The following is a 57671-nucleotide window of genomic DNA, read 5'->3' as shown; positions in this document are numbered from 1 at the left end:
GAATCGGTGGGCGAAAATGCCATTAAATTATTGCTCCAGTTGATTAATAAGGAAATCGATATTCAGAATTACCAAAAAGTGATGGTAGATTGTAAGCTGATTGTGCACGGGTAAATGCAGGTAGCGTGTAGCGTTTTAACTTACTATTTTAAAATCTGCGGTAAACCATTTGCACCAAACTTAATATCACTTAACTCCTAAATGGTGCCAAAACCTTATTAATTATCCGGCATTTAAAAAGTTAGGTAGTTAAGAAAATGAAAATAAACTTACATGATAATCTAACTACCAAGTAATGAAAACTTATTTTTCAACTGATTGCGGCGGTTTTCATTATATACAAACGCAGCCACTATTAATAAACCTGCAACCCCTTCAAAAGCCACTACAACCTGTGTACCGAAAATATGCGCTAAATAACCCATTAATAAACTCCCGATCGGCAATACACCCTGGTAAGCCATAATGTAATAACTTAATGTTCTTCCCCTCATTAAATCGTCTGCATGTGTTTGTAAATAAGTATTTATGGATGAGGTTTGCGCCATTAAACCCAAAGCTGCCAAACCGGTACAAATTAAAGCCAGTATTAAAGATGGTGAAATAGCCAAGGCCACAACAGCAATTGCCAACAAAATACCCGACATCATTACAATTTTTTGCAGATTCTGATTTGCTTTCAAAGTAGCCATATAAATTGCACCAAAAAAAGCACCAAAGCCAGCTGCACTTTCAAACCAGCCAAAGGTTGTGGCATTTCCATTAAAAATATCTTTAGCAAAAACAGGCAGTAACGTTGTAAAAGGGATTACCAATAAACTCGAAGCAGCCATCATTAGTACCATCGAAGCCAAATCTGGTGATGATTTTAAGTAATCGTACCCTTTTTTAAGGTCGATCCAGATATTTTCTTTTGATTTTTGAGGTATGGTAAGTTTTAGTTTCATCATTACCATACAGCCCAATACGGCAATAAAACTCACAAAATTAATCAGGAAACAAATATCCTCACCCAATGTACTTAGAATTACACCCGCCAATGCAGGCCCGATTAATCTTGCAGCATTAAACATCGAAGAGTTAAGTGCAATCGCATTTGGTAAATCTTCTTTATCATCAATTAAATTTACCATTAACGATTGTCGCGCAGTTACATCAAAAGCATTCACCAAGCCCTGCACCAGTGAAAGTGCTGCTATCCAGAACATATCGTATACTTTAAACCAAATCATTAAGGCCAGTGCACCAGCTTGCAACATTAAAATTACCTGCGTAATTACCAGTATTTTATACTTGTTATGCCTATCTACATAGCTGCCGGCATAAGGTGCAAGCACCAGTGAAGGGATTAAACTTAAAAATGTAATTAAACCCAACAAAAAAGCCGACCCTGTTAAGCGGTAAACCAACCAGCTGATGGCTACACGCTGCATCCATGTGCCAATTAATGAAATAGCCTGACCTGTAAAAAATAACCTGTAATTGTAATGCCTTAGCGAACGAAATATGCTCATGTTTAAATTAGTAAAGTAACTTTACAAAGTTAGATATTTATAACGTAACGGAAAAGACTAAAATGAATAGTTTTATCAATTTAAAATCATAATTAGCGTACTAATTTAAACTCGTGATCATTTACTATAAAATTAAAACATTATATTTGTAAAGTTTATTTACCATTAATATGCCTACTCAAACACAAGAAATTGCCGCAAAATTAAGGAGCACCGTTACCCGCTTAACCAGGCAACTGCGTAAACAAAACGTAAGTTCCGAATTTAGCAATGCAGAATTGTTAACAATGTCGTTATTGGAGCAGCATGGCAAAATGTTATCAACCGAACTGGCCGATCTTGAAAGGGTATCTAAACAAGCCATCTCACAAATTATTAACCGGTTGTTTGATGCAAAATGCGTAGAACGGTTTCCCAGCGAAGAGGATAAACGTAAAGTTTTTATCGGCCTTACCAAACTCGGCGAAAAACACATTATTGCCAGTAGAAAAATAAAAGAAGAATGGTTGGTACAAACCATGGAAAAAATATTTTCTTCAGAAGAAATTAACCTGATTCAGGCTTTCCTTCCTTTACTATCACGCCTGGTAGAGTACAACGGCGTAAGGGTATAGTTTTCTTTTCTCTTTTGCCAAATAAGCCTTATCTTGCAGCTTCAAAATGGCACTATATTTTACATCTATAAATTCGGGAAGTAACGGCAATTGTTACTATGTGGGCAACGATAATAAAGCGGTGTTGATTGATGTTGGCCTAACCTGTAAAGAAGTAGAAAAACGAATGGACCGCTTAGGTTTATCAATCCATAAAATAAAAGCCATTTTTATTTCTCATGAGCACAGCGACCACATTAAAGGTTTAGCTGTTTTTGCCAAAAAATACCACCTTCCGGTTTACATTAGCACTGCAACATTAAAAAGCAGTCGCCTAATTTTAAATGAAAACAACACCCACCCGCTAAATCATTTACAGCATATCCAGATTGGCGGTTTAAAGATATCTGCGTTTTCTAAATTTCATGATGCTGCAGATCCATATAGTTTTACAGTAGAATGCAATGATGTAAGGGTTGGCATTTTTACCGACATCGGCTCAGTATGCGATCGTTTGATTACCCATTTTAAAAACTGCCATGCAGCTTTTTTAGAAGCCAATTATGATACACAAATGCTTCAGAATGGAAGCTATCCTTATTTTTTGAAAAGACGGATTATGAGCGGCCACGGTCACCTCAGTAACGAGCAGGCCCTTGAACTTTTTACCAACCATAAAGCACCTTACCTTAGTCACCTTTTATTGAGCCACTTATCGAAAGATAATAACGACCCCGAACTGGTTGAAAAGCTTTTTAAAAACGTTGCTGGAGATACTTTTGTAAAAGTAGCTTCAAGGCATCAGGAAACTGAAGTTTATTATGTCAGCAACAGTCAAAACCCGGTACTAACATACAGTTTCGATCCAGGTTTATATCAACCCGAGCAGTTGAACTTATTTTAACATCTTAAAGTCAAAAACCAACATCAAATTTGTTAAAAATTATCTCGCTTTGCCTAAAAAAAATGCATCTAAGCGTACATTTTGATTTTTGGTCATAATCAACACAAAAAATTTTCAATTTTATAAAAACATTTTAATCAAGCAGGGCGTTATATATATACTTCATAAATAGTTTGTTTGGTTTAATTGGGGCTTATGGATTTAAGCCCCTTTCTCTTGCCCAAAATTTTTCAGCACACAATTTATTGGGCATAAAAAAAGGTAAAATGACCAATGCATCTTACCTTTTATATTTGTTACAAACAGCATAAAGCCGTTTATGTATTTACTTAATGCCTACAGGTTTTTCACAATTGCCTCGTCAGTAGGTTTTGTTTTAGAACGGAAACGGTGTACCAGTTCTCCTTTTTCGTTAATTAAAAATTTCTCAAAATTCCATTTAATTTCGCCCTGCTCCTCTGTATTGGTTTGAGAAGTTAAATATTTAAACAGCGGACTGATGTCATCACCTTTTACACTGCTTTTCTCTGCAAGTAAAAAAGAAACATTGTACTTTCCGGTGCAAAATTCTTTAATTTCTGCATTGGTAGAAAACTCCTGGCCACCAAAGTTACCAGCCGGAAAACCGATTAGAACTACCTTTTTACCATATTGTTTCTGCAGTTTTTCCAAATCTTCATATTGAGGAGTAAAACCACATTTAGAAGCAGTATTGACAATTAAGATTTTTTTGCCTTTAAATTTCGATAGTTTAATTTCTTTACCATCAATGGTTTTAAAGCTGAAATCGTAAACATTTTTTGGCGGTGATACCAATAAGTTTAATAGGATTAAAATTGTGCTGATCATCGTTCTTTTATTTTTATATACGAATATAGGTTTAAATTGGTTGTGTTGATGTAATGTCCCTGTAAATTATATCATATAGGTAATTAAAGAGCTCAGCGTTTTGAGAATCGGAACAAAAGCGAGTAGTCTTCATCAAATGAGCAGTATTTTTTTTTAGGAAACGAAAGCATTGTGGTTCTTGGCGGCATGCAATCCCGCTTTACGCTTTATACCGATGAAAAATCGGTATGTTCGCTGCAATCGGGTTTAATTAACTAAGCATCTGCCCGTTAACCTCTTCTGCTAAGCACCACGCTATTAAAACGTTCATAGCAGCATTTCATAAGCCACCTAAACCCGACCGAAGCGAAAACCCGCAGACAGAGGAACAAGGTTGAGGATTTGTAGCAAAGGCCGGGATGATGCTTCCATATTTATTACTGCTTTTGCTTTCCAAAAAACAAAAAAGATTAAAATCAACAGGAAATCGCCATATATCGGCAACCTTTCAGAAAAAAAATGTATTAAATTTTCCCTAGGTTTGGATTTATGCTTTAATTATAGCTTTATTTGCACAAAAACGTATTTCATGGCCAAAAATTTATTAATCGTCGAGTCACCCGCAAAAGCTAAAACTATAGAAGGCTACCTAGGTAAAGATTTCCTTGTGAAATCTAGCTATGGCCACATTCGGGATTTAGTTAAAGGTGATATGGCGATTGATATTAAGAATGATTTTGCCCAGACCTACGAAGTACCGGCCGACAAAAAAAATGTTGTTGCCGAATTAAAAAAACTAGCCAAGGAAGCCGAAATGGTATGGCTAGCATCCGATGAAGACCGCGAAGGAGAAGCAATTTCATGGCATTTATTCGAAACTTTAGGCCTGAAAGTGGAGAAAACTAAACGCATCGTTTTTCATGAAATTACTAAACCTGCAATATTAAAAGCAATTGATAGTCCACGCGGTATCGATTATAACCTCGTAAATGCACAACAGGCACGCCGCGTACTGGATCGTTTGGTGGGTTTCGAACTTTCTCCAGTTTTATGGAAAAAAGTAAAGCCATCATTATCTGCCGGCCGTGTACAATCGGTAGCCGTACGTTTAATTGTAGACAGAGAAAGAGAGGTTTTAAACTTTAACGCAGCCGCTGCCTATAAAATAACTGCCCAGTTTTCTACCGGAAAAGGAAAAGAAACGGTTAAGGCAGAGTTGCCGCAGCGTTTTGAAAGTGAGGCTGATGCTGAAAAATACCTTCAAGATTGTGCAAATGCGAAATTCGACATTACCAGTTTAGAAACCCGCCCGGCAAAGCGTAACCCTGCTGCACCATTTACCACTTCTACCCTGCAACAGGAAGCTTCAAGAAAATTAGGTTTTTCTGTGGCCAGAACCATGCAGGTTGCGCAACGGTTGTATGAGGCGGGTAAGATTACTTATATGAGAACCGATTCTGTTAACTTATCAGAAACGGCATTAAATGCTGCTGCAGCTGAGATTAAATCAGCTTATGGTGATAAATACCACCAGCACCGCGTTTATAAAACAAAATCTGCTGGTGCGCAAGAAGCCCACGAAGCCATTCGCCCAACTTATTTTGACAGACATAGCGTAGATGGCGATATTTCGGAAAAAAGGTTATATGACCTGATCTGGAAACGATCAATCGCATCGCAGATGAGCGAGGCTTTATTTGAAAAAACAACTGCTCAAATTACTGCTTCAACACGTAAAGAACATTTAGTTGCCGAGGGTGAAGTATTAAAGTTCGATGGCTTTTTAAAAGTTTATTTAGAATCGACAGATGATGAAGAAAACGAAGAAAAAGAAGGCGGTGCAATTTTACCTCCTTTAGCGAAAGGACAAGAATTATTTTTAAAAGAAATGCAGGCAACGGAACGTTATTCACGTCCGCCGGCAAGATATACAGAAGCCAGTTTGGTTAAGAAATTAGAAGAACTCGGCATTGGCCGTCCATCTACTTATGCGCCAACCATTTCTACGGTTCAAAACCGTGGTTATGTAGTTAAAGAAGATAGAGATGGTAAACAAAGAAAATTTACGGCGATTGTTTTAGCCGACGGTAAGGTAAGTAAAGAGATCAAATCTGAAATTACCGGAGCGGAGAAATCGAAACTTTTCCCTACGGATATTGGTGAGGTGGTGAACGATTTCTTAGTTGAGCATTTTAAAGGGATTGTAGATTTTAACTTCACTGCAAAAGTGGAGAAGGAATTTGATGAAATTGCACAAGGTTTACAGGAATGGACCAAAATGCTTCATTCTTTCTACAGCCCTTTTCATACCGAAGTAGAAACCACCTTAGAAACTGCCGAACGTGCTACAGGCGAACGTTTATTGGGTTTAGACCCTGCAACGGGTAAAAATGTATACACTAAGGTTGGTAAATTCGGCCCGCTGGTTCAGATTGGTGAGCTTGATGAGGAAGAAAAACCGCGTTACGCCAGTTTAATGCGCAGCCAATCTGTAGCCACAATTACGCTTGATGATGCTTTGGAACTTTTCAAACTTCCTTTCCAACTACCTGATTATGAAGGTAAAGAAGTAATAATCGGCGTTGGTCGTTTTGGTCCTTACGTAAAATGGGGAGAAAGTTTTATTTCGCTTCCAAAAAATGAGGAGCCTTTATCGGTAACCTATGACAGGGCTGTTGAAATTATCAAACAGAAAATGGATGATGATGCGCCTATTGCTTACTACGAAGGTTTAGGTGTAACAAAAGGTAAAGGCCGCTTTGGTCCGTTTATTAAATGGAATGACCTGTTTATCAATATTCCTGCTAAAGGATACGATTTTGATAACCTATCACAGGAAGATATTAATACTTTAATTGGAAAAAAAGTAGAAAAAGAAGCCAACCGTTTTATTAAAACATGGGATGCTGAAAAAATTTCTATCGAAAACGGACGTTGGGGACCATTTATCCGTTTTGGCAAATTGATGCTAAAATTGAGGTACAATGAAGCCACTAAACAAAAATATACGCCGGAAGAATTGGCAGATATCGATTTGGAAGTTGTTAAGAAAATGATTGTTGAGCAGGTACCTAACGCTTTCGAAACAAAGAAAAAAGCACCTGCAAAGAAAAAAGCTGCGCCAGCAAAAAAAACCGTAGCGAAGAAGAAATAAACTGAGTATCGTCACTCTGAATTTATTACAGCGGATTAACTAAAGAGGCTGAAACGAGTTGAGCAAGATGTTGAATAATGGTTATGAAATCAGATTTACCAGAAAATATAGTTGAAGATATTGCAATGGCTGTGGTATTGATGGGCGAAACACCTGAAGTAACAAGCTGGACGGTTTACCTCATCAACTTAAAAAGCGAACCGATAACCAATGTTTTAATCAGCTCTAAAGGTTACGGAGAAAAAGATGGAAAGCAGGTAAAAACTTCTGTTTTAAGGCATTTCGTTGGCGATATGAAGGCAAATTCGTTTGCAGGAGTCGAAGCTATAGATCCGGAAGTATTTGGTTTAACTAACGAATACTGGCTGAGTTATTACATAGGCAGTACAATTTACGAAAAAAAATTTATTTTCCTTCCTGAAAGCATCATCGATTCTAATCTAATTAAAATTCCATTGGTGAACAGACCAGGAGTGATGATTAAGTAAGTTGGAAGTTTTGAGTGGTGAGTTTGGAGTCACTTCCTCACAGATTTTAAGCCTATAACTTTAGTACTATCGCCAGTTCTGCATCCAAAACTGAGAACTCCAAACTGTAAACTCCAAACTAACCTAAGGCACCTTAACCGCTTGTCTGCCAATTAATTTCCAACCAGCTTTTTCTTTACTCCAGATCAAAAGAATATATAATTTCACATTTCCAGGAACATTTTTATCATTTGTTTTGGCGTTTAATGTATGACGAACCAGCGCTGTTTTATTTTGAACAACAACGGTCTGATCAGTTAAATTAATATCCACAAAATCTGACTCTCCAGAAAGTAACGAATGCATAAATTCCTGCTTGGTTTGAATCTTTCCACTGGAATGACCATAGCTTAGGTTATTCAAGATCATTTTATCAAGTGCCAAACTATCCGGTGTAACCATCAGTTTGGTTAATTTGCTTACGGCATCCTCAACATCAGTTTTTTGCGCAAAACAAAAACTGGTCGAAATTAACAGGCTCGAAAAAATCAAGAGTTTCTTTATCATATCTGGTTGTATAGGGGTTAATGTTGTAAACTTATCCAAATCCATGCAAAGGAACAAACCATAAGCGTTAATTTTCAACATAATTTATTTTAACGTTAATTTTAGTCTATTTTCGGAGGGAATATAGGGTTTTGACTACAAAAGATAATTGCGACACATTTATTGCTTTCACTTCACCACTATATTACATTTATCTTAACGAATTTCACCCATGGAACAACCATCTACCTACCAATCTTCCTCTAAAAAGAAATTTATTTTCATCGGATTACTTGCTGTTTCTATAGCGGCAATTGTATTTATCTATTTCAATAGAAAGAAAAAAAGTCATGAAGAAAATCAGGCTTATGCAAAATATATTGAAGCTTACACCTCCGGAACGATTTCAAAAAAGAGCTTTATCAGGGTTCACCTGGCCAATGCAGCCACAGGTATGCAGGATTTGGGCAAGGCAGACACGCGCGAACTTTTCGACTTCTCCCCTTCTATCTCCGGTAAAACCTATTGGATAGATCCGCAAACTGTTGAGTTCAGACCCGACGAAAACCTTAAACCTGGTAAAAATTACGAGGCTACATTTAAATTATCAGAAGTTTCTGATACCGAAAAGGGTCTTGAAGATTTCGACTTTGAATTTAAGGTAATTACGCCCGGGATCATGCTTTCTCAAAACGGACTGGTTTCGCAAAATAATACTGCTTTAGATTACATGAAATTAACGGGCGAAGTGGCTACCGCTGATGCTGAAGAAACTGCAAAAATTGAAAAAACAATCTCCTTGGATTTCGACCAGAAGTTAAAAATTAAATGGCAGCATGATCCTGCAAAAAACTCTTCAAAATTCACCATCGATAGCATTAAAAAAACAGGTAATGATCAGAACTTAAAAATTGATTGGGATGGTGATGCCATTGATGCTGATCAAAAAGGTGAGATAGAGATCCGCGTTCCGGCCATTAATAAATTCGAAATACTGGACATAAAAGCCATACAGGGTGAAGAAGATTATGCATTGGTGCAATTCTCTGAGCCAATTGGTGTAGGCCAGGATTTAACGGGGATGATTACCCTCGGTAACCTGAGCGATTTAAGGTATACGATTGATGCCAGTCAGGTTAAGGTTTATGCAAATGAAGAATTAAAAGGCAATTATAATTTAAGTGTAAATGCAGGTGTAGAAAATATTAATGCAAAAACACTTCCAAACGGCAAGGTCATCAATCTTGTTTTCGAAGATAAATTACCGGCTGTAACCATTGCAGGAGCAGGAACCATTTTACCCAATTCGGGCAAACTTGTTTTACCTTTTGAGGCCATTAACTTAAAAGCCGTTGATGTAACGGTAATTAAGATATATGAAAACAACATCCCTCAGTTTTTTCAAACGAATAGCTATAAAGATGCAAATGAATTGCGAAGGGTGGCAAAGCCGATTTTACAAAAAACAATACGTTTAGACGAGGATAAAGCACTTAATCTCCATAAAAAGAACCGTTTTACGCTTGATTTGGATAAAATGATCCAAACTGAGCCAGGCGCAATGTACCGTGTTACCATCGCTTTCAGGCAAGAATATAATGCTTACAATTGTAAAGCTGGATCAGCAGAAGAAAAAACTGATGAAAGTAGTGATGAGTATGGTGAATATGATGGCTACGGTGAAAAAATTGATGAAGACGATGATTTTTGGCAACGCTACAACAATTATTACCCTGAAAATTACAGATGGAATGATAAAGACAACCCATGTACACCATCATTTTATACCAACCAGCGTTGGGCGAGTAGAAACTTAATTGCTTCGAACATTGGTTTGGTGGCCAAACGTGGCAACGATAACAGCATGCTTATTATTGCTACAGATTTACTTACAGCCAAACCGTTAAGCGGGGTTAACCTGGAGTTGATGGACTACCAGAAACAAATTATTTTCACTACCAAAACAGATGGAGATGGCTTTGCAAGTTTCGATCTCAAGCGTCAACCCTTTTTATTAATTGCCAAAAATGGTTCAGAACGTGGTTACCTAAAACTCGATGATGGCAGTTCACTTCCATTGAGCAGATTTGATGTAGGCGGAGATGTTGTTCAAAGCGGTTTAAAAGGTTTTATTTATGGCGAACGTGGTGTTTGGCGACCAGGCGATAGTTTATTTGTTTCTTTCGTTTTGGAAGATAAACTGAAAAAACTTCCTGCCAATTATCCGGTAACAATGGAATTTTATAATCCAAAAGGTCAATTGTATAAAAGACTGATCAACGGAAAACCATTGAATGGATTTTACACCTTCAAAACAGCTACCGAATCAACCGCGCCTACCGGAAACTGGATGGCGAAAGTTAAAGCTGGCGGAGCCACATTTACCAAAACTTTAAAAATTGAAACCGTAATGCCAAACCGTTTGAAAATTGATTTCAATGTTGGCAACAAGTCTTATCTGAGTGCAGGCACATCAGCCGCTACCCTCTCGGCTAAATGGCTGTTTGGTGCGGTTGCGCAAAATTTAAAAGCAAAGGTTGACGTAAATTTAAATACTACAGAAACGAAGTTTAGAGGTTTTGAAGGTTTTAGTTTCGATAACCCAACTGTTAACTTCGAATCGCAGGTTAAAACCATTTTCGAAGGCACACTAAACCAAAATGGTACTGCCCAGATTAACACCAATTTAAACGAAAATAATACTGCTCCGGGCGTATTAAGAGCAAATTTTACTACTAAAGTTTTTGAACCGGGAGGCAATTTCAGCATTGATAATTTTAGCATTCCCTATCACGTATACAATAGTTATTTGGGTATTAAACCTGAAAAAGGCGATCGTTTAAGCGGTATGCTGGTTACAGGAAAAGATCATAAAATTGAAATAGTAAATGTTAATACCGATGGAAAGCTGTTGAGTGGCACAAAAACCGTTCAGGTAGAGCTTTACAAAACGCAATGGCGCTGGTGGTGGGAACAGGATGATCAAAATACTTATGCCAATTTTACGCAAAACCAGTACAATAAACTTGTAGAAACTCATCAGGTAAACTTATTTAATGGAAAAGGAAGCTGGAATTTACGTGTAGATGAACCAGAATGGGGCCGGTATTTGATTTTAGTACGTGATATAAATGGCGGGCATGTTACCGGAAAATCTGTATATGTGGATTGGCCGGGATGGGCGCAGCGCGAACAAGGCAGCAATCCCACTGAAGCATCCATGCTCTCTTTTACTGCCAATAAAGAAAAATTCACTGTTGGCGAAGACATCACGCTAACCATCCCAACAGGAAAAAATGGAAGGGCATTAATCTCAATTGAAAATGGAAGTAGAGTATTAAAAACCTTTTGGGTTGATACCAAAGCCGGTCAAACGCAATTTAAGTTTAAGGCTGAAAAAGAAATGGCACCCAATGTTTTTGCCAACATTACCTTGTTGCAACCGCATGCACAAACGGTTAATGATTTACCAATCAGGATGTACGGGGCTATTCCACTTTCGGTAGAAGATCCGCAAACGATTTTAAAGCCAATCATTAAAATGGCTGATAAAATTAAACCGGAAACCGAAAATACAATTACCGTGGGCGAGCAAAACGGTAAAGCAATGACTTATACCATCGCATTAGTAGATGAAGGTTTGTTGGATCTAACCCGTTTTAAAACACCAGATCCACATGGCGCATTTTACGCACGCGAAGGCTTAGGTGTAAAAACATGGGATTTATTTGATTATGTTTTAGGTGCATGGGGCGGAAATTTAGAACGTATTTTAAGCATAGGTGGTGATGGTAGCATTAACAAAAACCTCAATCCAGCCAAAGCCAACCGTTTTAAAGCTGTAGTTAAATTTATGGGACCATTCACTCTTGGAAAAGGCGAAAGTAAAACACACAAATTTAAATTACCTCAATATATTGGTGCCGTGAGGGCAATGGTTGTTGCCGGGCAAGATGCTGCTTATGGTTTTGCAGAAAAATCTGTTCAGGTTAAAAAGCCCCTTATGGTTTTGGCTACTTTGCCAAGGGTAATCGGCCCTGGAGAAAGTTTCACACTTCCTGTAACAATTTTTGCTACAGAGAAAAACCTTAAAAACGTTTCTGTTCAACTCCAGGCAAACAATTTAATTGTACAAGGCACCAATAAACAGCAGCTTTACTATAAACAAACAGGTGAACAAATGGCCTATTTTGAAGTTAAAGCACCAAATACAGTTGGTATTGCCAAAGTAAAAGTGATTGCACAAAGTGGTGGTGAAAGAACAGATTATGATGTGGAAATGGACATCCGAAATCCTAATCCTTACATAACCAATGTGGTTTCCGCAACCGTGCAACCTCATACCAAATGGGCGGTTAACTATTTACCTATCGGCATGGCCGGAACAAACTATGGCTCACTTGAGGTTTCTTCAATCCCCGCAATCAACCTTGGCAAAAGATTGAGTTATTTGATTCAATATCCACACGGTTGCATTGAGCAAACAACTTCCGGCATTTTCCCTCAACTCTTTCTGGATAGATTAAGCCCCTTAAACGGACAACAAAAAGCCACAACTGAGAAAAATATCAAAGCCGGGATCAATAGAATTAAGGGATTTCAAACTACTGACGGTGGCTTATCGTACTGGCCAGGAGAAGGTACTTCTGACGAGTGGGGAACCAATTACGCTGGCCATTTCTTAGTTGAAGCACAAAATGCCGGATATACCTTGCCTGTTGGCCTCTTAGATGAACTTTTGCGCTTTCAAAAATCAAAAGCAGCAAACTGGGCACCTAATAGTAATAATTTTTATGGCGGTGATTTATCACAAGCATATCGTTTATACATGCTGGCATTGGCTAAAAAACCAGAAATGGCAGCAATGAACCGATTAAAATCTTTTGAGTACTTATCTGTTGCCGCGAAATGGCGATTGGCTGCTGCATATAAACTTGCTGGACAAAATGATGTTGCTCAAAATATGGTCAGAGGTTTAGATACTTCAATCCAGGCTTATAAACAACTTGGCGGAACTTATGGTTCTGACGTTCGTGATGAAGCTATGATTTTAGAAACCCTAACTTTGCTAGGTCAAAAAGCCAAGGCAGCAAGTTTATTACAACCTTTAGCCGCCAAACTGGGCGAAAATACGTGGTACAGTACGCAAACAACTGCGTATAGCTTACTGGCTATTGCTAAATTTTGTGGATCAAACCAATCCGCAAATAAACTGCAGTATCAATATGTGTTGGATGGTAAATCTGCGCCTGTAAATTCCAATCAATACCTAAACAGTACACCAGTAACTTTTAAAGGAAACACAGCCTCTATAACCAATAACGGAAATAATGTATTGTTTGTTCGTTTGGTTTTGGAAGGACAACCAGTGGCTGGCCAGAATAACTTTTTGCCTAACCGACCTGAGGTTTTAGACATGAACGTAACTTACAAACGTTTAAATGGTAAAGTATTAGATCCGACAACTTTAAAGCAAGGCACCGATTTTTATGCAGAAGTAACAGTAAAAAATCCAGGCAGAATGGGCTATTATGAACAAATGGCATTGACACAGATTTTCCCTTCTGGATGGGAAATCATCAATACCCGTGTTAATGATAACCAAAGTATATTGGCTTCATCGCCATTTACTTATCAGGATATCAGGGATGATCGTGTATTCACTTATTTCAATGTAAGAGAAGGCGAAAGTCTGGTTTATAAAGTATTGCTTAATGCCTCTTATCTTGGTAAGTACTATTTATCGGCAGTACAATGTGAAGCCATGTACAACAATGACATTTCAGCCACGGAAGCAGGAAAATGGGTGCAGGTGGTGAAGTAGGATAAACCGGGTAAAGAAACATAAACCTCGGTCCGTGTCTCCACGGACCGAAATTTAACAAGTTTAAACCTATTTGATGATTCGTCAACATACAAACCACAGCTTAATAAGATAAAATCGGTTTTGGCGAAATAAATAGAACTAAGTAAAATGAAAACTACATTTACAATTTTAATTTTTCTCATTCCGTTGTGTTCCATTGCACAAAAAACCGGAATCGTATCAGACATTAATTACCAAATGGGTTATGTTTACCTAAAAGGGGCATTAAATCCAAAGGTACTTGCAGAAAATGATCTAGATTTTAATGTATTGACGTATTTAACTGCTTATTTAAATAAGCAAAACGTTCAAAATGAACAATTTGAAAATTTTGATTTTAAAGAACTTGAATATTTTGATAGGCGATATAAATACAAAAAAATGGTTGCTTATGCAGAAGAGTTCTGCATTAAAAATAACCTAAATCAAATTATAATAATTAGAAAAAAAAATTCTTATAAAATGGCAGACCCAAGGCAAATGTTTTATGGCTTTCATCATGATTTTGGTATTGCAACATTGAGTATGTATGATAAGCGACCGATATTGTTCTATAACTTTTCAATAATTAGGTATTTGAAAGGAAGCAGTGATTTTAAAGTAGTTCTAACAAATAGTTACAAAAATCAAAAATTTGATGATGTGGTTTTTGATAAAGAAAATTATAAACTAATAAATGATAAAGTTTTAACATATTTTCAGCCAGTTTTTGAAGCATTGTTAAATAAAGCACTTGATAAATAATTTGATTGAATATTATTTAAGGCCCGCATTGATCATATCCATAAAACCCAAGCGAACAAATACTTATCTATTCCACATTGCGCTATTTTATAAAAATAAATAAATGGCTTATCGAGAAGTTAGATGAGTGTTTATAATTAAAATCAATAGGTTAAATTGGCTGACCATGACTTAAAAGAATACTAACCGCGGCATAAAATAAAAACAGAAGCCTCGGTTCATGTCTCCACTGACCGAAATCTAACTAGTTTAAACCTCGTAGGTTTTAGGAACCTTCTAGCTTGCAACAGAAAAAATCAAAAATGATCAAAACTCCAAAAGCATTCCTCATTTCCGATCTCATTTGTTTTGCTTTGCTTTTGGCATTTCTGTTTTCACTGCCTTCTAAACTATTCAAAACTCCAACTTCCTACGTAATTGAAGCCAGCAATGGTAATTTACTTAGTGCTGCAATTGCAAGCGATGGGCAGTGGCGATTCCCGGTTGCAGATAGCGTACCCATAAAATTTAAGGATTGTATTATCGCTTTTGAAGATAAACGGTTCTACAATCACTTCGGCATCGATTTTTTGGCCATGAGCAGGGCAATGCGGCAAAACTGGAATGCGAAGAGTGTGGTAAGTGGAGGAAGTACATTAACCATGCAGGTAATCCGCTTGTCGCGGAAACAAAACCGAACAGTTTGGCAAAAGTTAGTAGAGGTAATTTTAGCCATTCGATTGGAAACAACTTATTCTAAAGAAGAAATAATTGGTTTATATGCTGCAAATGCACCATTTGGAAGCAATGTGGTTGGATTGGAAGCAGCAAGCTGGCGATATTACGGCCGCAATGCAAAAACGCTTTCATGGGGGGAAATGGCAACGTTGGCCGTTCTCCCAAACAGTCCGTCGTTGGTGCATCCAGGTAAAAACGCCACACGATTGATAAAAAAAAGGAACGATCTATTGGATAAACTCGCTCAATTAAAATACATTGATCAGGCAACCGCCAATTTATCTAAATTAGAACCTGTTCCAGGCAAACCCATGCCCTTACCTCAAAATGCACCGCACCTTTTAAACCGATTCAAGGCAGAAAAAGCGAGTTTAGCGCTCTTTTCAACTAAAATCACCTCCACTTTGGATGAAAATATCCAACTTAAGGTTAATGCCATTTTAAAAAGGTACAATAACCGCTATCGTGCAAACGATATCAACAATATATCGGCCTTGGTACTTGATGCAAAAACGGGAGAGGTAGTAAGTTACGTAGGAAATATTTATCAACCGGAAAATGCCGACTTGCAAAGTCATGTTGATATGATTAAAGCGCCACGTAGTCCTGGGAGTACCTTAAAGCCACTTTTATATGCAAGTATGATGAATGATGGCTTTATTTTACCACACACTTTAATCCCAGATATCCCCACTCAGATTGCAGGTTATTCGCCTCAAAACTATGATCTGGGATATGATGGAGCTATTGCTGCAGACAAAGCATTAAGCCGCTCATTAAATATCCCTGCAGTAAAAATGTTGCAACAATACAAATATGAACGTTTTTACGATAAGCTAAAAAAACTTGGAATAAGCACTTTAAATCAACCTGCAGATCATTACGGTTTATCATTAATATTAGGCGGCAGTGAAGTTACAATGTGGGATCTTGCCAATACTTATATGGGTATGGTGCGCACGCTAAATCATTTTAACACTTATAAAGGACTTTACAATCCAGAAGATTACAAACCAGCCACCTATTTTAAAAGGAATGAAAAAGCAGAAAAAGATTATCAACGCAATTCTTTTTTAGATCATGGTTCGATATGGGCAACCTTTAATGCGATGGAGGAGGTTATGCGTCCTGGAGATGAAGGCTTATGGGAACAATTTTCTTCCTCGCAAAGAGTAGCCTGGAAAACAGGAACCAGTTTCGGCTTCCGTGATGCCTGGGCGATAGGGTTGACACCCAATTATGTAGTGTGCGTATGGGTAGGAAATGCCGACGGCGAAGGCAGGCCAGGCTTGGTAGGCATTGAAGCCGCAGCACCCGTTTTATTCGATATTTTTAGATTATTACCCAATGGAAAATGGTTTGAAACACCAGTAACCAAACTCAAAAAAATTAGAATATGCAAACAGAGTGGTTATAAAGCTGGCGAATATTGCACAAACGTTAATGAAGAAATGGTTCCATCTGCGGGAGAAAAAACGTCGGTTTGTCCTTATCATAAGTTAGTTCATCTGGATCAATCAGGAAGTTACAGGGTTACCGATCAATGTGAAAGTGTTACCAATATGCAACACAAAAGCTGGTTTATTTTACCGCCCGCGATGGAATATTACTATAAAATAAAAAATAGCGATTACAAAAACCTTCCGCCTTTTAAAGAAGGGTGCAATACCGCAGGAGGAAACAGCGTAATGGAAGTAATATACCCTAAAAATAACGCTATAGTATATATTCCTATTGAACTGGATGGCACCAGAGGCAAAATTGTATTAAACGCAGCACATCGGAATTCGAGTTCGAAAATTTACTGGCATATTGATAATGAATATGTAGCTACAACAACAAATTTTCATCAATTGGCCATTAGTCCGGCACCAGGTAAACATACTTTAACTTTGGTGGATGAAAATGGAGAAAGGTTGGTACAGATTTTTACAGTTTTGGATAAGGAGAAGAAATAATTAATATCAGAACTTTATATCACCTACATGATAAATTAAATTTCGGTTCTGGTAACCACAAGTTGCCGGGATACTGTTCCATAAACAATTAAATACTGCGCAATCATATAACTGGCCATAATTAAAGCCCCGCCTTGTGGAATGGGTTGCGCAAATTTATTTACGGCTAATGCACTATCTGATAACAGGAAAAACAGTGCCCCGTATAAAATCAGTTTAAAGCTAAAAATATTCACTTTTCCGTAACGGTTAACGGCCATAAGCACCATGATGCAGATGATAATTGCATACATTAATACCGGAAATTGCATTGCCCCAAGCTTTGGCTGCAAATAAAAAAACAAACCTGAGCAAAATATTGCAAATGCCCCAACAGCCCATAAAAAATATGGCGTTTTATGACTTGGATTGGATTTATGATCAAGCGTAAAAGCCCTGATGTAAAAGATATGGCAAACTAGAAAAGCAATAAGTCCATAAATGAAAAGACTCGGTTTACCGTTTTGCAGCATCAGCAAAATATCTCCCACCAATGCAAAGATTAATCCCGTAAAAATTCTTTTATGAAAACGGCCTTTCAGATTTGTACTCAAGAAAAGCCAAACCAAAAGCACTATTGCAATGAGCGGTTTTGAAAAATTACGCAGATTAACATTATTGGCATATTCTGCATATAACTGAATTACAAACACTAAGAAAAATATAAAAGAAAATAGCTTGGTTTTCATCAGAATTAGGGTTTGCCTTTTGCAAATTAAAGAAGCAAATTACGGATATTAACTGAATAGCGACAAAAATTACTTCGTATCATTTACAAATTTACTAAAACCAAAATCTACCTAAAACGCGCAAAATCGAAAATAATAGAATTCACTAAATTAAAGGTTCACATAAAACCCTTCACACATAGTATTTCTACCCGTTTTTTTATAACGCTTGGTTTATATTAAATTCACCTTACCTTTGTTAAACCATTTTCATCAAAATCATCCCATTTATGAAAAAATTATCTCTCCTTTTTTTGCTTTGTGGCGTAGCATTTTACGCAAAAAGCCAAACCTTAGTGTTGGCTAAAGATGCTGCTGATTATTTAGGTAAAAATGTAACCATCTGCGATTCTGTGTACAGCACAAAAGCCCTGGACAAACTAACCCTGATTAATTTGGGTGGTGCCTTTCCAAAAGAACTGATTACTGTTGTGGTAAATAAAGAAGATATTGCCAAATTCCCTTCTGAGCCTTCAACAATGTTTATGGGAAATAAAATTTGTGTAACCGGAATTGTAAGCGAGTTTAAAGGAAAAAAACAGATTGTAGTAACTGATCCGAAACAGATTATAGTAAAATAGCTTCATTAACCATCAAAACGAGGTATGATGGCTGTTTTAGCAGCCTCAACATAAAGTAAAACCTGATTAACGCAACTGGCCAGTTTCTTTTCTATATCGTGCTCCCAAAACCGCATTACAGTATAACCTTTCGCATTTAGCTGCTGGTTAACTTGTTGATCTCTTTGCATATTCCGCTCAATTTTTGGAATCCAAAATTTAGAATTTGTTTTTAAAGCAGTTTTCTTTTCTTCCCAATTGTATCCGTGCCAAAAATCTCCATCTACAAATATGGCCAACCGGTATTTATTGATGATAAGATCAGGCTTGCCAGGAATATTTTTCGGATGAATTCTGAAACGGATTCGCTTTGCCCAAAGTGCTTTTCTCAGTTTTAACTCGGGCAAACTATTTTTCGCCTTAATCTTTGCCATATTACTACTCCTTTTGGATGTAGTATAAAAACCAGCGTGCTCTTCAAAGCGTGGTATTTTAATCGATTCCTCAGGATATGGTTTTGATTCCATATTTAAGAAACCCCTCAAAAAAGCAAATTGTTTAACAAAAATATTTGGTTAAAAAAAAGAGAAATCTAATCAACCTAGGCCCCTCCTAGTTTTTAGGAGGTGGGCTTGGCTGGAGCGTTAATACAAAGCTATTATTTTAGGAAAAAATGTCGATTTTGGTGCCTCTTCAGTCGGCAGGAAATTAATCCTGCCGACCTCGTAAGCATAGATATCCTTATTATCTACTGTGAAGATTAGAATTCCTTTCCATATTTCATAACAGGTTATACATATAGGTGTATTTCCTTGATGAATAGTTTTATTTCCTTGATGAATATTTTTGCAGACTGTATTTTTTATTCTACTGAATAACCAATAAATAAATCAACAAAGATGAACATTACGTATGCTGTACTCGATAAATTATATAGATTATGCTGGATGATGAGGGATTTTAATCTTTAAAAAATCTATATTATGTATCATTTAGTTTAAAATTCATAGTTTTGGTTTTCGATCTGCCTATGCCCACTTTTTTAAAACGCAATACACTTATTGTAGCCTTGATTATTCTTATAGCTGCATTCACTTTTTTAAGTATTTTTATAGCAAACCATCCTATTTTAGCTTTCGACATTAAAATTTCCTTGTTTATTCAGCAATTTCATGCAGATTGGTTGGATAAGGTAATGCTGGCCATTAGTTTTTTTGGCGAACTCCCCTATTCTTTGCTTTCAGTTTTAATTGTAGCCGGTATATTCTACTGGAAAAAATACAAACGTGAAGGCACGTTTATATCTACTGTTTTACTTTCAGGACTAATTATCCTGGGCATTAAAAATATAATTAACCGCCCCCGCCCTACTGCATTTTATGTTCGGTTAGTGGAAGTAAACCGTTTTCAAAGTTATCCAAGCGGACACGTGCTTTCGTACACACTCTTTTTCGGATTTTTGATAATCATCATGAACACAGCTAAAAACATTCCTAAAGTGACTAAAAATGTGGTTACCTACCTATCAGCGTTTCTGGTTTTTACCATTGCTCCATCACGGATTTATCTTGGTGCACATTGGTTTACAGATACTGTAGGTGGCTTTTTATTGGGAATAATCTGTCTTTTTCCGCTTTGTTATTTTTATTTCAACAAGAAAAAAACATAACATTACTTTTCTTTTTCGGGTTTGTTTTTCTTCCTGATTCTGCTCAGGGTTTCGATCCGCATGCCTAGATAACTGGCCAAAAACTTTAGTGGAACCCTCGATTTTATTGTGGGATGCCCAACATTAAACTGTTTATAACGGGCTTCTGCAGAAGGAATACGCGACAGGATGGAACGTTCCTGAGACTGGTGATAATGTATCGCCAACAATTTACGGGCTAAAATATTGGTTTCAGGGAATTCAACATAAATCTCGTCGATAAAACGATAAGGAAGTATCAGCAACTCTGAATCTTCCAATGCCTGATATTGTTCTTTGTAAGTTGCAATGAGTGTACCCGGATTTCGGATACTTCCGATTAAATGATTTTCGGCCGTTAACCAGGCAGTAATATCTTTGCCTTCATCAACAATAAAGCCCCTTACCAAGCCCTTTAAAATAAAAAAAAGACAATCTCCCTCAATATCATTTACACAATGGAGGATTTCATTTTTACGGACAGAGATTTTAAATGTTTCAGCTTTTGCGCGGTCGACAATTTCTTTGCTAAGCGGCTGCAATCCATTTAGATAACTAATTAAAAGATCACTTTCATGATTGGCAGCAGTCATAACATTATGTCCCAATTGGTAATAAGATGCAAGCTATTACTTGTATACGGGATTTCCAAATATCAAAACGAATGCAACCGCCTAAAAATTACTGTTGTGGAGAATTAATTTTGTACTTCAGACCTAATTTCAATTAGAAAAATAGATTATTTGTTAAATTTTAACATGATAACCATGTTTTGACAAAATCATAAAAAAAATCTGATAGTTTTGTTGTCATGACTAATAATAAACCGAAAGCTTTTCTTTTCGATCTTAATGGCACCATGATTAACGACATGGCTTTTCACAATCATGCATGGCATAACATCCTTACCCAGGATTTAGGTGCAAGTATCAGCTTCGATGCTGTTAAAAAGCAGATGTATGGAAAAAATCAGGATCTTTTGGAACGCGTTTTTGGGGTTGGTCATTTCTCACAGGAACAAATAGATCAGATTTCTATCGAAAAAGAGCACAGGTACCAGGCAGCTTACAAAAAGCACTTAACCTTAATTGCAGGTTTGGGCGATTTTTTGGAAAAGGCAAAACAATCAGGTATCCAAATGGCAATTGGTTCAGCGGCTATACCTTTCAACATTAATTTTGTGTTGGATAACTTAAATATCCGTTCGTATTTTAAAACGATAGTAAGTGCTGAAGATGTAGTAAACAGTAAACCCGACCCTGAAACTTTTACTAAAGGAGCAGAAATTTTAGGTATAAGTGCTGAGGGATGTATTGTATTTGAAGATGCACCAAAAGGTGTAGAAGCGGCACAAAATGCAGGGATGAGGTGTGTAGCCTTAACTACCATGCATACAAAAGAAGAATTTGGTGCTTATAATAATATCATCGCTTTTATAGAAGATTATACTGATCCTATATTGCAGGAACTTTTTTAAAAAATACGGCCCGTATTGCTACAGGCCGCATACTCATGTTATCATCATTGAGATGTAGGGATCGCCAAAACGATTATTTGGTAAATTTGTAAATCGAGCTTGTTTTATATACCTGCCCGGGTTTTAAAACTGTAGACGGGAATGCTGGTTGATTTGGAGAATCTGGAAAATGTTGGGTTTCCATCGCAATAGCTGTTCTGAAATCATCTTTCGCACCGGTTTTAAAAGTGTTTTTGCTTTGCATAAAGTTTCCGCTATAAAACTGTAAACCAGGTTCTTGTGTATAAATATCCATTACAATTCCCGATTTATCTCCTTTAACCGTAGCTGCATGAAACATGCCCATTGCCTTTGTTTTATTCAGTACATAATTATGATCGTAACCTTTTCCGAAAGTTAATTGCTCATTTTTATCGTTTATGCGTGCACCAATGGCAGTTGCTTTAGTAAAATCGAAGGGCGTTCCTGCAACTTTTTCAATTTTGCCGGTAGGAATCAAGGTCGAATCAACAGGAGTATATTCATCCGCATAAATTTGTACCTCGTGATTTAAAATTTCACCGCTCCCATCTCCATTTAAATTAAAAAAGGCATGGTTTGTTAAATTTACAACCGTTGTTTTATCTGTTTTAGCTTCATAATCCATTTTCAATTCATTGTCATCAGTAAGTGTATAAGTAACCTTAACATCTAAATTACCAGGAAAATTTTCGTCGCCATCTTTTGATAAATAGTGAAGCACCAAAGTATTTGCATTGGGTTGTGTAGCATCCCAAACCACATATTGAAAGCCTTTTTTGCCGCCATGGAGCGTGTTTTGTCCATTATTGGTAAATAATGAATACGTTTTCCCTTCCAGCGTAAATTTACCCTTAGCTATTCTGTTGCCATACCTTCCAATTGTTGCTCCAAAATAGGGTTCTGTTGATTTTTCGTAATCGTTTACACTTTTAAAACCCACCACTACATCTACCAGCTTTCCATCTTTATTTGGCACCAGTAAACTAACTATGCGCCCACCATAATTAGTAAAAACGGCTTCAGCATTATTTTTATTTTTTAAGGTATAAAGGGCAGTTTGCTTACCATCAATTTCTTTTTTAAAGGAATCTGCAACAAGTTTTACAACTGCGGCAGAGTCGCTTTTTAAACTATCAGTTGATGAAGATTTTTTTGTTTCAGATTGGCAAGATGCAAATCCAATTGCAGCCAGAACGCCGAAGCCCGCTAATGATTTTAATTTCATAAAATGGAATACTTGGTTTAGAATTATTTAAGTTTTTAAATATAAGTATATCACTTAACTTTACAAATAAAACGATTTAGAAGATTCAAAATGCAGATAGTAAAGAATAATTTACTTGAATCGTATCAATGAGACGATTTGTAGAAATAGTGATCACAAAATGTAGAAACATTAAATTTTCTTACAAGTTTCATTATCATTCTTTATCCCTTTATTAAATTTAACATCTTTTCGGAGTTATAAAGCCGGTTATTGGTTCGGCAAGAAACAGGCGCACATTAAGCGGAAACCCCTCCCGATTAATAATTTCGCGAATCACCACTGTTTAAGACATAAATTTTATGGCATTTTTAATTAAAATCCGCTTAAACTGATTATTATTGTGGCAATCAAATCCCAAATATGAATCAAAAAATTTCAACAGACCGTTACGATAAAATGCTTTATCGCCGTTGCGGAAACAGTGGCATCAAATTGCCAGCTATATCTTTGGGCTTATGGCATAATTTCGGACATGTAAACGTTTTTGAAAATAGCAAGAATTTAATCTATACTGCTTTTAACAATGGAATTACCCATTTCGATTTAGCCAATAATTATGGCCCGCCTCCAGGTTCTGCTGAAGAAGTTTTCGGAAAAATTTTACACGAAGATTTTAAAGGGTATCGTGATGAAATGATTATCTCAAGCAAAGCTGGTTATACCATGTGGGATGGCCCTTATGGAGACTGGGGATCAAAAAAATACCTGGTTTCGAGCCTGGATCAAAGCTTAAAACGCATGAAATTGGATTATGTTGATATTTTTTATCACCATCGCCCCGATCCAGAAACACCACTTGAAGAAACCATGGGCGCATTAAGTTTAATGGTTCAGCAAGGAAAAGCGCTTTATGTGGGTATTTCAAATTACAGAGCCGATGAAGCTGCAAAAGCAATTAAAATTTTAAAAGATAATGGCACACCCTGTTTAATCCACCAGCCAAAGTATTCGATGTTTGAACGCTGGGTAGAGGATGGTTTATTAGCTGTTTTGGCAGATAATGGTGTAGGTTGTATCCCATTTTCTCCTTTGGCGCAAGGGCTGCTTACCGATAAATATTTGCACGGTATCCCTGCCGATTCAAGAGTAGCAACCAGTGGTGTGTTTTTGAAAGAAAGTAACATAACGCCCGAAAAACTGGAAGTAATTGGCAAGTTAAATGAGGTAGCAAGGTCGAGAGGACAAAAATTAGCACATATGGCTTTATCTTGGATATTGAAAGACAATCGCATTATGACTGTATTGATAGGTGCCAGCAAGCCAGAACAAATTACAGATTCAATTAAAGCTTTAGATAACATAGTATTTAGTGCTGCTGAAATACAGCTGATTGATGAAATATTAAGTTAGAAACACCCTAAACTAAACCCAGTTAACATGCAAATAGCACTAAAGGGTTTGGTAGAGCGTTTTTATTTACAAACATGGAGCAATCTTAAAGCGCACTCGGGTTGTGATTTTAAGATTGCTTTTTTGCCAAAAGCCTTTACGAGATAACGATTTTGCTAAACATTTCGATTTAAAACCAAATCTCATAAAAATCGTTTAAGAAATAAATCCTTTACATTTCTTAAATTTATGGCAAGAGCCAACAATTCTATTTATAGTGCCTTAGCGGCCAATTTATTAATTGCAGTTACCAAATTTATTGCAGGCGCTTTTACCAATAGCTCATCAATGATTGCCGAAGGCATCCACTCTACTGTTGATACGAGCAACCAATTATTATTGCTTTATGGTTTAAAAAGAAGCGTTAAACCACCAGATAAATCCCGCCCATTTGGTTACGGGAAAGAATTGTATTTCTGGTCGTTCATTGTTTCCATCATGATTTTTGGCCTTGGTGGCGTAGTATCTATTTCTCAGGGCATTTCACATATTCGCCATCCCGAAACATTGAGCAACCCTACATGGAATTATGTGGTATTGGGTTTGTCGTTTATTTTCGAAGGTGCTTCACTGATCGTGGCCATGAAAGAATTTGACAAAACCAGGAAAGGTTTACCGTGGTGGAAAGCCATTATCAAAAGTAAAGATCCATCGGGTTTTTTGGTACTGTTTGAAGATGGTGCAGCCGTATTGGGCTTATTAATTGTATTTATTTTCATGGTGCTTAGCCATAACCTCAATATGCCATTTTTAGATGGATTAGCTTCTGTTTTTGTAGGTACATTACTGATTTTTGTTTCATTTATCCTGGCAAGAGAAAGCAGGAGTTTGCTGATGGGTGAAGGATTAACAACCGAAACGCAACAGAAGATTAAAGAGTTGGTAGAAAATGATGGTGATGTTATAACTGTTACCAGTATCCTTTCCCAATATCAATCACCAAAAGAGGTGTTATTGGTGCTCATTCTTACCTTTAAAGCGGAATTAAATACAACAGATTTAACCAATGCTATCGATCGGTTGAGGGATAGAATTAAATCAGAGTATACTGTTATCAAATTTGTGATCATTCAGCCACAATCTGCAAATGTAGTAGAGCGGGATGTTAGCGAAGATATCTACCTGGAGTAAAACAGCTCAATTGGTATACAAAAAACACACCAATTGAGCCATTTTCATTTATTTTCATATAGTGTTGAATAAACACCAAACTTTTGAGTTAAATCACCTGCAACACAATTTTTCCACGGGTATGGCCCTGTTCACTTTCGGTTTGAGCCTGCCTTGCACTGGTAAAAGGCAAAACTTTATCTATAATGGGTTTAACCTTTCCTGAATCGATCAATGCTGCAATTTCTGCCAATTGAGCTGGGATAGATTGTGCCATAAAACCCGTTAAATGTAGCTTTTTCGCTTTAGCCTCTGCAGTAAATTCGGGCATTAAAGTGGTAATTACCCGCCCGCCCTCTTTAAGGATATTCAAAGATTTTAACTGTGTATCTCCACCTATGGTATCCAGTACAAGATCAACATCGCTCAAAATAGATTCAAAATCTTCCATTTTATAATCAATTACTTCATCGGCACCCAAACGTTTTAAAAAATCTATGTTTGCGCTTGAGGCGGTGCCGATTACATGTGCACCTTTCCATTTGGCAAATTGAACGGCATATGTGCCAACTCCACCAGCCGCTGCGTGAATCAACACTTTTTGCTCCGCTTTTAACAATCCATGATCAAAAAGTCCTTGCCATGCCGTTAAACCAGCCAAGGGTACCGCTGCTGCTTCTGTATGCCCAATGCTTGAAGGCTTAAAACCAATAATATTCGATTTTACCACAATATATTCGGCATAAGCGCCATTTTTTGTTGGGTCGGGCCTGCCGTAAACCTCGTCGCCTTTTCTAAAACCGCTTACTTTATTACCGATTTCTTCTATTGTTCCGGAAACATCCCAGCCCAATGTAAGTGGTAATTTTGAAGGAAATTTTTCTTTCCGTAGTCCTTCCCTTATTTTCCAATCTACCGGATTTACACTTGTAGCATGTACTTTAATCAACACTTCATCTGCCGCAGGTTGGGGTACCGGTATTTCATCAATTGATAAAACCTCGGGGCCGCCATGCTCATGGATTCTTATCGCTTTCATATGTATTCAATTATTTAATATAAACAGTTTTAATATTTACAAATTCATGGATGCCAAACATTCCCAATTCGCGACCATAACCAGATTGGTTAATGCCACCAAAAGGCAAAGCCGGATCAGATTTCACTCCCTCATTTACGAAACAAGAACCAGCGGCCAGTTTGTTCCTGGCAATATCTTCCGCCAGTTCCAAATTTTCTGTAAAAACAGCTGCACCCAATCCGAAATTGGTATCATTTGCAATATTGATGGCATCTTCAGTATCTTCTGCGGTGATAACAGCGGCTACAGGCCCGAATATCTCTTCATGATAAGCCAGTACGCCCTTTGTAACGTCAACTAATATTGTTGGCTGGTAATAAGCATGTTTGCCATCCATTTTTGGAATTTCACCACCTAAAATGCATTTTGCGCCTTGTTCAATGCTTTTCAAAACTTGTTGATGCAATTCATCCCGCAGCTCTGCTCGAGCCATTGGTCCCAAATCATTTTCCTCCCTTAATGGGTCGCCAGTTGTTTTACTTTCCATTTCTATTTTAAACAGTTGTGTAAATTTTTCGGCAACAGATTTTACCACAATGAATCTTTTGGCCGCAATACAACTTTGGCCGTTATTGATTAACCTGGCATTAGCACAAATTTTGGCTGCTTTTTCTAAGTCAGCATCTGCTAAAATGAGGTAAGGGTCGCTCCCACCTAGTTCTAAAACAGTTTTTTTAATTAATTGCCCGGCCTGTTCAGCTACTTTTTGTCCAGCTTCGGTACTTCCCGTTAGGGTAACTGCTTTGATGTATGGATTTTCGATTACTTTCGGTATGGCTTTGCTACTGCAAACCAGTGTTTTAAATACATTGGCTGGAAAACCTGCATCTACGATTACTTTTTCAATCTCGATTGCGCAGTCGGTAACGCCCGAAGAATGTTTTAAAACGCCGCAATTGCCGGCCATTAGTGCAGGGGCTAAAAACCGGAACACTTGCCAAAAAGGAAAATTCCATGGCATAATGGCCAGCACTACCCCTATGGGTTGAAAACTGACATAACTTTTGGCTGCACTTGTTTTAACTACCTGATCGGAAAGGAATTCAGCTCCATTTTTAGCATAATACTCACAAACCGATGCACATTTAAGTACCTCAGCCATACCATCTTTTAATGGTTTTCCCATTTCTAAGGCCATAAGTTCGGCCAGGTGGTTTTTACGCTCAATTAATAGTTTAGATACCTGCAAGAGTAAATTGCCGCGACTTTTAAAGTCTGTATCTTTATATTTTAGCCAGGATTGATGAACCTGCTCTATTTTCTGACTGATTGATTCTTCCGAATCTTCCTGATAGGTTTTAATGATTGCCCCATTTACAGGGTTTACCGATGAAATGCTCATTTGATAACAACAAATAAGCATTTGAGATTGTGTTTTTTATTTGAATATTCCTGCTATATGGAATGATTGATCTTAGCCGGGTTTTTCCAAAATCTATTCAGTTGTAACCAATTTATCCTTTATTTTTTGTTTCAACACACTGGCGGCCTGCGTATAACCTCCCTCAGCACCATCAACAAAATGAATGTGATCATCATCTAAATCCCTAACATAGCACGACATAATCGATTCGCCACTTACATAAAGGGCATATAAAATACGGCCATCTTTTTCAATTTTATCCAATTCTTTCTGCAATGCCAAACGCTGTTTTTCTGTTCCGGTAATCACCGTATTAATTCTTCCGTCAATTACCAATGTATCCGACATTTCTACCAGTTGTTTCAGGTAATTTTTACCGCTTTCGGTTCTAAAGTAGATGTAGCCATAAACATTGATGAACCAGGATTTAATTAATTCGAAAATTTTAACCTTACCTAAACGGTGTTTCATCTCTTTACCCAAACTATTAAAGCTGGTTCTAAAAATAAGTTTCGATACAGAAATTGGCTGCCGTTTTTCTGCGGTACCATAAATCTGATCGAGATGACGAATAACTTTACTAAACACTTCTGCTTGTTCAGCACATTTTTGTGCAATTACGATAAGTGTTACCACCTCTTCACTATTTTCGGGTGGTTCAATTTTGTCCCAGCGGCACTGCATACCGCTTAAATCTATTTCATCGCTTGATGGATCATGGCCAGATAAAAGGTAATCATCTCCCTTGATAATTTGCTCTGCATAGGCAAGTCCATCGCCTAAAACAATGGGAATGGAAAGTGTTCCTGAATTGCTGTATCTGCTGATTTTAAGTTGATGGCCTTTATGGTATATTTTTTCTACTGCAACAATTCCGGCCCTTAAATCAAGATTAAAATTTTGCAGGGTGTTTTCCTGGTATTTCAACAAGGATTTCATTACCTCAGCTACCATACTGGCCGGAACAATAAATGTGGCTCCATCACCACCGAAGAAAAAAGGAACAAGAATATTGGCCTTAAAAGCAATGTTGAGCACTGTAACAATACTTCCTGTAGCAATTAAATTTACGGTTTCGTGCAGCCCCGAATTAACAGCCACGGTTGAACTTTTTATATCGGTAATAATTACATGCCAATCTTCAGGTATTTCCTTAAACAAGTTATTTTTTAGCAATAACTGCGCTAGAGGAATTTTATTTACAGCAAGATTTGAATAAAAATGGTCTTGATTACTTGGCATAATTCGATTTAGAACATTCTAATATACGCATTCCACCACATAGCGTGTTTTTTAATACAGACTAATGTTTTAATCTTATTTAGAATAAATAAAAATAATTTTGATAATCCGCGTCAAAAATAGTTCCTTTGCGCCAACTAAGAATTAATCTAAATAAAAATGAATAGAAAATATACCTTCTTTTTAAATTTTATAGCCTTGTTTCTGTTCTTCGCAGTAACTACAATGGCACAAACTAAAAACGGATCGGTTTCCGGTACCATTAAAACAAGTGATGGCAATCCGGCCGGATATGTAAGTGTTGGATTAAAAAACACAAACAAAACTACTCAAACTGATGAAAAAGGTAATTTTACCATCAAAAATATAGCTCCGGGCACATACACCATTAAAACATCAGCTATTGGAATAGCTGCGCAAGAAAAATCAATCACCATTACAGCTGGCCAAAACGTAAATGCTGATTTTACCATTGCCGAATCTTCTTCACAATTAAATGAGGTTGCCATTAATGGTTACAAAACACCCAACAGAAAGCCGGTAAACCTGGGTAAAATAGCAATTGCACCAATGGATTTACCACAAGCCGTACAGATTATCGGAAACCAGGTGATTACCGATATACAAGCCAACCGCTTAAGCGATGTGCTTAAAAATGTAAACGGGGTTGCTTTTGGTGAAAACCGTGGTTCAGTGAGTGGCGAAACTTTTTTTGCCCGCGGTTATAGTTTAGGTGCAAACAACGTATTTAAAAATGGCTCTCGTGCAACCAGTGGTGGCATGCCCGAAACCAGTACATTAGAATCGGTTGAGGTTTTAAAAGGAAGCGCAGCATTGCTTTATGGTGGTGTAAGCGGTGGAGCAGTAGTTAATTTGGTAACAAAAAAACCAAAATTTGAGTATGGTGGTGAAGTTTCCATGCGTGCAGGGAGCTACGACATGTACAAACCTACAGCAGATATTTACGGCCCGATTACCAAAAATTTAGCTTTCAGGGTAATTGGTACTTATGAAGATGCGGCCAGTTTTAGAAACAGCGTAAATTCTAACCGGATTTATGTTAATCCATCTTTACTTTATAAAATTAGCGATAAAACAGACATCTTATTACAAGGCGACTATTTAAAGAGCAATATGACACCCGATTTTGGTATAGGAACGGTTGAAAATCAGATTGCAGATATAGGCCGTAAAGCTTTTGTAAATGCGCCATGGGCATACAATAAAACAAACACAGTTACTTCGCAGCTAAACATAAACCATAAATTTAATGACAATTGGAAGCTGAACATACTGGCCAACTTACAATCGTACAACCGTAATTATTTTAGTGCTGAACGCCCGTTTGCAGATACTAAAGTAGCTACAAATCCGCTTCCTTATGGCTTTGCTGCCCGTAATGTAACCCGCTCTAAAACGAAAGAGTTTACTTATAATGAGCAGATAAACTTAAATGGTTATTTTAAAACCGGAAACATTACCCATACTTTATTGGTTGGTGCAGATGCTGATCAATCGCGCACTACAAGTGGCGGGTTTACATTCAACAATAACTTAACCAGTTTCAATTATGGTAATGTAAACTTACTTGATCCTTCTACTTATTACGGTTCAGGAATTGAGCCTACAGTTAATACAATTTCGGAAGTATTTGCTCCATTATACCGCATGGGAGCTTTTGTACAGGATTTAGTTTCAATAACTGATCAGTTTAAAGTACTTGCAGGTGTACGCTATACTTTCCAAAAAACACCAAGAACGGTTACAACAACTTTAGCAACAGGTGTACAAACTTTAAGTGTAAACAGCTTAAATAATTCTAAAGTTGAAAGTGCTTTTACTCCAAAATTTGGTTTAATTTACCAACCATTAAAAACTACGTCTATTTATGCCAGTTATTCGAGCAATTTTGTTCAAAATACCGGAACGGATATTAATTTAGCCCCTTTAGACCCATCAACGTTGCAGCAATATGAGGCTGGTGTTAAAAACGATCTGTTTAAAGGCAGGTTATCGGTTAATTTAACCTGGTACAGAATTGCCAATGATAAATTTGCACAGCAAGCGTTAATTAATGCTCAAGGCGCACCAAATGGTGATACAAACATCAAAGAACTTAGCGGAAAATCATTGAGTGATGGTTTGGAACTTGATATTACCGGTACTATTGTTAAAGGATTAAACTTTATAGCTGGTTATAGCTATAACTTTATCCGCTACACCGAAACCCGGGATAAAACAGTTTTTACCGTACCAGCACCAACACCTACAAAGCCAAACGATACAAGAACAGTTACATTGGGTGGTGTAATAGAAGGCCAAAGATTGGTTGGTTCTACCAAAAACACAGCCAACGGCACCTTATTTTATACTTTCCAGGAAGGAAGTGTTAAAGGTTTAAAACTAGGTGCTTCAGCTTATTACACAGGTGCACGTAATGGTGGCTATAACGACACAAAAATACAAGCATACAGCAGGTTAATTCCGTTAAGTGCTTTTACCACTTTCGATTTATCTGCCGGTTACAACTGGAGAAAAATTTCATTGTTGGCAAAGATTTCTAACATTACCAACGAGCTAAACTATTTTGTGCATGAAAACTACAGTGTGAATCCAATTCCACCACGCCAGTTTACGACAACTTTATCTTATAAATTTTAAGCATTACAAACAATTAAAAAAAGCTTCAGATCGGTAGATTTGAAGCTTTTTTAGTTTTACATGGTGGGAGATTGTGCATAGATTGTCCATTGCTGGTCTTTTGTATTTGATTTTTTCGCCAGAATAATGGCAGAATTGCTTTTCCCTTCTTTATCTTCAGGTGTGAGGTACAACTCAGTTCCCTTAAGCTTAATCAGGTAAGTATCTTTTCCGGCAGGCTCAAATTCATATTGCTGCTTATTATTTCCTAAAGCTAAAGGCTGTTCTTCCAAAGCAATATCAGCTTGCTTGGGTTGAAAGGTTTTTCCGGTTAATAGATTTTTTAAGTGGTAGTTATTTCCTTCTACGTTGATAAAATTCCAGGTCATACATTTCCAATTCTGCGGATCGTAAGCCACTAAAGGTGTTCCATTTTTATTGCTGGCATCTTTTACCCTCAGCAATTGCCCGGTTTGAACATTTTTTATAGCGTAATTCCCTTTTATGGTTTGCGCTATACCAGCATAATTAATTAGCAATACAAAACCAATTGCTAAAAGATATTTTCTCATAACGCTAATATAATTAATTTGTTAAGCTGAATTGAGTACTAAAGAATAATCAGTATGGTACCTGATTTGAGCAGTTTAAAATAATAATAAAATTCGCCATGGCGTTTAATCTTTTCGATTTCACAAACCTTACCTGATTTTCCATATTCATCAGCTAATAAATCGCCTATTCTAATACTATCCAAGAGATTTACGCTAATAGATGCTCTTTTAATTAATGTAGGGTTTTTTTCCATGAGATTGCCATTTGAAATATTTACGCAATCATAAAGATTTTGGTTTTGAAGGATCACAAATTACTTATTATTAAGTAACAGGGATACAAATTGGTAGCTTTTGTCAGCAATTATAGCGGAAAACGCATTAAGCAAAAATGCCTCCGAATTGTTCGGAGGCATTCTATTTAGGCGGCGTCGTAAATGATCACCTTATCAAAATAAACCTTAAATTCATCCAAGAAAGCCTTGTGCAAAGGGTGTACCTGGTAAACATCATGTGCAGCCAGATCGTTAAACAACAATAACAGGCTAAAGGTATAAGTGGTATCTACCACAGCGCGCTCAATTGGTGCAGGTACGCCAATGTGAAAAGTTTTAACAACTTCAATGTTTTCTAATGTTTGTAAACTATTGCGAAAAGCAACTTTTTGCTCATCTGTGGTATCGGCTTTAAGCCAGAATAAAACGTGGTGTGCGATCATTTTTTAATTTTTTTCAAATATAAGGAAAGGTCCAAAAGATTAATGTTTTATCCGAAAACACTTTTGGCTTTACCAATTGCCTTTTTCAGGTCGATTCCTTTACCCAATACGCCTTTAAACAAATCGCCTTCAACTTTTAAACGGTCGATTGCATTAAAAATATTAAAATCTTTCATTTTCAAACCTGGTTTTACTTCATACCAGTGCAAAGGCATAGATACCGTAGCTCCAATTTTTGGTCGTAAAGAATATGGTCCTGCAATGGTTGCCCCTGGCCTGTTTTGTAAGAAATCTAAATACATTTTACCTTTACGGGCAGCAATCATTCGTTCAAGCGAAGTAAAATCGGGAATTTGGTTGTGAACGAGGTTAACCACAATCTTGGCAAACATCTGACTTTGATCGTAACTATATTTTGCATTTAAGGGGATATATATGTGCATACCTGTTGAACCTGATGTTTTGCAAAAACTTGGTACATCCAAGGCATCCAATACCTTTTTGGTTTCGAGTGCTGCCTCTATTACCTGATCAAAGGTATTTTTGTCGGGATCCAAATCTATAACACAATAATCAGGGTTATCTGGACTTTGCGCACGGCTAAACCAGGGATTCATTTCGATACATCCTAAACTGGCCATCCATAACAGTGATGCTTCATCTGTGCCAACCAGATATTCTTTTTTCTCTCCATCACTGGTTTCATATGGAAAGGTTTTAACCCAATCAGGAGCTTTACCTCTTACATCCTTTTGATAAAAGCTTGGGCCATGTATGCCTCCGGGAAAGCGGTTGAGCGACTGCGGCCGGTCTTTTAAATAAGGCATTATATATTCTGCTACCTGATAATAGTAATTAAACATGTCCCTTTTAGTTACCTTATCTTCCGGCCAGTAAATTTTACTCAGGTTGGTAAACTTCAGTTCGTGACCTTTAATTTTTCTTACCTGAGTTTCATCTTTAGGGTTTAAAAGTGTTTTGGGCTGCTTTCCTTTTGGTGGTGTAATTGCTTTAGCATGCTGATCATCGTTTTTATCGTCAGCCACAATTTCGGCGGTTGCTGTTTCTTCCTCGCGGATTACATCTTTGGCTTTTTTATCTTCGCGCATTCCCTGAAAGGAAGGATGTCGGAATACACCATCATCAGTAACCTCCGTAAAGGCCACTTCGCATACCAGTTCAGGCTTAAGCCAGGTGGCTTTTGCTTTTGGCGGATTTGGCCTGAAACGTGAAGGTTTATTTACATCGGGAATACTTTCGAAAGGGGCTTTATCAACAATAAGGGGTTTAAATTGCTCCATCATTGATTTTTGTAATTTATCAGAAAAACCTGTACCTACCTTACCAACATATTGCAATTTCCCTTTTTCATATACCCCTAACAATAATGAGCTGAATGATTTTGAAGTGTCTTCGTTTTTGGTGAAACCTGCAATTACCACTTCCTGCCGTTTGTGCACCTTAATTTTAAGCCACTCTTTTGATCTTCGGTCTGTAGCATAGGTGCTGTCCGTTTTTTTAGCAATAATCCCTTCTAAGCCCATTTTTTCAGCGGCATGGAAGAAATCAACGCCACTTGCTTTAAAAACTTTCCCTAAACGCACACGGTCATCGTCAGTTGGCAGTACCTCATTTAATACGGCCTGGCGTTGGTACAAAGGAAGTTCCATCAGGTTTTTGCCTTCGTACCATAAAATATCGAAAACATAAAATACAAGTTCTCCATCGGCCTCACTCCTCCAGTTCTGTAATGAACCAAAATTGGATATGCCTTTATCATTTAATACCAGGATTTCACCATCTATAACGGCATTGATTTTCCAATCTTTAAGCAAATCATAGATTGGATAAAATTTTTCGTTAAAGGATTTATTGTTTCTTGAAAATATGTCGACATTACCTTTATTGATAAACGCCAAAGCGCGGTAACCGTCCCACTTTACCTCATATTGCCAGTTTGGATCATCAAATGGCTCATCAACCAATGTGGCCAACATGGGCTTAATATTTTTTGGAATAGGCGACTTTGTTGCTTTCTTAAGTATTGCCTTTACATCAACTGTAGCTTCTTCTCCAACCGGCTTGGTTTGTTTGGTGGTATTTTGCTCAGTCTTTTTTTTTTCGGGTTTCAAATTCTGCTCTTTTCCTTCTTTCCAAACTTTATCTGATGTTTTCTCCATTTTTTCAATGGTTTTTCCCGAAAGAACAGATTTATCTTCTTTTGTTATATCTTTTGTAGAGGCATAATCATCTTTATGTTTAATTAGCAACCAGCCGTTTTCGCCCATGCCATGGGTTTTAACAAGAGCAAATTCTCCGCGAAGCTTCTCTCCATTCAATTTTATTTTTAATGAGCCATCTTTTAACTGGCCCAAAAGATGCTTCTCCTGTGCTTTTTTCCCCTTAATGGCTTCAATAGGCTCATAAGTGCCTTCATCCCATACAATAACTGTTCCGCCACCATATTCGCCCTGAGGGATAATGCCTTCGAAATCTTTATAATCATAAGGATGGTCTTCTACCATCATGGCTAAACGCTTGTTTTTTGGATCGGTTGATGGGCCCTTTGGTACGGCCCAACTTTTTAATACACCGTCCATTTCGAGTCTGAAATCATAGTGCAAACGGGATGCATCATGTTTTTGAATCACAAAATGTAACTTATTCCGATCATTGCTTTTACCCGATTTAGGCTCGGCAGTTTTAGAGAAATCACGCTTGGCAACATATTTTTCCAGACTCATATTTACTTCTTTATTTTTTTAAATAATCTTCAACTGCACGCGCAGAGGTACCAACAGTTTCTACTACTGCCTTGAGTTTATCTTTGCTTACGCCAAATTTGTTCGACCAATAATCTAGCTCATAACCTTCATTGATGTTGATCCTGGTGCGATCAGCATTTCCATTTTTTAGTTTATCATCCATAATAATTTTGATTAGACAGCTATAAAACAGCTTAAAAACAAAAAAGGTTTTAATACCCGTTTATGCAAACGGATATAAAAACCTAAAAAAAATAAAAATTAAACTTAATCTATCAGCGCAGATACCATTTCTGGTTCTGTTTCTTCTGCAAAGGCGAAACTATTTTTGGTTGAATTGTAAATAATTCTTAACCACACCAAAAAATATGGGAAGCTAAGTATAGCTAACGATAAGCGATGTGCTTTTGCATAGGTTGGAAAAAGCAATAATGGGAAATTACAGGCGGTGAACAGTAAAATTGGCAATAAAACATTTTTTAGGGGTTTATTATTTTCTTTTATATACCAAATGCCCACACCGGTTATAGAAATGATGAATGTACAATCTTCAGCCCCAGTACTAAAAAGGATTGGAAACAACAATACTGAAGAGAGGATCATCAACTGAAATTTGGGCTTATGAAAATTGGAAATGCGGCTAAAAGGCAACATAAACAATAGTGCACCCAAGCCTATAAAAAGCAGGTTGGGTATTTTAGGCAGATTGAATAATTGACGGAAAAAACCCATTATCGAAATATCTATGCCTATGCCGGTAACGTTATACATGTTTTTCCCTACCAACGAATTTTTCCAATCAACATAACTGTGCACAATAAAACCTGGAGAAGCAAACAACATTGGCAGTAAAAAAAGGACAACCGACCACATTAAGAGCCACATTATAAATGCAGGCTTTTTTTTGGCAAAGAAGAAGAATACCAGGCCCACTATACCGTAAAGTTTAATAAACGTACCTAGCACAATACAGAGTGCAGACCAGATTCCTTTATCTTTATTGATTTGAGTATAACTTAAAATCATTAAAGCCCCGGCTCCGGCATTAAATTGCTGATTGAGCATGGATTCGATTAAACAAGGCACGGCAATGTAACCAATCATCACCTTTTTATCTTCACTTAAAGGCAAAGTTTGAATGGCTTTAAAGAGTAAAAAGCAATTAAAAAGATTCCAGAATAATAACCCGATCCAATTGTGCATTAAGGCAAATGGGGCTATAAGCACACTAAAAATAGGGCCATAATGGTTCGCATCATCGTGCAGCTCCGGGTAAAAGCCATAAAACGATCTTTCATGTATCAGGTTTCTGAAAGTATTCTCAAAAATAAGATAATTGTTATACCGATGAGTTGCCCATGAATCAATTACAAATATGAGTGTAATCAGTACCCAGATAAATAATACAAAGCGATTGTCTTGATAAAATTTTCGACGCAAAAAGTCATCAGCTGGTTTGGATAGAAAATAATTTAGCATTGTAAAAATTATATTACATTACAATAATAAATATGCATTTTCACAAATCCTAATGTTTTGTAAGAAATACGTTACACTTTTTAGAAATATTTGTAGTGTTAAAAAACGACAGTTCTAAATCGATTTTAGATGCAGTTTTGCCTTTGTATTATGAGATGAATATCAACCTTGTGTAACCAACATTTAAGCAAAACGTCTCTTGAAATAATTTATTTGAATATCGGCTGACAAAACACCAAAACCAAATCGGATCAATATCTGTTTCTACAATAATACTAACCAAAATATCATAGAAATGGAATATCAAATTAATTCGATGAATGCCCGTAAAGAATTTATTGAGATTGCTGATGAACAGGATCGCAACTATTGGGCTGCCAGATTAGGCGTAACGGGAGATAAGCTTAAATCGGTTGTTAAAGCAATTCAAAGCATGGAATTTTCTATCCTGAAAGACTATTTAAGCATGGAAAAAGTTAAATCCGGAAGCACCTATCAAAGATTTGTTAACCAATAATAATTATATGAGTTTAAAGATAAATGAAAGTCAAAAAAGCGTTAATCTCAAAAGCCAAACAATTACTGATTGTACTCATTTGATCGACTTACCCCCTATTTCAAATACATTTAACCGTAAAGAGAAAGGTGCAGATGTAAGCAACCCCAAAGCAGCGATTAGAATTTTAACTGCTTTTACACATAAAAACGGATTATCCAAGTTGCTTTAACAGGGAGTTATTTTATAAAATCCTGATATAAAACATTAATGGCTTCCCTGCTAAAATCGGGAAGCCCATCAGTATATGTTGCATTTATACCGTTGGTGATGATTATGAAACCGAACTTTTCTTTCGGATTGAAAAACATTGTGCTATATAATCCATACGCAGATCCAGTATGGCCTTTTAATTTCACACCAGGAATCAAGTTATCTGCAGTTCTGATTGCAAAGCCATAACCTTCTTCGGGCGTAAGTGCTGTCTGCATTTTTTTTGCACTTTTTTTACTTATAATTTTAACGCCATTGGCTGTACCATAGTTCATATGCATGATCATGTATTTGGCAAGGTCGGTGGCAGAAATCTTCATTCCTCCCGTTGGCGAAAAAACCGGAGTTGTGTAACCCATAACATAATTTGCAATTTCTGTTCTTCTTGGTGCATAAGCTGTTGGCGATGGTGTGTACGTTTTAGTGTCTGCGTGGTATTCATACAGGTTAACAAACCGGGTACTGTCTAAAGAATCAACACAATAGCCTGCATATAGTCCGAGGGGTTTTAATACATGATTTTTTACATAATTATCAAAACGCTCTCCTGATTTCTTCTCGATAATAGTGCCTATAAGATTAAAATTAAGATTGCAATAATCGAATTTGGAACCTGGCTGGTAATCATTATAACATTTGCCCCAGTTTGGATTTTTATCGGGATTAATCAGGTCGAGATTTAAATAACCCTGCGAATCGTTTAAACTCGAGGTATGAGACAAGGCCATTTTCAAAGTAATCTTCTGATCAGGAAACTTCGGATTGCGGATTTTAAAACCCACAAGATCGCCAAAATCATCATCCAGGTTAATTTTACCTGCTTCTACCAGTTGCATAATGGAAGTTGCCGAAAATGATTTAGAGATCGATGCAATTCTGAATATATCCTGATCACTCAAAGGTGTTTTATTTTCTAAATCCTTAAGACCGAATGAATGGGTATAAATTATCTTACCTGCTTTAACTATAGCAACTGAAGCACCAACAGCACTATATTTTTCCATAACGGCCTTAAAATCGGCTTCACTTTTTTGATTTTGGGCGTGTGCAGGAGCAAATTTTCCGGCGATTAAAAATGTAACGAGCGCATATTTCAAATTAAATTTCATAAGCAAGATAGATCTGCCTTAAATATAGGTGGTAAGCAAAAATAAAGTTAACACGTAGTAAAAAATTTACTTTGCATCATTTACTTCGAGCCAATGTCCATCGGGATCTTTAAAATAAACCTGTTTTACTCCATCCACCCTTAAAGTGATTCCTTTTTCTTTGCCAGCCCAATCTTCAAAACGGATGTTTTTAGCATCGAGTTTTTTCACAAATTGATCTACTGATGGAACACTAAAGCATATATGTGCATTTTTATCGAAAACCTCAGTCCCTTTTGCGCCTTGTATTAAGTGCAATTGTCCGGCAGGCCCCAATGTAAACCAGGTATGGCGGTTATCTTTAAATGGCTCTGGAATTATTTTAAGGTTAAAAACACTTTGGTAAAAGGTGGTTGCTTTATTTAAATCGGTTACGTAAACGGCAATATGATTTAAAACGGCCGGTACATTTTCGGGTTCAGTTTGCGCCATGGCTTTTTGAAAAACAATTGAAAATAAAATAGCAGTAAATAGGAATACTTTTTTCATGTTTAAATATCATACTTATAAAGTGATAATTTTAATAACTTTTTAAATACATTTTTTGCTGTTAATACTGGCAGAGATGCAATTGATACTGTAAAGGTCGCGATCGATACTGGCAGACACGCAAACGATGCTGATAGAGGCGCAATCAATACTGATACTTCCGCAATTGATCCTGACAGAGACGCAAACGATACTGGCAGAGACGCAAACGATACTGGCAGACACGCAATCAATGCTAATACCTCCGCAATTGATACTGACAGAGGTGCAAACAATACTGGCAGGCACACAAACAATGCTGATACAGTCGCAATTGATAGTAGAAGGTACGCATTCGATACTGGAAGGGCTGCAACTGACTTTGAAAAGTTCGCGAATCTTTATTTAATATTCTTCAGCGCGATAAACTGAATTGTGAGGCTGTGTAACCGGGGCAAAACAATTGGATAAAAAAAGTTAATAGTGAAACGCTAAAACCAAAAAAAAATGGACACAAATAAACCTCGGTGCTTATCTGTATCCATCTGTGGTTTAATAAACCAAACTATTGTGCTAAACTGTCAAATTCTTCATCTGTTAAGTCGATCTCAATGGCTTTTAAATTCTCTTTTAAATGTTCTACTGATTTTGTGCCTGGAATCAATAGAATATTTGATGATCTTTTCAATAACCAGGCAAGTGCAATCTGCGCTGTTGTAGCCTTATGTTTTTCGGCAATGGCTTTGATTTTATCTTCCAATTTATGCGGACCAGAAGCCAATGGAAACCAGGGAATAAAAGCTAAACCTTGTTCAGCAGTAAAATCAAGCACACTTTCCCATTGCCTGTTGGCCAGATTATATAAATTTTGAACGGAAACGATTGGCAGAATATCCTGTACCTGTTTAATCTGTTCGATGGTTACTTCTGATAAGCCCACATATTTGATTTTTCCTTCTTGTACAGCTTCTACAACAGGGGCAAGTGTTTCGGCTACGTTTACATTAGGATCAATGCGGTGCAGTTGCCATAAATCAATCGATTCTACTTTTAAACGCTGTAAACTTCCTTCAATATCCTGTCTTATTTTTTCCGGATTACCGTTAGGAACCCAATTGTTCGGTCCCGGCCGATCGAAACCACCCTTGGTTGCAATAAATAGGTCTTTCTGAAAAGGGGATAAAGCCTCGGCAATTAGCGATTCGTTATATTTTGGTCCGTAGGCTTCTGCTGTATCAATAAAATTAACACCGTTTGCAACAGCTTCCCTCAAAACAGTTATTGCATTTTCACGATTTTCTACTTCGCCAAAAACGCCATTACCGGTTAATTGCATTGCGCCATAACCCAAACGGTTAACTTCTAAGTTTCCAAATTTAAATGTTTTGTTTCCCATTTTATTTTAGATATTTTGATAAATGTGTATACTAAATCAACCTTAAGTTGAGGTCATTGTTTGCAAAATAAATTTTATGATAAATAAATGAATAATGCAAAAATGGCCGGATAAACATACCGTCAACCTCGCGCAGGCGGGGATCTTACAACTCAGGTAATACAAAGCATTAAGATTCCCAATCGGGTTGAGAACTACGATTTATTTACCCGGTCGTCATTTCGAGCAAAGCGCAGCGTAGCCGAGAAATCTTTTAAAGTGAGTAAACAATCAAATACAAAGATTTCTCCGCTACGGTCGAAATGACGATTCGATTAATATTTTATTTAACTGTCGTCATCCTCGCGTATGCGGGGATCTTACAACTCAAGTAATATCGAAGCATTAAGATTCCCAATCAACCCGATAGCTATCGGGTTGGGAATTACGTTTTATTTATCCGGCCGTCATTTCGAGCAAAGCGCAGCGTAGCCGAGAAATCTTTTAAAGAAGCTAAAAATTAAATCCAAAGATTTCTCCACTACGGTCGAAATGACGATTCGATTAGTATTTTATTTCACTGTCGTCATCCTCGCGCAGGCGGGGATCTTACAACTCAAGTAATACAAAGCATTAAGATTCCCAATCGGGTTGGGAATGACGATTTATTTCTCTAGTCGTCATTTCGAGCAGAGCGCAGCGTAGCCGAGAAATCTTTTAAAGTGAGTATCAATTAAATCCAAAGATTTCTCCACTACGGTCGAAATGACGATTCGATTAGTATTTTATTTCACTCTCGTCATCCTCTCGCAGGCGCGAATCTTACAACTCAAGTAATACAAAGCATTAAGATTCCCAATCGGGTTGGGAATGACGATTCGACGAGTACGTTACGCCACACCGTCATCCTCGCGTATGCGGGGATCTTACAACTCTGGTAATATAAAGCATTAAGATTCTCAATCAACCCAATAGCTTTTGGGTTGGGAAATGACTATATAAAACAAAAAAGGCTGCCCGAAAAGAGCAGCCTGATTGAAATATAAGGATATTACGAATATGCAATTATAACAAGCTTAGTTCCATCCGCCACCTAAAGCATGATAGATATCTACAACAGCATTTAACTGTTGTTTTTTGGTTTCGATAAGCTCTAACTTCGATTGTAAAGCATCGCGTTGGGTCATTAGTACTTCAAAATAATCAGCTCTTGCGGATTTGAATAAATCGTTAGAAATATCAATCGATTGGGTAAGGGCTAATACTTGTTTAGACTTTAAATCGTAGCTTTTTTGCAGGTTATTAATTTTCGACATTTGGTTTGCAACTTCTATGTAGCCATTCAGAATGCTTTTTTCGTATTCATATACCGCCTGTAACTGTTTTGCATTTGCCGTAGAATACTCTGCTTTTATTGCATTTCTGTTAATCAGTGGTCCGGCTAAATCTCCGGCTAATGAATAAATTAAAGATTCTGGCGTTCTCAACAAATAGGAAGGATTAAAAGCCTGGTAACCAATTGCTGCCGAAATACCCAACGATGGATAGAACTGTGCTTTAGCAACTTTTACATCTAATTTGGCTGCGGCAAGTTCGAATTCTGCCTGCTTAATATCAGGACGGTTGGCCAATAGCTGCGATGGTAATCCTGCCTGCACCGTTGCTGGAACAAGATCTGTAAAGCTCGATTTATCTCTAATAATCGGCTGAGGAAAACGACCTAACAGGAAATTAATTTTATTCTCTGTTTCGGTAATATTCTGGAGAATATCAAACTCCAAACTTTTTGAACTCAATACTTCAGCCTCAAATTTACGCACAGCAAGTTCATTTACCCTACTGGCCTGTTTTTGAATTTTCATCAGTTCCAAAGCGTTCTTCTGTAGCTCAATGTTCTTTTTCACAGTTTCCAACTGGTTATCGGCAGCCAATAACTCATAATAAGAATTGGCTACTTCGGCGATTAAATTGGTAATTACAAAATTTTTGCCTTCAACAGTTGCAAGATAATGGTTTACTGCACCCTTTTTTGCATTGCGCAATTTATGCCAGATGTCGGCTTCCCAATTGGCCTGTAAACCAAAATGATAATCGGGCAATACCTCAGGCACTTCTTTGCCAGGTGTAATCTCTGTAGAGGCATCGCCTGCACCAGAGCTGGTGTAACGGCCAACTTTATCCAATCCTGCACCTACCCCATAAGTTACACTTGGCAAAAGCTCTCCTTTTCTTGCTTTGATTTCATTTTTCGCAATTTCAATATCCTGAAGCGTAATATTCAGCTCCTGGTTATTTTTAAGTGCGGTATCGATCAGGTTGATCAGGTTAGGATCAGTAAAAAACTGACGCCATTTTATGCCTGCTGTGCTTACCGTATCCTGCGAACCGTTAAAGGTAACAGGTACAGCTTTATTTTCGGCGCGTTGGGCCACTTCTGGCAATTTGCATGCTGTATATGTGGTGCATAACAACACCAAGCCAAGGCCTTTATAAATATTTTTCTTAAACATTATCTTCAATTTCTTCAGTTAATGGATGTTCTTCTTCAATTTTGATCAGCTTGTGTTTTGCTGCTATTGATCCGAAAATGTAATACAACCCAGGGATTACAATTACCCCGAAAATGGTTCCGAAAAGCATACCGCCTGCAGCTGCCGATCCTATGGTACGGTTACCAATTTTACCGGGTCCGGAAGCAATCATCAATGGAATTAAACCGGCAATAAAGGCAAAAGAGGTCATTAAAATTGGGCGGAAACGCACACTGGCACCTTCCATTGCCGCTTTTAACACCGTTGCCCCCTGGGCATGCCGTTGTGCAGCAAACTCCACAATCAGTACCGCGTTCTTCCCGAGCAAACCAATTAACATCACCATGGCTACCTGCGCATAAATGTTGTTTTCTAATCCTAATAATTTCAAAAACAAAAATGCACCGAAAATACCTGCTGGTAAGGAAAGGATAACAGAAAGTGGCAGAATAAAACTTTCATATTGTGCTGCAAGTACAAGGTATACGAAACCTAAACAGATCAGGAAGATGTAAATTGCTTCATTGCCCCTTGATACTTCATCTTTAGAAATACCTGCCCAATCTATACCGAAACCTCTTGGTAGCGATTTCTTAGCTACCTCTGTAATGGCACTAATGGCTTCTCCTGAACTGTAACCTGGAGCCGATTGGCCACTAATTTCGGAGGCATTGTACATATTGTGCCTGGTAATTTCCGATAAACCATACACTTTACGCATTTTAATAAAGGCCGAAAATGGAACCATCTCATCTCGGTCGTTTTTAACCGAGAGCTTTAAAATATCCTCTGGTAAAGCGCGATATTGAGGCAATGCCTGAACGATTACTTTATACTGGTGATCGTATTTAATAAAACTGGTTTCGTAATTACTACCTACAAAGGTAGACAGGGTGTTCATCGCGTTATCGATACTTACGCCTTTTTGTTGTGCAATATCATTGTCTACATCCAGCATATACTGAGGGAAACTTGCACTATAGAAAGTAAATACAGATGATAACTCTTTGCGTTTATTGAGTTCTTTTACAAAATCGTTGGCAACGGTTTCCATTTTTTTGTAATCGCCACTTCCTGCTTTATCTAATAAACGGAGCTCAAAACCTCCTGCGGCACCATATCCGGGAACTGCTGGTGGCTGGAAAAACTCGATTGTAGCACCTGGAATGGATTTCGATTTTTCTTCCAGTTCTTCGATAATTTCTACTGCCGAATGTTTACGTTCGCTCCAATCTTTCAGGTTAATTAAACAGGTACCTGAGTTAGATCCTGTTCCTTCGGTAAGAATTTCATAACCGGCCAAAGATGAAACAGATTTTACACCATCAATGTCCTCACACATTTTCTGCAATTTCTCAGCAATCTGGTCGGTACGCTCCAATGTAGATCCAGGAGGCGTTTGAATAATGGCATACACCATACCCTGATCCTCGTTCGGTATAAAACCTGAAGGTACACTTCCGCTTAAGCCCCAAACACCCAAACAGAAAGCAATCAATATTCCAAAGGTTAAAATTTTACGGCTCACCACTTTGGTCAATACCAATTCGTATTTACCCGAAAGTTTAGCAAAGCCATTGTTAAAACCATCTAATAAACGATCGATAATTGTTTTCTTTTTATTGGAACCATGATTGTTTTTCAACATAATGGCACACAAAGCCGGCGTAAGTGTTAATGCTACAATACCCGAAAGGATAATGGCCGTTGCCATGGTAATGGAAAACTGGCGGTAAAAAATACCCACCGGCCCCGACATAAAAGCTACCGGAATAAACACCGATGCCATAAGAAAGGTAATGGCGATAATGGCCCCACCAATTTCTTTCATCGCTTCTTGTGTAGCCCTTAGTACCGAAAGTTTCCGATCATGTTCCATCTTGGCATGCACCGCTTCAATTACCACAATCGCATCATCTACCACCACACCAATGGCCAATACCAATGCAAACAGCGTGATTAAGTTAAGTGTAATGCCAAAAAACTGCATAAACACAAAGGTTCCGATCAATGAAACTGGAACGGCGATAGCCGGAATAAGTGTAGATCGCCAGTCGCCAAGGAATAAAAACACCACCAGGCCCACTAAAATAAAAGCTTCTACCAGCGTATGGATTACTTTTTCTATTGAAGCATCGAGGAACTTAGATACATCGTAACTTACTTCGTAATCTAAACCTTTAGGGAAAGAGCTTGCCTTGATTTCGGCCATTTTAGCCTTTACATCCTTAATTACCTGACTTGCATTACTACCATAAGATTGTTTTAAAACAATTGCAGCAGATGCTTTACCATTTAATGTAGAGTATAAATTGTAAGCTGAAGCACTAAAATCTACATCGGCCACATCTTTTAACCTGAGCATTTCGCCATTGGCATTTGCCCTCAGGATAATGTTTTCATAACCTTCTTTAGTGCTAAAACGACCTGAATATTTTAACACATATTCGAAAGCCTGCGAACGTTTACCAGAACTCTCACCGGTTTTGCCTGGCGAGGCTTCTAAACTTTGCTCATCAAGCGCTTTCATCACCTCATCAACTGAGATTTTATAAGCCTGCATACGGTCGGGTTTTAGCCAAATCCGCATTGCATAATCCCTATCGCCCAAAATATCTGCAAAACCTACACCATCAACCCTCTTTAACTCTGCAAGCAAATTGATATCTGCATAGTTATATAAGAAATTCTGGTTCATTTTAGGGTCTTTACTGTACAAGTTAATGTACATTAACATGTTCGACTCTTCTCGGGTAATTTTTACCCCTTCACGAACCACTAAAGGCGGGAGTTTATTGGTAACTGCTGCTACCCTGTTTTGAACGTTAAGTGAAGCCTGATTAGGATCGGTACCAAGGTTAAATACCACCTGGATAGAGGCTTCACCATCATTACCTGCATCTGATGCAATATATTTCATGCCCGGTACACCGTTAAGTGCGCGCTCGAGCGGAATAACAACTGATTTAATCAGTAACTCATTGTTTGCCCCAGGATACTCTGCCGTAATGTTAACCTTAGGCGGAGAAATAGAGGGGAATTGTGTAACCGGGAGGTAGCTAATGGCCAACACACCAAGAAACACAATAATAAGCGATATTACTATAGAAAGGACGGGCCTTTGTATGAATTTACTAAACATAAAATAAGTATGGGAGGGTTTAGATTATTCTGTTTTCAATCTCAATTGTTTCATCACTTCCTGAGGCTGCTGGAATTTGAAGGCAATTTTATCATCGTCTTTAACCTTCTGCACACCTTCGAGCAAGATTTTATCTTCCGATGTTATGCCATCTCCTATGATGTACAAATCAGGAAGTTCGCCAGCAACGGTAATTACCTTAGAGTGTACTTTGTTGTTTTTATCAACCACAAACACATAGGTTTTGTCTTGAATATCGTAGGTTGCTTTTTGTGGAATCACCAAAGCATTTTTTAGTGGAACAACCATTTGGATTTTACCGGTTTCGCCGTTTCTCAACAGGTTATCCGAATTATTAAATCTGGCCCTGAAAGCAATGTTTCCGGTTTCGTTGTCGAATTCACTTTCAATAACTTCAACTTTACCTTTCGATTTTAACAATTCGTTGTTGGCCAATAATAAACTAACTTCTTGCTGCCCCTTTGCTTTTGCCGCACGCTGATAATTTAAATATTCTGGCTCTGATACGTTGAAATATGCAAAAACCTGACTGTTATCGGATAAGCTGGTTAACAATGCGCCTTCATCAACCAAGCTTCCTAACTTTAATGGAATACGATCAATAGTACCATCAAATGGTGCCCTGATTTCGGTATTTGATAAATGGAATTTTGCCAGCGAGGTTTCTGCATTTGCAGATTGCAGTTTTGCTTTGGCCATGGCCAGTTCGTTTTTCGAAACAATGTTTTTATCAGACAGCATCCTGGTGTTTTCCAGTTCGATTTCTGCCGATTTGGTTTCAGCTTGTGCCTTTAACAATTCTGATTGAGCTGCTTTAGGCATAATTTTAAATAAAATCTGACCTGCTTTTACATGCTGGCCTTCATCTACATAAATATTCTGAAGGTACCCTTTTTCCTGGGCCCTAACTTCTATGTTCCGGACAGATTTAATCTGCGAAACATATTCCTTGGTAAACGAAGTATCCATTCTTAGCGGCGTGGTTACCGCATAAGTAGCTACTTCTTCTTTCTCTTCTTTTTTCGAGGTACAACCCGTTACGTAAAGCAAAGTACACAAGCCTAAGCATATGACAACTCTTTTCATTTTTTTTTGTTGAATGGTTAAATCTGATTTATTTTTTCTCTAATTAGTTTCGGTTGGCAACCGATTTTTTGATGAAAAAAGTATAATACCGCAAGGCGGAATACAATTTGACTTCAATAAATTTTGGTTACGCAATGATTTAATTCGAAAGCGAAATAAATGCATATTTATGAAGTTATAATGAAGTTGATCTTCAGATTTGAATTCTCAATTTTGTGTTTTGAGCCCTGAAGTAGTGCATTTCGGATTTAAACGAAGGATTTAAGTGTGTTTTGTGGTCAGATTACACTTTTATAAGTGAATTTACATGCAAAATGAGGATTGCCAGCTCAAAAAACCTCGATGCCGGCATTTAAAATTATTTTTCGGAGCCTTATTAAAATCAATTTGTTGACTGTTAACCAACAATTCTTTAGCGTGAAAATTTAGATGATATTGATTCTGGAATAATTCAGTCATCATTCTGAGTAGCATGAATTTCAGGCTAAACAGTGATCAATTATCGTTTAATTTTTGCAGACAGTAAGCTATCGAGCAAAGTTTTTGTAATCAATTATTGCTGTTACATAAAAAGGAGCAGAAACGATTGGTTCTACTCCTTTTATTCTCATTGTTCGAAAGGTATTTCTGTACTTAATTCTGTTTTAGCATCCTCCAACTACAATCCTTATGTATTAAAACTTAACAAAGTTGAGGTTTTTATCTACTAAAATGCCTTCACTAAGCTTTAATCCGAATTGTAGCTTACGTTTTGCCTTTAATTTTATTATAAATAAATCTGCTGATCCATTTAAAGCATCTTTATTACCGATGTTTACAAAAGTTGGGTATAAAACCTTGCCACCATTGGTATGCAGGCGATCGTTTGTTAGGTTTTCCATTTGTTTAACATTTACATTTTGTACACCTATAAAATCATAATCCTGCGCAGAATATGGCAATGCAAAACTTAATGCATTTACTGATTTAAGGTTTATGCCTTTTACTTTGACTTCGATAATTTCATCTTTATTGTAAACCTGTTTTGCAGTACTAATATCCAATTTACCTGCTACTTTATCAATTTTGGCATTACTTATACCGCCATCAAGCTGAGTTGCCACAACTGAGATATCGTAAGCATCAATCAAATTGTTTTTATTAATGTCGCCATTGCTAATGTAACCTTCAAAATCAGCATCGCCCTTTTTTAACCCAGTATAATTGGTATAAGAGGTTAAGTCATTTCGGTCAATTAAACGGTCGTTGTTAATATCTCCCGGAAGATAACTTTCAGTACCTGGAACTTTAAATACATAAAGTTCGCGCCCCGAGCCAAAACCACCTACACCATCTGCCACAGCAATTTTAATGTAACGTGCGGTTGGGTGTGTGCTAAAATTAAATATTTTCACATCTCCATTGTTTGCCCACTCAAATGCACCTGCCTCTACCCAGTTTTCTTTATTGTTGCTATAATAAACTTTTCCTTTCAACAATATTCCATTACCTCTACCTGAACGCGGGAGGTATTGAAATTTTCCGAGCTGATTTACTGATTTCAAGTCGATTATCATATCAAAAGGAACAGCCTTTGCACCCCATTTGGTATGCCACATGTTGCCTTCATCAAAATCAAAAAGTTTATCAATTTCCGAACCGCCCTGATTTTCTGCTGTAGTTTCGGCAACAATACCCTGAATTGCAAATTGTAAAGGATTGGATTTGGTGCTTGCTTTAAATTCGGTCCAATCTGAGTAGCCATCTTTATTTACGGCACGCAATTTAAAGGTATACGCTGTTTCTGGCGATAATCCATCAAACAATAGCACTGTATCCCGAATGGTGGTGTAGTGCATACCATTAAAATCGATTTCATAAAAATCGGCATTGTTTATTTTAGTCCAGCTTGGGCTTAACGAGTAGGCTTCCCTGTTTTTCTCGTTTACAGCAGCATTTATTGGAGCAATTAATTTTCCTGAACCAACACGTTGTTTATCTGTTGGTTCGAACTTAAAGCCATCAATATTCAATGTAACGGGGCTGATTGTTATATCGGTTGACTGAAGTTTTAACAATAATTGAGGATTTTTAACAATGGCAACTTTTTCGAACTCGCTTCCTTTTGTAGCAAAACGGTTCAAATTTGGTGCTGCATCATAAAAATATACGTTTGTTTGCTTCAAAAATTCATCTTTTGAGCTTACTTCGGCTAATTTGATTTTATTGTTTCCAATTTTTGCAGTCAGCCTTTTTGCTTTTTCGGTCAGGTTTACAACAAATTCGGTTGTTTTCTCCTTAACAAATCCTTCAAAATCACCTTTTGTGGGTTGTATAGTGACTGTAACATTATTCTTTTCATCTAATTCTGATGTGATTAAAGTTGATGCACCTTTACCTAATTTATAGGCTTCTGTTGCACCATCATCATCATATTCTGTAAATTCAGTTTTTCCAAAAGGATACAGCTCATAGGTTCTTTTTGCCTTATTAGTTTCAGAAACGTTGTTATTTGCATTTGCCATCGGAATTATTGCACCATTTTTAACAAAAACAGGGAGTTTCCATAAAGGGGCTGCAAAACTGTTCAGAATACAGTTTCCGGTATATTTTTCACCCGTAAAATAATCAATCCAAATACCCTCTGGCAGGTAAATTCCATTGCGGATATCATTTCCAAGCTCATCTGATTTCGTTGCCTGGTAAATCGGTGCAACTAAGAAAGATGGACCATAAAGGTATTGGTACTGGGTAGAAATGCCTTTTGTAAAGGCATTGGGATATGCCAGAAACATAGCCCTGATCATTGGAAGGCCGGTAACAGCTTCTCTGGCAATGCTATAGGTATAGGGAATGAGTTCTGATTTTAATTTTAAATAATTGCGGTTAATGGATGCAACAGGTTCGCCCAGTGCATGAGGATATTTTTCGTTGGCACCCCATCCATCCATGTTTAATTCCATGGGGGTAAAGGTTTTCCATTGAAAATCTCGCGTATTAATGGTTGGATTTTTACCACCAAAAATGCCGTCCATGTCGGAAGTAATATTTGGCTGACCTGATAAGCCAGAGCCGATATAAGTAGGAATATGAAAACGGATGTATTCCCAAACTCCACCTGTTTGGTCGCCAGACCAAACGCCTGCATAGCGTTGTGTACCGGCCCATCCATCTAATGATATAATGAACGGCCTGCTGCTATTGCCATAATAAGGCATGATCTGCGCAACATCTGCAACACCGTTTAATCCGAATGAATAACCTGCTCCAACCCAGGCTACATCTGTTTTTAGAACCCTAACGCCTGCATCTCTGGCTTCTTTAATGATATCTCGTTGTAATAATGGACTTATTTCTGATTTTGGATGAAGGTCAGATTGTGTCCAAAGTCCAATTTCTACTCCGTTTTTACGTGCGTAATCACCGAAGCTTTTTAAATTCTGAATGTTACCATCTAATGTTTGTGTTTGGCCATAACCAGCACCGTAACCATCATTTGGCAATAACCAACCCAATGGCATGTCATTTTTTTTATAGCGATCAATTACTGCACGTGCCGAGAACTGGTAGTTATTTTTTTCGCCATTAAGTGATTCTTTTATTCCTCCATTATCTTTTTGGCTTTCTTTATACCGTTTGCCGTCCTCAAATAAGGTTCCTTTTTCATCTTCTTTCCAAAAATCGCGGTTATATGCATTTAAATGTCCTTGGTAAAACCCGAATTTGGGAAGTAAAATCGGGTTTCCTGTAAGCTGGTAAAAGTCGTTCAATAAAGCAGCAGCGCCATCGCTTACCATAAAAAAGGCATCAAGATAATCCATGTTATGAACTAATTTCACCAATCCTTTTTCTTTTGCGCCAAAGTTGTAATTCCCTTTACTGAAAGTATGCCACATTACAGCGTATCCATTGGTAGACCAGTAATAAGGTGTTGGGGAAGCAACTCCCCCATCTGTCCAGCTGTTTTGATTTTCGATAGCAATGGCTTTACCTTTATGCGAAAAACGTCCGTTTTGCACACCGCCTCCATAAAAATATTCCTCAGGGTTTTCTTTCAAGCTAAGCGTAACCTGTCCTTTTTCAAATTGGATCGGACTCAGTTCTTCTACCGCCACAGCTTGTGTTGCCAGGTTAATAATTTTAATCAGTGAGCTATTTTTATCAATAAGCACAGTAATCTTAGCCGTAGTTATAAACAGCTGATTGTTTTCATCCTTAATAACAAGCTTTGAAACGGGTTTACGTGGATTTTCAACCAAAATTTTTGCTTGGGGCTTTGCTTCAGGATTGCGGATAAAGCCACCCTCGGGGTCTTGAAAGAGGCGAAAAATATTTTCTCCGTAAAAATCTAACGTTAAACGCTGATTATCTGAAAGCAACAGCTCTACTGTTGTGGTATTGATCTTTTTTGCACTGAGTACTGTTGTATTTTTTTGAGCTTCCTGCTTAGTTTTCTGAGCCGAAACAAACAATGGAGCGGTATTTAGAAAAAATACAAAAATCAAAACAAGTTTAGAGGGATTTATAGTATTAAAGCGTTTGTAAAAAGGATATAGGGTCATTTACAGTTAAAATTTGGTTATGTGTTTTCAGTTGAGCAACTGATTTAGCTGCTGTAGGATAAAGTTAACAAACACCTGAATGGAAATGGTTTATTTGTAATGACAAAAACCGCGCAATCGTTTGCCTATCTAATTTTTTACCAGGAAAGGGTATGTTTTTTGTCTGATCGCAAGAATTGAGCATTAGCATACTAAACTATGTTCAAAGATTTCTCCACATGCGGTCGAAATGACGATCTATARYARATTATTAGCGTAAAAAAAATATGCTTGCGCTCGTTTCTCAAAAGTGCATAAMTAGCTCTACGATKATATCRTTGTAAACGATTTGTTATTCAACGCTCGTTGAAACGAGCGTTAGCCTACTAAACCATGTTCAAAGATTTCTCCACTGCGGTCGAAATGACGATCTATCATTATCAACTGTCCTGCTGTATACTGTATCCAATACATCAGCGAGCGGCATATTGTACTAGCCCTATGTAAAAATTTTAACACAGTTTAAGTTAAGGCTCTCCTTGATTTAAGTTATAAGATGTAGTTTAAATATGAGAATAATGCTCAAACAATGCAATCAGCTAGGTTTAACTCCTACATATTAGAAAATTTAGAAGAGAAGCAAGCAAATACTTTAAGCCTTTGTATAGTATAAAATTAACCAAAAGGCCTAGCCATGCAATTTAACGCTATTAAAACGCCGAAGTTTATTCAAGTGGCAAGCATTTTGCATAAGTTTAATAAAACAACTATTAATGAAACTTTCAGTACCCCAGTCCTATAGCTGTGTAGTTATAGATGATAGCCGAATGAGCAAGCCGTTATTAGAGCAGTTTATTTCTAAAATAAATAACCTCGAATTAAAAGGCAGTTTTACAGATTTGGTAGATGCAATGGCCGCTTTTTGGAGCTATGGAAAAGTAGATTTTCTTTTTTTAGATATCCAGATGGATTTATCAGGAATTGATGTAGCCCGGATGTTGAAAAACAGTTTCGAGTTCGTGGTTATTTTAGGAGATGAGACTAATGATGCCATTGATGTTTTTGCTGAAAACTGTAAATTCTTACCTAAGCCGCTTGATTTTAGCAAGTTTGAAGATGCCATTAATCAGTTGGTACTATTGGGCAAAACCAACAAGGAGGTTTTTTAATACCTGCTTGTTGAAGCAGCTAATTACCTTGCTGTTTTAATGTTATTAATTAATCACAACGCTGTGCTACCATATAAATTTTATATTTTCTTAACCTGTATGCACCATAAAAGCCCGAAAGTAATAATATGTATTCAGTAAGCGGACAAGCAATAGGCGACGATGTTGCGGTAACAAAAGTATAGGTATACAAATCATGTTCTGGTCCAAACAGTACAAACTGACACGATCCCACTCTGCTTAGTAACTGAACTCTTGGGCACGCTGGTGCTGAGGTTTGATATTGGCGTCCGCTAACTTGATAGTAACCTAAAAAAGTATCGATGTAAAATGTACCTCCGGTTGTTGTACCGATTAAACATCCCTGCTGTGCCTTTAAACGTTCGAACGATAGGATGAGCAGTAAAAACAAAGAAAAAAAAGCCTTCCACATATCTGACAAAATGATATACAAAATTCAGAAAATGCTTTTTAAAAAAAATCAATGAATGAAACTGAACAAGCTGTCCAAAAAAGAATGAATAGAAATCTTTGACGGTATTTAAGTATAGAGGTTGTTAGGCTACTCAACTTTACCGTTAAAGATTTTTACTTATGGTTGTGAAAGAGGAACTTTTCCGCTGATGATAAAGTTTTGACTATATATCAGAATAATCGGTTGGGTAAACAAATTTCGTATCATTTTTTGACACATTATGTTGGTACTCTGGCATTGCAGACAGTTTTTTCCAATAATCATCGGCTGAGAAAGCTTTCCAATGGGCATCTCTATCTGCTTTATTTTCGAAAGTGGTTAAGTACATCAGATTTGGCATGTGGCTGCCAGACAATACTTCGCCATAAAATACTGCATTAAAATTAAGTCGTTTAAACAGTCCTATTTCATCTCCCTTATTAAACATTTGGACTTTATTCTGAAAGTATTTTTCAGTTGGGGCTTCGTAACTTCTTAATTCATATACCCGCTCTTTCATCGGAGATTTTAGCTTTGGCAACATAAAATTAGGTGCGTTTTCAAAAGCTTTTAAAACAATTGATTCCAACCTTTCGTAAGGCACATCCGAATAGGCGGCATCCAGATAAGTTTTACCATCAGTTGCAAACTGCTGATCTTTGGCGAGTTTTTTATCAAGATCTAAAATCCCGTTAAATGATTTTAAAGGAATAAATACATAAATCAGCTTTTCTGTAACCGCAGCAGGATCAGTTATAACTGGTTTAAACACCCCTACTTTTGCTATTCCGGCTCGGTGCAAGGCAGGCAAGTAGGCATTTTGTAAATAGTTATCTACAGTTTGCTCTTGTGCATCGGTTTTTAAATGGTAAATTTTAATCTGATAGAAATCTAACTTAGCAGCATTTGCAGCAAATACGTTTGACAATAAAATCAGAAAAAACAGACAGGTAATTTTAGTTTTTCGCAACATGATGATAAATGGGATATATGATTAGAAGCGAAAAATAGAAAAAAAATCAGGTAAAATTTAAAATGTATTCCTTATTTCTGCTTTATCACGCTAAAATTACTAAACGTACCATAACCACTATTTTCTCCGTAAGTAGCCTGGTAAAGGCCAACCTGAACGGTACCATTATTTATACCCTGCCAATTAATGGGGCTACCCGGTAATTCTTTCCAGTTTTTACCATCATTGCTGGCCCGAAGGTAAAACACATCCCCTTTTCTTTGGATCTGTAAATATGGAAAAAAGTTAAAGCCTGATGCATTGTTCTCCTGTTTGCGGCCATTTTGATTTAAATTTGTAGTTATATTACCGATATTCCAACCCAACATTACGCTATTTTGGATTAAGGTATTATCCTTATCCAATCTAACCATTAACCCTACATCATTGGCTCCATTTGCTTTTTTTTCTTTCAGGCCGCTCATGTCTTCAATTTTTACTTCAGCAATAAAATTACCCTGAACATTTTTGAACAGAAACGGCCCCATTGGTTTAGCTCCATCCCAAAAGGTTTTGGTAGAGGAAATTTTAATGGTTTCGTTTTCTTTTACGGCCTGATCAACCTCACCCATCAGTCCATCCCAAAAGGTTGATGAAATTGTTTTATTTTTAAAGTCATAAGCTAATGCCGATTTATCTTTATTGATCTCGAACAAATTAATATCGGTACTCACCTGCCCCGAAAGTGTGCTTTCGCTCACGTTACCTAAATGATCTCTGGCCTGCACGGTATAGCTATATTTTCCATCCTTGGCAACATCATAATCGATGTAGTCGGTTTCATTTAACCAGCTACTTTTACGTTTACTTTGGTTTTCGGTAAACTGGTACTGAATAAGGCTACCAGGTAATGTAACAGGTGCAGCTGCCATACTGATCATTGTAGGCGAAACAGCCTGAGGCTGCTCACTAAAGCTGGCTTTGCTACGGTGGTTGAAATTTAATTTCCAATCATCATACTGCTTTTTTACCTCCAGGGGCGCAAATGCGTAGTCGTATACATAAAAACCGCCTATTGCAATATCAGTTCCTTCTGCTTTAATGTAGCATTGGTTATTTGGATTTTTAATAAGGTTGATTTTCTTCTGAGCAGATCCGTCTATGTAAAGTTTGAAAGATTTTCCGTCATAAACACCCGTTACATTGCTCCATTTTTCTTGCCCGATGAGTTTTATCATACCGGAGATTTGGCCTAAGTTTAAATAAATATTACCATTTCGATTTGCCAAGGTTTGCAGCACAAATGAGAATGGCTTAGAAAAATTAAGGGGTAATGTGCCGCTTCCATTAAATTGCAGTTGATTATCTTTTTGCAAAGTAACACGCATTAAACCATTTGTAACCCCAACAACCGCCTTTGTGCCATTGCTTATTAAGTTACCAAGTGCATATCCTTCATTTTTCCAACCGGTTACCGGTCCATCTTCTAGGCTTGCAGCATTTAGGTAAACGGCAGCATGGCTATTGGTTTCTGCTTTGGCCATGCGCGCTATTTCTCCTGCACCCAAAGGTATATCATACAACTTTAAATTGGCCAGTGCACCAGAAAAACCAGCAATATTATCTTCATTTACCCCAAGGAAGAAATTACTTAACCGATCGATAAAGAGCATTTTTCTTTCTTCGTGGTCTAACTTTCCATCTACAAACAAACGTTCCATTGTACCATCAAAAGTGAGTGCAATATGGTGCCATTTGCCCGCTGCAGGCAGGTTATTGTACTTCATATCTGGCCATCCCCAATGCGAAGCAGCCCCCCACTTTGGATGTGAGCCATATCCGATTGCAGCATTTGTAAGATCTACCCCACCTCGGGCTGTCCAGGCTAAAACAGGTTCTTCAGGAGCAATATCAGGGTTGTATACCCACATGGCCACACTAAAACTACTGTTTCCTTTTAATGATGGTGGTGCAACGAAGCTTGATTTCATTCCGGACTTCGATTCAAATAAAACCGCTTTTTTACCCGCTATAATGGCGGTAACCGGATTGCGAAGCAAAGCTGAAAAACTGCCTTTTAACTTTCCCTTATTTTGCCATTGGTGAACAGTTTCTCCAGTTTTAAAGTTATTCGCATCTAAATCAACCAATAAACCCTGTGGATGGTAGCGATTTAAATCCTCAGGTTTTTTAACAACAGTAACTGTGGCAGGTTTGTAATCGTCGTTATCGAAAATTTTAATGTTCCACAGTGCTTTATTTAAACCCGGGTATTCGGTTTCTAATATTTTTAATTTGATGTAACGGGCTTTTACCGACTTAAAATCAACCATCGGACTGCCGTGCCGGGTATTTTTACTTCTATCGGCATAACTCTGCCATGTTTTATGATCAATGGAGTAATCAATCTGATACTGGTAATACCAGGTTGCATATTCAAATTGTGTATGAATACTTTTAACCGGTTTTACACTTCCCAGGTCTATTTCCAATGTAGCAGGACCAATATTGTTTTTGGCTTTCCAAAGTGTACCATTGTTATCATCAACTGCATAAGCTACTTTAAAATCATCACTATAAAATGAAGAGCCTTTTACTTTTGCGCCCAGTGCCAGGTTTGGATGC

General features: G+C 37.4%; 43 protein-coding genes (2 of these 43 cut by a window edge). 17 read left to right on the top strand and 26 right to left on the bottom strand.

Features of this window, described 5'->3' with window-relative positions:
* Positions 1-114, top strand: partial view of a LacI family DNA-binding transcriptional regulator gene (locus ASE74_RS04190; protein WP_082458638.1) — the end only. Its footprint begins 906 nt before the window's first position; the window shows 114 of its 1020 coding nt (coding positions 907-1020); its start codon lies off the left edge, out of view; the stop codon is at positions 112-114.
* 167 nt (positions 115-281) lie between these two features.
* Here ASE74_RS04190 and ASE74_RS04185 read toward each other — a convergent pair whose 3' ends face one another.
* A complete protein-coding gene (locus ASE74_RS04185; protein WP_082458637.1) occupies positions 282-1514 on the bottom strand; it encodes an MFS transporter in 1233 nt (410 codons plus the stop codon).
* 170 nt (positions 1515-1684) lie between these two features.
* Here ASE74_RS04185 and ASE74_RS04180 point away from each other — a divergent pair, with 170 nt between their 5' ends.
* Both ASE74_RS04180 and ASE74_RS04175 read left to right on the top strand, forming a co-directional pair.
* A complete protein-coding gene (locus ASE74_RS04180) occupies positions 1685-2128 on the top strand; it encodes a MarR family winged helix-turn-helix transcriptional regulator (protein ID WP_055904613.1) in 444 nt (147 codons plus the stop codon).
* Positions 2129-2174: 46 nt separating this feature from the next.
* Positions 2175-3011 (top strand): MBL fold metallo-hydrolase, encoded by an 837-nt coding sequence (locus tag ASE74_RS04175; protein WP_055904610.1) that lies wholly within the window; start codon positions 2175-2177, stop codon positions 3009-3011.
* Between the two features lie 336 nt (positions 3012-3347).
* On the opposite strand, the gene ASE74_RS04170 is transcribed toward ASE74_RS04175, so the two are convergent.
* Positions 3348-3860 carry a glutathione peroxidase gene (locus ASE74_RS04170; RefSeq protein ID WP_055904609.1) on the bottom strand — a complete coding sequence of 171 codons (513 nt, stop codon included), beginning with the start codon at positions 3858-3860 and terminating at the stop codon, positions 3348-3350.
* A gap of 568 nt (positions 3861-4428) precedes the next feature.
* Here ASE74_RS04170 and topA point away from each other — a divergent pair.
* On the top strand, positions 4429-6993 hold the full coding sequence (gene topA / locus ASE74_RS04165) for a type I DNA topoisomerase (protein ID WP_055904606.1): 2565 nt from the start codon (positions 4429-4431) through the stop codon (positions 6991-6993).
* Between the two features lie 83 nt (positions 6994-7076).
* The gene (locus tag ASE74_RS04160; RefSeq protein WP_055904603.1) at positions 7077-7481 is read left to right on the top strand and encodes a hypothetical protein; all 405 of its coding nucleotides are present in this window, start codon (positions 7077-7079) and stop codon (positions 7479-7481) included.
* Between the two features lie 123 nt (positions 7482-7604).
* Here ASE74_RS04160 and ASE74_RS04155 read toward each other — a convergent pair whose 3' ends face one another.
* On the bottom strand, positions 7605-8108 hold the full coding sequence (locus ASE74_RS04155; protein ID WP_235526002.1) for a nuclear transport factor 2 family protein: 504 nt from the start codon (positions 8106-8108) through the stop codon (positions 7605-7607).
* 130 nt (positions 8109-8238) lie between these two features.
* On the opposite strand from ASE74_RS04155, the gene ASE74_RS04150 reads away from it, so the two are divergent.
* From ASE74_RS04150 to pbpC, 3 genes are all read left to right on the top strand, one after another.
* Positions 8239-13830 carry an alpha-2-macroglobulin gene (locus ASE74_RS04150; protein WP_055904600.1) on the top strand — a complete coding sequence of 1864 codons (5592 nt, stop codon included), beginning with the start codon at positions 8239-8241 and terminating at the stop codon, positions 13828-13830.
* A 150-nt stretch (positions 13831-13980) separates the two neighbouring features.
* On the top strand, positions 13981-14616 hold the full coding sequence (locus ASE74_RS04145) for a hypothetical protein (RefSeq protein ID WP_055904597.1): 636 nt from the start codon (positions 13981-13983) through the stop codon (positions 14614-14616).
* 302 nt (positions 14617-14918) lie between these two features.
* The gene (gene pbpC / locus ASE74_RS04140) at positions 14919-17291 is read left to right on the top strand and encodes a penicillin-binding protein 1C (protein ID WP_055904594.1); all 2373 of its coding nucleotides are present in this window, start codon (positions 14919-14921) and stop codon (positions 17289-17291) included.
* Between the two features lie 35 nt (positions 17292-17326).
* Here pbpC and ASE74_RS04135 read toward each other — a convergent pair whose 3' ends face one another.
* Entirely contained in the window at positions 17327-18019 is a 693-nt protein-coding gene (locus ASE74_RS04135; RefSeq protein WP_055904591.1) for a lysoplasmalogenase, read from the bottom strand.
* Between the two features lie 269 nt (positions 18020-18288).
* On the opposite strand from ASE74_RS04135, the gene ASE74_RS04130 reads away from it, so the two are divergent.
* Positions 18289-18639 carry a hypothetical protein gene (locus ASE74_RS04130; RefSeq protein ID WP_055904588.1) on the top strand — a complete coding sequence of 117 codons (351 nt, stop codon included), beginning with the start codon at positions 18289-18291 and terminating at the stop codon, positions 18637-18639.
* Between the two features lie 5 nt (positions 18640-18644).
* Here the strand turns inward: ASE74_RS04130 and ASE74_RS04125 are convergent, their stop codons facing one another.
* Positions 18645-19145: a very short patch repair endonuclease gene (locus ASE74_RS04125; RefSeq protein ID WP_055904585.1), complete on the bottom strand. Its 501-nt coding sequence runs from the start codon at positions 19143-19145 to the stop codon at positions 18645-18647.
* A 485-nt stretch (positions 19146-19630) separates the two neighbouring features.
* Here ASE74_RS04125 and ASE74_RS04120 point away from each other — a divergent pair, with 485 nt between their 5' ends.
* On the top strand, positions 19631-20287 hold the full coding sequence (locus ASE74_RS04120) for a phosphatase PAP2 family protein (RefSeq protein ID WP_157255338.1): 657 nt from the start codon (positions 19631-19633) through the stop codon (positions 20285-20287).
* Between the two features lie 2 nt (positions 20288-20289).
* Here the strand turns inward: ASE74_RS04120 and ASE74_RS04115 are convergent, their stop codons facing one another.
* Entirely contained in the window at positions 20290-20898 is a 609-nt protein-coding gene (locus ASE74_RS04115) for a Crp/Fnr family transcriptional regulator (RefSeq protein ID WP_055904579.1), read from the bottom strand.
* Between the two features lie 218 nt (positions 20899-21116).
* Between ASE74_RS04115 and ASE74_RS04110 the strand changes: the two genes are divergently transcribed.
* Positions 21117-21782, top strand: coding sequence for an HAD family phosphatase (locus tag ASE74_RS04110; RefSeq protein WP_055904576.1), 666 nt, complete (start codon positions 21117-21119; stop codon positions 21780-21782).
* A 73-nt stretch (positions 21783-21855) separates the two neighbouring features.
* On the opposite strand, the gene ASE74_RS04105 is transcribed toward ASE74_RS04110, so the two are convergent.
* Positions 21856-23028 (bottom strand): aldose epimerase family protein, encoded by a 1173-nt coding sequence (locus tag ASE74_RS04105; RefSeq protein WP_055904573.1) that lies wholly within the window; start codon positions 23026-23028, stop codon positions 21856-21858.
* Positions 23029-23430: 402 nt separating this feature from the next.
* On the opposite strand from ASE74_RS04105, the gene mgrA reads away from it, so the two are divergent.
* Both mgrA and ASE74_RS04095 read left to right on the top strand, forming a co-directional pair.
* The gene (gene mgrA / locus ASE74_RS04100; RefSeq protein WP_055904570.1) at positions 23431-24420 is read left to right on the top strand and encodes an L-glyceraldehyde 3-phosphate reductase; all 990 of its coding nucleotides are present in this window, start codon (positions 23431-23433) and stop codon (positions 24418-24420) included.
* 228 nt (positions 24421-24648) lie between these two features.
* Positions 24649-25590, top strand: a complete 942-nt coding sequence (locus tag ASE74_RS04095) for a cation diffusion facilitator family transporter (protein ID WP_055904567.1) — start codon at positions 24649-24651, stop codon at positions 25588-25590.
* An 88-nt stretch (positions 25591-25678) separates the two neighbouring features.
* Here the strand turns inward: ASE74_RS04095 and ASE74_RS04090 are convergent, their stop codons facing one another.
* The 3 genes from ASE74_RS04090 to ASE74_RS04080 all read right to left on the bottom strand — a co-directional run bounded on the left by ASE74_RS04090 (position 25679) and on the right by ASE74_RS04080 (position 29255).
* The gene (locus ASE74_RS04090) at positions 25679-26608 is read right to left on the bottom strand and encodes an NADP-dependent oxidoreductase (protein WP_055904564.1); all 930 of its coding nucleotides are present in this window, start codon (positions 26606-26608) and stop codon (positions 25679-25681) included.
* 10 nt (positions 26609-26618) lie between these two features.
* Positions 26619-27992 (bottom strand): NAD-dependent succinate-semialdehyde dehydrogenase, encoded by a 1374-nt coding sequence (locus ASE74_RS04085; protein WP_055904561.1) that lies wholly within the window; start codon positions 27990-27992, stop codon positions 26619-26621.
* 93 nt (positions 27993-28085) lie between these two features.
* Complete coding sequence (locus tag ASE74_RS04080) at positions 28086-29255, bottom strand: DUF3095 domain-containing protein (RefSeq protein WP_055904557.1); 1170 nt, start codon at positions 29253-29255, stop codon at positions 28086-28088.
* A 159-nt stretch (positions 29256-29414) separates the two neighbouring features.
* Here ASE74_RS04080 and ASE74_RS04075 point away from each other — a divergent pair, with 159 nt between their 5' ends.
* Complete coding sequence (locus tag ASE74_RS04075) at positions 29415-31916, top strand: TonB-dependent receptor (RefSeq protein WP_055904554.1); 2502 nt, start codon at positions 29415-29417, stop codon at positions 31914-31916.
* Positions 31917-31972: 56 nt separating this feature from the next.
* Here the strand turns inward: ASE74_RS04075 and ASE74_RS04070 are convergent, their stop codons facing one another.
* The 6 genes from ASE74_RS04070 to ASE74_RS04050 form a co-directional block, all read right to left on the bottom strand.
* Entirely contained in the window at positions 31973-32467 is a 495-nt protein-coding gene (locus ASE74_RS04070) for an RICIN domain-containing protein (protein ID WP_055904551.1), read from the bottom strand.
* A gap of 38 nt (positions 32468-32505) precedes the next feature.
* Positions 32506-32703, bottom strand: coding sequence for a hypothetical protein (locus ASE74_RS04065; protein WP_157255337.1), 198 nt, complete (start codon positions 32701-32703; stop codon positions 32506-32508).
* Between the two features lie 167 nt (positions 32704-32870).
* Positions 32871-33167: a Dabb family protein gene (locus ASE74_RS04060; RefSeq protein WP_055904545.1), complete on the bottom strand. Its 297-nt coding sequence runs from the start codon at positions 33165-33167 to the stop codon at positions 32871-32873.
* Between the two features lie 47 nt (positions 33168-33214).
* A complete protein-coding gene (gene ligD / locus ASE74_RS04055) occupies positions 33215-35911 on the bottom strand; it encodes a DNA ligase D (RefSeq protein WP_055904542.1) in 2697 nt (898 codons plus the stop codon).
* A 10-nt stretch (positions 35912-35921) separates the two neighbouring features.
* Positions 35922-36095 (bottom strand): DUF3606 domain-containing protein, encoded by a 174-nt coding sequence (locus ASE74_RS24310; protein WP_200912259.1) that lies wholly within the window; start codon positions 36093-36095, stop codon positions 35922-35924.
* 104 nt (positions 36096-36199) lie between these two features.
* The gene (locus ASE74_RS04050) at positions 36200-37411 is read right to left on the bottom strand and encodes a glycosyltransferase family 87 protein (RefSeq protein WP_055904539.1); all 1212 of its coding nucleotides are present in this window, start codon (positions 37409-37411) and stop codon (positions 36200-36202) included.
* Between the two features lie 295 nt (positions 37412-37706).
* Here ASE74_RS04050 and ASE74_RS04045 point away from each other — a divergent pair, with 295 nt between their 5' ends.
* Positions 37707-37928: a DUF3606 domain-containing protein gene (locus tag ASE74_RS04045; RefSeq protein WP_055904536.1), complete on the top strand. Its 222-nt coding sequence runs from the start codon at positions 37707-37709 to the stop codon at positions 37926-37928.
* A gap of 7 nt (positions 37929-37935) precedes the next feature.
* Positions 37936-38139 carry a hypothetical protein gene (locus tag ASE74_RS04040; protein ID WP_055904533.1) on the top strand — a complete coding sequence of 68 codons (204 nt, stop codon included), beginning with the start codon at positions 37936-37938 and terminating at the stop codon, positions 38137-38139.
* Positions 38140-38146: 7 nt separating this feature from the next.
* On the opposite strand, the gene ASE74_RS04035 is transcribed toward ASE74_RS04040, so the two are convergent.
* The 7 genes from ASE74_RS04035 to ASE74_RS04000 form a co-directional block, all read right to left on the bottom strand.
* A complete protein-coding gene (locus tag ASE74_RS04035; protein WP_055904530.1) occupies positions 38147-39289 on the bottom strand; it encodes a serine hydrolase in 1143 nt (380 codons plus the stop codon).
* Positions 39290-39355: 66 nt separating this feature from the next.
* Entirely contained in the window at positions 39356-39817 is a 462-nt protein-coding gene (locus ASE74_RS04030; RefSeq protein WP_235526001.1) for a VOC family protein, read from the bottom strand.
* 544 nt (positions 39818-40361) lie between these two features.
* Positions 40362-41192 carry an aldo/keto reductase gene (locus ASE74_RS04020; RefSeq protein ID WP_055904522.1) on the bottom strand — a complete coding sequence of 277 codons (831 nt, stop codon included), beginning with the start codon at positions 41190-41192 and terminating at the stop codon, positions 40362-40364.
* Positions 41193-42247: 1055 nt separating this feature from the next.
* Positions 42248-43681 carry a TolC family protein gene (locus tag ASE74_RS04015; RefSeq protein WP_055904519.1) on the bottom strand — a complete coding sequence of 478 codons (1434 nt, stop codon included), beginning with the start codon at positions 43679-43681 and terminating at the stop codon, positions 42248-42250.
* A complete protein-coding gene (locus tag ASE74_RS04010) occupies positions 43674-46844 on the bottom strand; it encodes an efflux RND transporter permease subunit (protein ID WP_055904516.1) in 3171 nt (1056 codons plus the stop codon). Before ASE74_RS04010 ends, ASE74_RS04015 begins: the two co-directional genes overlap by 8 nt.
* A 24-nt stretch (positions 46845-46868) precedes the next feature.
* On the bottom strand, positions 46869-47951 hold the full coding sequence (locus tag ASE74_RS04005) for an efflux RND transporter periplasmic adaptor subunit (RefSeq protein WP_055904513.1): 1083 nt from the start codon (positions 47949-47951) through the stop codon (positions 46869-46871).
* Positions 47952-48625: 674 nt separating this feature from the next.
* Positions 48626-52492 (bottom strand): TIM-barrel domain-containing protein, encoded by a 3867-nt coding sequence (locus ASE74_RS04000; RefSeq protein WP_082458635.1) that lies wholly within the window; start codon positions 52490-52492, stop codon positions 48626-48628.
* Between the two features lie 752 nt (positions 52493-53244).
* Here ASE74_RS04000 and ASE74_RS03995 point away from each other — a divergent pair.
* Positions 53245-53640, top strand: a complete 396-nt coding sequence (locus tag ASE74_RS03995; protein ID WP_055904511.1) for a LytTR family DNA-binding domain-containing protein — start codon at positions 53245-53247, stop codon at positions 53638-53640.
* A gap of 49 nt (positions 53641-53689) precedes the next feature.
* On the opposite strand, the gene ASE74_RS03990 is transcribed toward ASE74_RS03995, so the two are convergent.
* From ASE74_RS03990 to ASE74_RS03980, 3 genes are all read right to left on the bottom strand, one after another.
* The gene (locus tag ASE74_RS03990; RefSeq protein WP_055904508.1) at positions 53690-54073 is read right to left on the bottom strand and encodes a hypothetical protein; all 384 of its coding nucleotides are present in this window, start codon (positions 54071-54073) and stop codon (positions 53690-53692) included.
* Positions 54074-54278: 205 nt separating this feature from the next.
* Positions 54279-55067, bottom strand: coding sequence for an NIPSNAP family protein (locus tag ASE74_RS03985; RefSeq protein ID WP_055904506.1), 789 nt, complete (start codon positions 55065-55067; stop codon positions 54279-54281).
* 71 nt (positions 55068-55138) lie between these two features.
* A protein-coding gene (locus tag ASE74_RS03980) for a family 43 glycosylhydrolase (protein ID WP_055904503.1) crosses the window boundary here: on the bottom strand, positions 55139-57671 show its 3' portion. The gene runs 1028 nt beyond the window's last position; only the last 2533 of its 3561 coding nucleotides appear in the window; its start codon lies off the right edge, out of view — the gene reads right to left on this strand; its stop codon occupies positions 55139-55141.

This window comes from Pedobacter sp. Leaf216 (genome assembly GCF_001421515.1).
Lineage (GTDB): Bacteria > Bacteroidota > Bacteroidia > Sphingobacteriales > Sphingobacteriaceae > Pedobacter.
Note: the sequence above shows the minus strand (reverse complement) of the source record. Positions and strands in the feature narration are given on the sequence as shown.

Bases quoted from the DNA above. Each gene is read 5' to 3' on its own strand.
- ASE74_RS04185 (WP_082458637.1), bottom strand. From the start codon at position 1,514: ATGAGCATATTTCGTTCGCTAAGGCATTACAATTACAGGTTATTTTTT.
- ASE74_RS04180 (WP_055904613.1), top strand. From the start codon at position 1,685: ATGCCTACTCAAACACAAGAAATTGCCGCAAAATTAAGGAGCACCGTT.
- ASE74_RS04175 (WP_055904610.1), top strand. From the start codon at position 2,175: ATGGCACTATATTTTACATCTATAAATTCGGGAAGTAACGGCAATTGT.
- ASE74_RS04170 (WP_055904609.1), bottom strand. From the start codon at position 3,860: ATGATCAGCACAATTTTAATCCTATTAAACTTATTGGTATCACCGCCA.
- topA (WP_055904606.1), top strand. From the start codon at position 4,429: ATGGCCAAAAATTTATTAATCGTCGAGTCACCCGCAAAAGCTAAAACT.
- ASE74_RS04160 (WP_055904603.1), top strand. From the start codon at position 7,077: ATGAAATCAGATTTACCAGAAAATATAGTTGAAGATATTGCAATGGCT.
- ASE74_RS04155 (WP_235526002.1), bottom strand. From the start codon at position 8,108: ATGTTGAAAATTAACGCTTATGGTTTGTTCCTTTGCATGGATTTGGAT.
- ASE74_RS04150 (WP_055904600.1), top strand. From the start codon at position 8,239: ATGGAACAACCATCTACCTACCAATCTTCCTCTAAAAAGAAATTTATT.
- ASE74_RS04145 (WP_055904597.1), top strand. From the start codon at position 13,981: ATGAAAACTACATTTACAATTTTAATTTTTCTCATTCCGTTGTGTTCC.
- pbpC (WP_055904594.1), top strand. From the start codon at position 14,919: ATGATCAAAACTCCAAAAGCATTCCTCATTTCCGATCTCATTTGTTTT.
- ASE74_RS04135 (WP_055904591.1), bottom strand. From the start codon at position 18,019: ATGAAAACCAAGCTATTTTCTTTTATATTTTTCTTAGTGTTTGTAATT.
- ASE74_RS04130 (WP_055904588.1), top strand. From the start codon at position 18,289: ATGAAAAAATTATCTCTCCTTTTTTTGCTTTGTGGCGTAGCATTTTAC.
- ASE74_RS04125 (WP_055904585.1), bottom strand. From the start codon at position 19,145: ATGGAATCAAAACCATATCCTGAGGAATCGATTAAAATACCACGCTTT.
- ASE74_RS04115 (WP_055904579.1), bottom strand. From the start codon at position 20,898: ATGACTGCTGCCAATCATGAAAGTGATCTTTTAATTAGTTATCTAAAT.
- ASE74_RS04110 (WP_055904576.1), top strand. From the start codon at position 21,117: ATGACTAATAATAAACCGAAAGCTTTTCTTTTCGATCTTAATGGCACC.
- ASE74_RS04105 (WP_055904573.1), bottom strand. From the start codon at position 23,028: ATGAAATTAAAATCATTAGCGGGCTTCGGCGTTCTGGCTGCAATTGGA.
- mgrA (WP_055904570.1), top strand. From the start codon at position 23,431: ATGAATCAAAAAATTTCAACAGACCGTTACGATAAAATGCTTTATCGC.
- ASE74_RS04095 (WP_055904567.1), top strand. From the start codon at position 24,649: ATGGCAAGAGCCAACAATTCTATTTATAGTGCCTTAGCGGCCAATTTA.
- ASE74_RS04090 (WP_055904564.1), bottom strand. From the start codon at position 26,608: ATGAAAGCGATAAGAATCCATGAGCATGGCGGCCCCGAGGTTTTATCA.
- ASE74_RS04085 (WP_055904561.1), bottom strand. From the start codon at position 27,992: ATGAGCATTTCATCGGTAAACCCTGTAAATGGGGCAATCATTAAAACC.
- ASE74_RS04080 (WP_055904557.1), bottom strand. From the start codon at position 29,255: ATGCCAAGTAATCAAGACCATTTTTATTCAAATCTTGCTGTAAATAAA.
- ASE74_RS04075 (WP_055904554.1), top strand. From the start codon at position 29,415: ATGAATAGAAAATATACCTTCTTTTTAAATTTTATAGCCTTGTTTCTG.
- ASE74_RS04070 (WP_055904551.1), bottom strand. From the start codon at position 32,467: ATGAGAAAATATCTTTTAGCAATTGGTTTTGTATTGCTAATTAATTAT.
- ASE74_RS04065 (WP_157255337.1), bottom strand. From the start codon at position 32,703: ATGGAAAAAAACCCTACATTAATTAAAAGAGCATCTATTAGCGTAAAT.
- ASE74_RS04060 (WP_055904545.1), bottom strand. From the start codon at position 33,167: ATGATCGCACACCACGTTTTATTCTGGCTTAAAGCCGATACCACAGAT.
- ligD (WP_055904542.1), bottom strand. From the start codon at position 35,911: ATGAGTCTGGAAAAATATGTTGCCAAGCGTGATTTCTCTAAAACTGCC.
- ASE74_RS24310 (WP_200912259.1), bottom strand. From the start codon at position 36,095: ATGGATGATAAACTAAAAAATGGAAATGCTGATCGCACCAGGATCAAC.
- ASE74_RS04050 (WP_055904539.1), bottom strand. From the start codon at position 37,411: ATGCTAAATTATTTTCTATCCAAACCAGCTGATGACTTTTTGCGTCGA.
- ASE74_RS04045 (WP_055904536.1), top strand. From the start codon at position 37,707: ATGGAATATCAAATTAATTCGATGAATGCCCGTAAAGAATTTATTGAG.
- ASE74_RS04040 (WP_055904533.1), top strand. From the start codon at position 37,936: ATGAGTTTAAAGATAAATGAAAGTCAAAAAAGCGTTAATCTCAAAAGC.
- ASE74_RS04035 (WP_055904530.1), bottom strand. From the start codon at position 39,289: ATGAAATTTAATTTGAAATATGCGCTCGTTACATTTTTAATCGCCGGA.
- ASE74_RS04030 (WP_235526001.1), bottom strand. From the start codon at position 39,817: ATGAAAAAAGTATTCCTATTTACTGCTATTTTATTTTCAATTGTTTTT.
- ASE74_RS04020 (WP_055904522.1), bottom strand. From the start codon at position 41,192: ATGGGAAACAAAACATTTAAATTTGGAAACTTAGAAGTTAACCGTTTG.
- ASE74_RS04015 (WP_055904519.1), bottom strand. From the start codon at position 43,681: ATGTTTAAGAAAAATATTTATAAAGGCCTTGGCTTGGTGTTGTTATGC.
- ASE74_RS04010 (WP_055904516.1), bottom strand. From the start codon at position 46,844: ATGTTTAGTAAATTCATACAAAGGCCCGTCCTTTCTATAGTAATATCG.
- ASE74_RS04005 (WP_055904513.1), bottom strand. From the start codon at position 47,951: ATGAAAAGAGTTGTCATATGCTTAGGCTTGTGTACTTTGCTTTACGTA.
- ASE74_RS04000 (WP_082458635.1), bottom strand. From the start codon at position 52,492: ATGACCCTATATCCTTTTTACAAACGCTTTAATACTATAAATCCCTCT.
- ASE74_RS03995 (WP_055904511.1), top strand. From the start codon at position 53,245: ATGAAACTTTCAGTACCCCAGTCCTATAGCTGTGTAGTTATAGATGAT.
- ASE74_RS03990 (WP_055904508.1), bottom strand. From the start codon at position 54,073: ATGTGGAAGGCTTTTTTTTCTTTGTTTTTACTGCTCATCCTATCGTTC.
- ASE74_RS03985 (WP_055904506.1), bottom strand. From the start codon at position 55,067: ATGTTGCGAAAAACTAAAATTACCTGTCTGTTTTTTCTGATTTTATTG.